This window comes from Streptomyces sp. NPDC093510 (assembly GCF_040683555.1).
GTDB lineage: Bacteria > Actinomycetota > Actinomycetes > Streptomycetales > Streptomycetaceae > Streptomyces.
On the sequence record NZ_JBFBEE010000030.1, the window covers coordinates 1 to 57,671 of the forward strand.

48 protein-coding genes (1 of these 48 running past the window's edge) are annotated in these 57,671 nt (G+C 72.0%); 19 read left to right on the plus strand and 29 right to left on the minus strand.

Features of this window, described 5'->3' with window-relative positions:
* Positions 1 to 71: 71 nt before the first annotated feature.
* From AB0N81_RS34840 to AB0N81_RS34855, 4 genes are all read right to left on the minus strand, one after another.
* A complete protein-coding gene (locus tag AB0N81_RS34840; protein WP_365365587.1) occupies positions 72 to 224 on the minus strand; it encodes a hypothetical protein in 153 nt (50 codons plus the stop codon).
* A gap of 123 nt (positions 225 to 347) precedes the next feature.
* Positions 348 to 1,871, minus strand: a complete 1,524-nt coding sequence (locus AB0N81_RS34845) for a SulP family inorganic anion transporter (RefSeq protein ID WP_365365589.1) — start codon at positions 1,869 to 1,871, stop codon at positions 348 to 350.
* A 53-nt stretch (positions 1,872 to 1,924) separates the two neighbouring features.
* Positions 1,925 to 2,602: a carbonic anhydrase gene (locus tag AB0N81_RS34850; RefSeq protein ID WP_365365591.1), complete on the minus strand. Its 678-nt coding sequence runs from the start codon at positions 2,600 to 2,602 to the stop codon at positions 1,925 to 1,927.
* 326 nt (positions 2,603 to 2,928) lie between these two features.
* Positions 2,929 to 4,167: a 3-deoxy-7-phosphoheptulonate synthase class II gene (locus AB0N81_RS34855; protein ID WP_365365753.1), complete on the minus strand. Its 1,239-nt coding sequence runs from the start codon at positions 4,165 to 4,167 to the stop codon at positions 2,929 to 2,931.
* 357 nt (positions 4,168 to 4,524) lie between these two features.
* Here AB0N81_RS34855 and AB0N81_RS34860 point away from each other — a divergent pair, with 357 nt between their 5' ends.
* A complete protein-coding gene (locus tag AB0N81_RS34860) occupies positions 4,525 to 5,340 on the plus strand; it encodes a mycofactocin-coupled SDR family oxidoreductase (RefSeq protein ID WP_365365593.1) in 816 nt (271 codons plus the stop codon).
* Positions 5,341 to 5,360: 20 nt separating this feature from the next.
* Positions 5,361 to 6,230 (plus strand): MaoC/PaaZ C-terminal domain-containing protein, encoded by an 870-nt coding sequence (locus AB0N81_RS34865; RefSeq protein WP_365365596.1) that lies wholly within the window; start codon positions 5,361 to 5,363, stop codon positions 6,228 to 6,230.
* 28 nt (positions 6,231 to 6,258) lie between these two features.
* Here the strand turns inward: AB0N81_RS34865 and AB0N81_RS34870 are convergent, their stop codons facing one another.
* Both AB0N81_RS34870 and AB0N81_RS34875 read right to left on the minus strand, forming a co-directional pair.
* The gene (locus AB0N81_RS34870) at positions 6,259 to 7,221 is read right to left on the minus strand and encodes a GDP-L-fucose synthase (protein WP_365365598.1); all 963 of its coding nucleotides are present in this window, start codon (positions 7,219 to 7,221) and stop codon (positions 6,259 to 6,261) included.
* A gap of 9 nt (positions 7,222 to 7,230) precedes the next feature.
* Positions 7,231 to 8,502 carry an acyltransferase domain-containing protein gene (locus AB0N81_RS34875; protein WP_365365600.1) on the minus strand — a complete coding sequence of 424 codons (1,272 nt, stop codon included), beginning with the start codon at positions 8,500 to 8,502 and terminating at the stop codon, positions 7,231 to 7,233.
* A 160-nt stretch (positions 8,503 to 8,662) separates the two neighbouring features.
* On the opposite strand from AB0N81_RS34875, the gene AB0N81_RS34880 reads away from it, so the two are divergent.
* The gene (locus tag AB0N81_RS34880; protein ID WP_365365602.1) at positions 8,663 to 9,214 is read left to right on the plus strand and encodes an AAA family ATPase; all 552 of its coding nucleotides are present in this window, start codon (positions 8,663 to 8,665) and stop codon (positions 9,212 to 9,214) included.
* A 148-nt stretch (positions 9,215 to 9,362) separates the two neighbouring features.
* Here the strand turns inward: AB0N81_RS34880 and AB0N81_RS34885 are convergent, their stop codons facing one another.
* The 18 genes from AB0N81_RS34885 to AB0N81_RS34970 form a co-directional block, all read right to left on the minus strand.
* On the minus strand, positions 9,363 to 10,478 hold the full coding sequence (locus tag AB0N81_RS34885) for a hypothetical protein (RefSeq protein WP_365365604.1): 1,116 nt from the start codon (positions 10,476 to 10,478) through the stop codon (positions 9,363 to 9,365).
* A gap of 4 nt (positions 10,479 to 10,482) precedes the next feature.
* Positions 10,483 to 11,733, minus strand: a complete 1,251-nt coding sequence (locus AB0N81_RS34890; RefSeq protein ID WP_365365606.1) for an MFS transporter — start codon at positions 11,731 to 11,733, stop codon at positions 10,483 to 10,485.
* A 79-nt stretch (positions 11,734 to 11,812) separates the two neighbouring features.
* Entirely contained in the window at positions 11,813 to 12,892 is a 1,080-nt protein-coding gene (locus AB0N81_RS34895; RefSeq protein ID WP_365365608.1) for an inositol-3-phosphate synthase, read from the minus strand.
* A 72-nt stretch (positions 12,893 to 12,964) separates the two neighbouring features.
* Complete coding sequence (locus AB0N81_RS34900) at positions 12,965 to 13,960, minus strand: Gfo/Idh/MocA family oxidoreductase (protein ID WP_365365610.1); 996 nt, start codon at positions 13,958 to 13,960, stop codon at positions 12,965 to 12,967.
* Positions 13,957 to 15,252 carry a nucleotide disphospho-sugar-binding domain-containing protein gene (locus AB0N81_RS34905; RefSeq protein ID WP_365365612.1) on the minus strand — a complete coding sequence of 432 codons (1,296 nt, stop codon included), beginning with the start codon at positions 15,250 to 15,252 and terminating at the stop codon, positions 13,957 to 13,959. Before AB0N81_RS34905 ends, AB0N81_RS34900 begins: the two co-directional genes overlap by 4 nt.
* A 50-nt stretch (positions 15,253 to 15,302) precedes the next feature.
* A complete protein-coding gene (fabG, locus tag AB0N81_RS34910) occupies positions 15,303 to 16,043 on the minus strand; it encodes a 3-oxoacyl-ACP reductase FabG (protein ID WP_365365614.1) in 741 nt (246 codons plus the stop codon).
* Complete coding sequence (locus tag AB0N81_RS34915) at positions 16,040 to 17,083, minus strand: hypothetical protein (protein WP_365365616.1); 1,044 nt, start codon at positions 17,081 to 17,083, stop codon at positions 16,040 to 16,042. The genes fabG and AB0N81_RS34915 overlap by 4 nt, the downstream gene beginning before the upstream one ends.
* Positions 17,080 to 17,370, minus strand: a complete 291-nt coding sequence (locus tag AB0N81_RS34920) for an acyl carrier protein (RefSeq protein ID WP_365365618.1) — start codon at positions 17,368 to 17,370, stop codon at positions 17,080 to 17,082. The genes AB0N81_RS34915 and AB0N81_RS34920 overlap by 4 nt, the downstream gene beginning before the upstream one ends.
* Before the next feature lie 83 nt (positions 17,371 to 17,453).
* Positions 17,454 to 18,812, minus strand: a complete 1,359-nt coding sequence (locus AB0N81_RS34925; protein ID WP_365365620.1) for a class I adenylate-forming enzyme family protein — start codon at positions 18,810 to 18,812, stop codon at positions 17,454 to 17,456.
* Complete coding sequence (locus AB0N81_RS34930) at positions 18,809 to 19,567, minus strand: 3-oxoacyl-ACP synthase (RefSeq protein ID WP_365365622.1); 759 nt, start codon at positions 19,565 to 19,567, stop codon at positions 18,809 to 18,811. Before AB0N81_RS34930 ends, AB0N81_RS34925 begins: the two co-directional genes overlap by 4 nt.
* Positions 19,567 to 20,688, minus strand: a complete 1,122-nt coding sequence (locus AB0N81_RS34935) for a beta-ketoacyl synthase N-terminal-like domain-containing protein (RefSeq protein ID WP_365365624.1) — start codon at positions 20,686 to 20,688, stop codon at positions 19,567 to 19,569. The genes AB0N81_RS34930 and AB0N81_RS34935 overlap by 1 nt, the downstream gene beginning before the upstream one ends.
* Complete coding sequence (locus AB0N81_RS34940; protein WP_365365626.1) at positions 20,685 to 20,942, minus strand: acyl carrier protein; 258 nt, start codon at positions 20,940 to 20,942, stop codon at positions 20,685 to 20,687. The genes AB0N81_RS34935 and AB0N81_RS34940 overlap by 4 nt, the downstream gene beginning before the upstream one ends.
* 1 nt (position 20,943) lies before the next feature.
* The gene (locus tag AB0N81_RS34945) at positions 20,944 to 22,170 is read right to left on the minus strand and encodes an aminotransferase class III-fold pyridoxal phosphate-dependent enzyme (protein WP_365365755.1); all 1,227 of its coding nucleotides are present in this window, start codon (positions 22,168 to 22,170) and stop codon (positions 20,944 to 20,946) included.
* 85 nt (positions 22,171 to 22,255) lie between these two features.
* A complete protein-coding gene (locus tag AB0N81_RS34950; protein ID WP_365365628.1) occupies positions 22,256 to 23,995 on the minus strand; it encodes an amidohydrolase family protein in 1,740 nt (579 codons plus the stop codon).
* A 5-nt stretch (positions 23,996 to 24,000) separates the two neighbouring features.
* The gene (locus AB0N81_RS34955; RefSeq protein WP_365365630.1) at positions 24,001 to 24,930 is read right to left on the minus strand and encodes an FkbM family methyltransferase; all 930 of its coding nucleotides are present in this window, start codon (positions 24,928 to 24,930) and stop codon (positions 24,001 to 24,003) included.
* A gap of 35 nt (positions 24,931 to 24,965) precedes the next feature.
* Entirely contained in the window at positions 24,966 to 26,030 is a 1,065-nt protein-coding gene (gene gmd, locus AB0N81_RS34960) for a GDP-mannose 4,6-dehydratase (RefSeq protein WP_365365757.1), read from the minus strand.
* On the minus strand, positions 26,021 to 26,539 hold the full coding sequence (locus tag AB0N81_RS34965) for a hypothetical protein (protein ID WP_365365769.1): 519 nt from the start codon (positions 26,537 to 26,539) through the stop codon (positions 26,021 to 26,023). Before AB0N81_RS34965 ends, gmd begins: the two co-directional genes overlap by 10 nt.
* Positions 26,540 to 26,749: 210 nt before the next feature.
* On the minus strand, positions 26,750 to 27,706 hold the full coding sequence (locus AB0N81_RS34970; RefSeq protein ID WP_365365632.1) for a streptomycin biosynthesis protein: 957 nt from the start codon (positions 27,704 to 27,706) through the stop codon (positions 26,750 to 26,752).
* A gap of 174 nt (positions 27,707 to 27,880) precedes the next feature.
* On the opposite strand from AB0N81_RS34970, the gene AB0N81_RS34975 reads away from it, so the two are divergent.
* Positions 27,881 to 29,080: a 4-hydroxybenzoate 3-monooxygenase gene (locus tag AB0N81_RS34975; protein ID WP_365365634.1), complete on the plus strand. Its 1,200-nt coding sequence runs from the start codon at positions 27,881 to 27,883 to the stop codon at positions 29,078 to 29,080.
* Between the two features lie 337 nt (positions 29,081 to 29,417).
* Entirely contained in the window at positions 29,418 to 30,488 is a 1,071-nt protein-coding gene (locus AB0N81_RS34980) for a helix-turn-helix domain-containing protein (protein ID WP_365365636.1), read from the plus strand.
* Positions 30,489 to 30,513: 25 nt separating this feature from the next.
* Here AB0N81_RS34980 and AB0N81_RS34985 read toward each other — a convergent pair whose 3' ends face one another.
* Entirely contained in the window at positions 30,514 to 32,319 is a 1,806-nt protein-coding gene (locus tag AB0N81_RS34985) for a coagulation factor 5/8 type domain-containing protein (RefSeq protein WP_365365638.1), read from the minus strand.
* A gap of 332 nt (positions 32,320 to 32,651) precedes the next feature.
* Here AB0N81_RS34985 and AB0N81_RS34990 point away from each other — a divergent pair, with 332 nt between their 5' ends.
* The 3 genes from AB0N81_RS34990 to AB0N81_RS35000 all read left to right on the plus strand — a co-directional run bounded on the left by AB0N81_RS34990 (position 32,652) and on the right by AB0N81_RS35000 (position 36,708).
* The gene (locus AB0N81_RS34990) at positions 32,652 to 33,752 is read left to right on the plus strand and encodes a DUF1996 domain-containing protein (RefSeq protein WP_365365640.1); all 1,101 of its coding nucleotides are present in this window, start codon (positions 32,652 to 32,654) and stop codon (positions 33,750 to 33,752) included.
* 56 nt (positions 33,753 to 33,808) lie between these two features.
* The gene (locus tag AB0N81_RS34995) at positions 33,809 to 35,566 is read left to right on the plus strand and encodes a discoidin domain-containing protein (RefSeq protein ID WP_365365642.1); all 1,758 of its coding nucleotides are present in this window, start codon (positions 33,809 to 33,811) and stop codon (positions 35,564 to 35,566) included.
* A gap of 71 nt (positions 35,567 to 35,637) precedes the next feature.
* Positions 35,638 to 36,708 (plus strand): LacI family DNA-binding transcriptional regulator, encoded by a 1,071-nt coding sequence (locus tag AB0N81_RS35000; RefSeq protein WP_365365644.1) that lies wholly within the window; start codon positions 35,638 to 35,640, stop codon positions 36,706 to 36,708.
* 19 nt (positions 36,709 to 36,727) lie between these two features.
* Here the strand turns inward: AB0N81_RS35000 and AB0N81_RS35005 are convergent, their stop codons facing one another.
* The 4 genes from AB0N81_RS35005 to AB0N81_RS35020 all read right to left on the minus strand — a co-directional run bounded on the left by AB0N81_RS35005 (position 36,728) and on the right by AB0N81_RS35020 (position 39,243).
* Positions 36,728 to 37,135, minus strand: coding sequence for a hypothetical protein (locus tag AB0N81_RS35005; protein ID WP_365365646.1), 408 nt, complete (start codon positions 37,133 to 37,135; stop codon positions 36,728 to 36,730).
* Between the two features lie 250 nt (positions 37,136 to 37,385).
* The gene (locus AB0N81_RS35010; RefSeq protein ID WP_365365759.1) at positions 37,386 to 38,390 is read right to left on the minus strand and encodes a YdcF family protein; all 1,005 of its coding nucleotides are present in this window, start codon (positions 38,388 to 38,390) and stop codon (positions 37,386 to 37,388) included.
* A gap of 15 nt (positions 38,391 to 38,405) precedes the next feature.
* Positions 38,406 to 38,978 (minus strand): dihydrofolate reductase family protein, encoded by a 573-nt coding sequence (locus tag AB0N81_RS35015; protein ID WP_365365648.1) that lies wholly within the window; start codon positions 38,976 to 38,978, stop codon positions 38,406 to 38,408.
* A 118-nt stretch (positions 38,979 to 39,096) separates the two neighbouring features.
* Complete coding sequence (locus AB0N81_RS35020; protein ID WP_365365650.1) at positions 39,097 to 39,243, minus strand: hypothetical protein; 147 nt, start codon at positions 39,241 to 39,243, stop codon at positions 39,097 to 39,099.
* A gap of 137 nt (positions 39,244 to 39,380) precedes the next feature.
* Here AB0N81_RS35020 and AB0N81_RS35025 point away from each other — a divergent pair, with 137 nt between their 5' ends.
* The 11 genes from AB0N81_RS35025 to AB0N81_RS35075 all read left to right on the plus strand — a co-directional run.
* Positions 39,381 to 39,947: a DoxX family protein gene (locus tag AB0N81_RS35025; RefSeq protein WP_365365652.1), complete on the plus strand. Its 567-nt coding sequence runs from the start codon at positions 39,381 to 39,383 to the stop codon at positions 39,945 to 39,947.
* A gap of 124 nt (positions 39,948 to 40,071) precedes the next feature.
* Positions 40,072 to 40,875 carry a heparin lyase I family protein gene (locus AB0N81_RS35030; RefSeq protein WP_365365654.1) on the plus strand — a complete coding sequence of 268 codons (804 nt, stop codon included), beginning with the start codon at positions 40,072 to 40,074 and terminating at the stop codon, positions 40,873 to 40,875.
* A gap of 64 nt (positions 40,876 to 40,939) precedes the next feature.
* Complete coding sequence (locus AB0N81_RS35035; RefSeq protein ID WP_365365656.1) at positions 40,940 to 41,212, plus strand: hypothetical protein; 273 nt, start codon at positions 40,940 to 40,942, stop codon at positions 41,210 to 41,212.
* A gap of 52 nt (positions 41,213 to 41,264) precedes the next feature.
* The gene (locus AB0N81_RS35040) at positions 41,265 to 42,659 is read left to right on the plus strand and encodes a mycothione reductase (RefSeq protein ID WP_365365658.1); all 1,395 of its coding nucleotides are present in this window, start codon (positions 41,265 to 41,267) and stop codon (positions 42,657 to 42,659) included.
* Positions 42,660 to 42,853: 194 nt separating this feature from the next.
* Positions 42,854 to 43,093: a phosphopantetheine-binding protein gene (locus tag AB0N81_RS35045; RefSeq protein ID WP_365365660.1), complete on the plus strand. Its 240-nt coding sequence runs from the start codon at positions 42,854 to 42,856 to the stop codon at positions 43,091 to 43,093.
* Entirely contained in the window at positions 43,090 to 43,941 is an 852-nt protein-coding gene (locus AB0N81_RS35050; protein WP_365365662.1) for a siderophore-interacting protein, read from the plus strand. Before AB0N81_RS35045 ends, AB0N81_RS35050 begins: the two co-directional genes overlap by 4 nt.
* A gap of 108 nt (positions 43,942 to 44,049) precedes the next feature.
* On the plus strand, positions 44,050 to 45,045 hold the full coding sequence (locus tag AB0N81_RS35055) for an ABC transporter substrate-binding protein (protein WP_365365664.1): 996 nt from the start codon (positions 44,050 to 44,052) through the stop codon (positions 45,043 to 45,045).
* Positions 45,042 to 46,067, plus strand: coding sequence for an iron chelate uptake ABC transporter family permease subunit (locus AB0N81_RS35060; protein ID WP_365365666.1), 1,026 nt, complete (start codon positions 45,042 to 45,044; stop codon positions 46,065 to 46,067). The genes AB0N81_RS35055 and AB0N81_RS35060 overlap by 4 nt, the downstream gene beginning before the upstream one ends.
* A gap of 50 nt (positions 46,068 to 46,117) precedes the next feature.
* On the plus strand, positions 46,118 to 47,059 hold the full coding sequence (locus tag AB0N81_RS35065) for an iron chelate uptake ABC transporter family permease subunit (RefSeq protein ID WP_365365761.1): 942 nt from the start codon (positions 46,118 to 46,120) through the stop codon (positions 47,057 to 47,059).
* Complete coding sequence (locus tag AB0N81_RS35070) at positions 47,056 to 47,841, plus strand: ABC transporter ATP-binding protein (RefSeq protein ID WP_365365668.1); 786 nt, start codon at positions 47,056 to 47,058, stop codon at positions 47,839 to 47,841. The genes AB0N81_RS35065 and AB0N81_RS35070 overlap by 4 nt, the downstream gene beginning before the upstream one ends.
* Position 47,842: 1 nt before the next feature.
* On the plus strand, positions 47,843 to 57,671 hold the 5' portion of the coding sequence (locus AB0N81_RS35075) for an amino acid adenylation domain-containing protein (RefSeq protein ID WP_365365670.1). 158 nt of this gene lie beyond the right edge of the window; only the first 9,829 of its 9,987 coding nucleotides appear in the window; it begins with the start codon at positions 47,843 to 47,845; its stop codon lies off the right edge, out of view.

Here is a 57,671-nt window from a genome sequence, read left to right on the forward strand (position 1 = left end):
GGGGGGGGGGGGGGGGGGGCCGCGGCGGCAGCACCTGCCGCCGCGGCCCCCGCCCCACAGGGGTCAGCGCTTCAGGAGATGCAGCCGGTCTTGCCGGTGGCGCTGATGCAGCCGCTCTTCGGCGTCGCGCTGATGCAGCCATCCTTGGCGCCCTGAGCGGAGTTGGCGGCGACCCACTTCTGCCACACGGACTCCTCCGTCATGCGCTTGATGAGCTGTTCCACGGTGAAACCTCCATGGTTGATCGGCACTCTGTACCGAGGGGATGGGACACCGGGCGGCGGGCAACTGGCGCCCGCCACCCGGAGCAGGGGGAAACGGTGAGCGGAAGGTGGTGGGAGGGGGCGTCAGGCCCCGGCCTCGGCCACCGGCCGCGTCTTCATCCGTACGGCTTCCGTGCCGCTGTCGTTGTGCCGCAGCGCCCAGTTCTCCAGCGTCGTGCGGCAGGCGTGGTCCAGGTGGCGGACGGCCGTGAGGTCCAGCTCGATGGGCCGGTCCTGCGGCATGGCCTCCAGCGTCTCCAGGATGCGGGGGAGCCGCAGGAACGTGGCGTTCCCGGTGAGGGTCACCACCATCCGTCCGTCGGTCAACTCCCTTACGTCCAGGTGGACATGGGAGGTGTCCCAGGCGGACTTGGCGACGGCGAGCACCAGGCCGAGCACCACGCCCTCGAACATGTTGGTCACCACGATGGCGATCGCCGTGACGGCGAGGACGATCGCCTCGCCGCGGTGGGCGCGGGCGAGCGGGACGATCTCCTTGAAGGGGATCAGCTTGCAGCCCGCGTGCACCAGGACACCGGCGAGCGCGGCGAGGGGGATGATGCCGAGCGCGGCCGGCAGGAGCACCGCGAACAGCAGGAGCCACACGCCGTGCAGGATGCGGGAGAGCGGGGTGCGGGCGCCGGCCTGGACGTTGGCGGAGCTGCGGACGATGACCGCGGTCATCGGCAGCGCGCCGAGCACACCGCACACCGTGTTGCCGACGCCCTGGGCGACAAGCTCCTTGTCGTACTGCGTACGCGGACCGTCGTGCATGCGGTCCACGGCCGCCGCGCTGAACAGCGACTCGGCGGAGGCGATCAGGGTGAAGGCGAGAACGGTGCCGAGCACCGCGACGCCGCCCAGGTCCGCCAGGTCGCCGAGGCCCGGCGGCTGGATGGCGTCGACCATGCCGCGCACGGACACGTTCGCCACGTCGAGGCGGAGCCCGGCCGTCACGGCGGTGGCGAGGGCGACGGCGGCCAGCGGGGCGGGCACCACACGTGCCGCCGCGGGCAGCTTCGGCCACAGCACGAGGACGGCGATGGTGCCGAGGCCGAGGGCGGCGGCAGTCAGTGCCGTGGTGTCCTGCACGGTGTCGGCGAGCAGCCCGGGCACGCCGGTGATCTTGTCGATGCCGGAGCGCGGCTGCTCGGCGCCGGCCATGGTGTACAGCTGGCCGAAGATCAGCACGAGGCCGATGCCCGCCAGCATGCCCTGGACGACGGAGACCGATATCGCGCGGAACCACCGGCCGCAGCGCAGCAGGCCGAGGGCGATCTGGAGCGCTCCGGTGAGGAGCACGATGGCGCCGAGCATGCTGAGCCCGAATTCGCGCACGGCCTCGAAGACGAGCACGGTCAGTCCGGCGGCGGGGCCGCTCACCTGGAGGGCGCTGCCCGGCAGGAAGCCGACGACGATGCCGCCGACGATGCCGGTGACCAGGCCGAGCTCGGCGGGTACCCCGGAGGCGACCGCCACGCCGACGCACAGGGGCAGGGCGACGAGGAAGACGACGAGCGAGGCGAGGATGTCCCGACGCAGCACGCCCGGTTCGCGCAGGGCGCTGAAGGGCGAGCGGAGGGGGGAAGGAGAGGGAAGGGAGGACATGTGGGTGAGGGTCCTGTCGTGGGAGCGGGCCGGTCAGAGGGGTGCGGCGGCTCTCACAGCGGGCTGAACGACGGCCGGCCGGTGTCCGACGGCCGGTGGGCGGTGACGGTGCCCGTGTGGACTTCGTAGTACCAGGCGTGCAGGGTGAGCGAGCCGTCGGCGACCCGCTCCCGCACGCAGGGGTAGGCCCGCAACGTCTCCACCTGCGCGAGCACATGCGTCTGCACGGCTTCCGCCACGTCCGGCGAGGCGGGTGCGAGGGAGCGCAGGGCGTCGTCGGGGGCGACGGAGTGCTCCAGCCAGTCGCGCACCGCGGGCACGGCCGACAGGTCCTCGCGCCGCACCAGCGCGCCCACCGCGCCGCAGTGGGAGTGTCCGCAGACGACGATGTCGCGGACGCCGAGCACGCACACCGCGTACTCGATGGTGGCCGCCTCGCTCATGGGGCGCCCGTAGTGGCCTGCGCGGCCGTCATGTCCGTCGTGCCCGTCGTGTCCTTCTTGTTCTTGCGTGGGATACGGCGGGACGACATTGCCCGCCGTACGGAGTTCGAAGAGTTCGCCCGGGCGCGCTCCGGTGATCAGGGTCGGCACGACGCGTGAGTCGGAGCACGTGACGAACAGGGCTTCTGGTGACTGCCCGGCCCCGAGGGCCTGGAAGGCCGCTGAGTTGCGGGGGTCCGCCACATAGGTCGTGGCGAACGAACGGGCGTTGTCGATCAATGACTTCATGGTGGCCTGCCTCCTGCGTCGCTCCGGCGGTGCCGGGACGCGGTGTGGTCGGGTCGATGGTGACGGTGGGGCGGCACGGCACGCCGGTGACGGCGGGCTCCTGTCGCCCCGGGACAGCCTGGACGGCCGTCGTGTCCACCACTTTGCCATCGCATTACGGTGGGATGTCAGAGCAAAATCCTGCCAAAGATTGAGTAATAAGCGCCCCTGAACTGGGAATTGGTCCGGTAATCAACCGTTGGGTAAAGATCGCGGTGCAGATTGTGTGCGCGATGTGAAGCGATTCCGGTCATCCGGCGTTGCAGTCGCATCGCCCCGGCGTCCCGCTACCTGGGCCGACGCAGCAACTCGGCGACCACTGCGGCGAGCTCCAGCGACTGGGCGCCGTTGAGGCGCGGGTCGCAGGCCGTCTCGTAGCGGTGGCGCAGGTCGGCTCCCGCTATGCCCTGCGCACCCCCGAGGCACTCGGTCACGTCGCCGCCGGTGAGTTCGAGGTGCAGGCCGCCCGGGTGGGTGCCCAGCGCCCGGTGCACCGCGAAGAACCCCCGCACCTCGTCGGTGATGCGGTCGAAGTGCCGGGTCTTGAAGGCGCCGGACTGCACGGTGTTGCCGTGCATCGGGTCGCACTGCCAGACCACCGTGTGCCCGGACGCGGTGACCTTCTCCACGATGGGCGGCAGCACCTCCCGCACCCGGTCGCTGCCCATCCTGCTGATGAGGGTCAGCCTGCCCGGCTCGTGGTGCGGGTCCAGCCGCTCGACGTACTCGATGGCCTGCTCCGGTGTGGCCGTCGGGCCCAGCTTCAGTCCGACCGGGTTGGCCAGGAGCTCGGCGAACGCGATGTGCGCGCCGTCCGGCTGCCGGGTGCGCTCGCCGATCCACAGGAAGTGCGCCGAGAGGTCGTAGAGCGCCGGCTCGTCCGGGGTGCGGGCGTCCGCCCGGAGCATGGCCCGCTCGTACTCCAGGAGCAGGGCTTCGTGGCTGGTGAACAACTCGGTGGACAACTCCCCGCCGCCGGGGGCGGATTGGCCCGCGTCGAGCGCCCCGGTGGCGGCCAGGGCGCGCACCGCCGCCATGGTGGCACTGGAGTTGACGTAGGCGCGGAGCATCCGGCCGGGGTCGGGGGTGCGGGCCTCGGCGGTCGCTTCCGGCGCGTTGACGATGTCGCCCCGGTAGCTCGGCAGGCCCTGCGCGTCCACGGCGGCCGAGCGGGGTTTGGCGTACTGCCCGGCCAGCCGGCCCAGCGTCACCACCGGCAGCCGTCCCGCCGACGTCAGCGTCGCGGCCATGTGGGAGAGCGTGCCGACGGTGCCCTCGATGTGCCGCTCGGTCGTGGCGGCGAAGGTCTCGGCGCAGTCGCCGCCCTGAAGGAGGAAGGCCGCACCGCCCGCCACCGCCGCGAGCCGTGCCCGCAGCCGGTCGACCTCCTCGACGCGCACCACCGGTGCCACGCCTTCGAGGACCGCCCGCACCCTGCGTACGGCCGCGGCGTCGCGCCACGGCGGCTGCTGGGCGGCGGGCCGGCGGAGCGCGTCGTCCAGCGCGGACTTGAGGCGGTCCGGCAGCGGCGACGGGCGCGCGGTGCCGGACCGGTGGGCCACGGGCGCTTGTCCGGTCAACGATCCCCCTCGTGCAGCGGCATGACGGTGAATGAGAACTCGCCCGATGGCGCTTCCGTGGCGAGAGAAAAAGAGAATCGGTGCAATGCGGTGCCCGACGGGGCACCAGGGGCCACGGTGGCCGTGTCGACACACCGATTCTATCGGCTGTTCCCGTCATGACAAATGTCTGTCCGACTCCCGAAAGGTGGACAACGAAAGACCTTTCGCTACCGTGGAGCGCGTCGAATTCCGGTTCCTGCAATACGGCAATGGCGGACGCGGCTGTGAATGTTGTGAATGTATCGGGAAAGGACGCACGCGGTGAGTGGACTGATGCAGGGAAAGGCCGTTCTGGTGACCGGCGCGGCGCGCGGACAGGGGCGCGAGCACGTCCTGCGGATGGCGCGCGAGGGCGCTGACGTCATCGCCGTCGACCTGTGCGGAACCCTGCCCGGCGTCGCCTACGCGTCGCCGGAGCGGACCGACCTGGACGAGACGGTGGCCCTGGTGGAGGAGACCGGGCAGCGGGCCGTCCCCGTGGTGGCCGACGTCCGCGAACTCGATGTCCTGCGGGACGCGGTGGAACAAGCCGTGAAGACCCTCGGGCGGCTCGACGCCGTCGTCGCCAACGCGGGCATCTGCATCCCCTGCGCCTGGGACGAGGTCACCGAGGACATCTTCCGCGACACGATGGACATCAACGTGCGCGGCACCTGGAACACCGTGATGGCGACCGCGCCGCACCTGGTGGAGGCGGGCGGCGGCTCCATCGTGCTGATGAGCTCGTCGGCGGGCCTGAAGGTGCAGCCCTTCATGATCCCGTACACCACCAGCAAGTTCGCCGTGCGCGGGATGGCGAAGGCCTTCGCCGCCGAGCTCGCGCGGTTCGGCATACGTGTGAACAGCGTGCACCCGACCGGTGTCGACACCACGATGGGCGGCAAGCCCATGCTGGCCCAGGTCGCCAAGGCGAGCATGGCCGACCCGCGGCTGCGCGGCATGCTGGTCAACATGCTGCCCGTGCCGGGCATCTCGGCCCAGGACGTGGCCGACTCCGTGCTGTTCCTGGTGTCGGACGCGTCCCGTCACATCACCGCGCACGCCATGGCCGTGGACGCCGGGGTCAGTGAGTTCTGAAAATGGCGCTTTACCACGAAATGGTTGGAAAGACATGGGGGTCCGGAACGCGGAATTGGACCTTCCGGGATACCGCTCTCTACGCGCTCGGTGTCGGAGCCGGAGCCGAGGATCCCACGCGTGAGCTGCGGTTCACCACGGAGAATTCCGGGGGAGCGGCACCCGCCGTCCTGCCGACCTTCGCCGCCACTCTCGTCTCCCGCGAGGCCGAGCCGGCCTTCGGCGACTTCGACGTGTCCCAGCTGCTGCACACCGAGCAGTCCGTGACCCTGCACGGACCGCTGCCCGCCGAGGGCGCGGCGACCACCACCTCCCGGCTGACCGCGCTCCTCGACCGGGGCCGCGGCGCTCTCGCGGTCATCGAATCCTCCTGCGTGGACGCGCACTCCGGGCGGCCGCTCGCCGAGTTGCGCACCGGACTGACCATCAGGCGCGAGGGAGGCTTCGGCGGCGAGGCGGCCGCGCGGAACGCCGCGGGGGACGTCGTGGAGAGCGAGGGTGGGCAGAAGTGGGAGCGCCCGGCGGGGGAGCCCGACCACGTCGTCGGCTACCGCACGGCCGCGAACCAGGCCCTCCTCTACCGGCTGAGCGGCGACCGCAACCCGCTGCACTCCGACCCCGCGGTCGCCGCCCGGGTCGGCTTCCGCCGTCCGCTGCTGCACGGCCTCTGCACGTTCGGATACGCGGGCAGGGCCCTGCTGCACGCGCTCTGCGACGGCGACCCCGGCAGGTTCGGGACGATGTCCGCCTCCTTCACCTCGCCGGTGCTGCCCGGACAGGACCTCACCGTGCACATCTGGGACCGCGGCGGGACGGCGCTCTTCGAAGTCCGCTCCCACCGCGGTGTCGTCATGGACCACGGCAGGTTCGCGCGGCGCGTTGTCCCGTAGGGGCGAGCCGAGGAACCTGCCGGTGCGGTCAGCTCGGTGCGGGGGCGACGTTCTCCACGTACCAGCGATGGGTGTCCCGCAGTCCCTGCGGCAGTCCGATCGCGGGCCGCCACCCCGTGCCGCGCAGCCGGGAGACGTCGAGCAGCTTGCGGGGCGTCCCGTCCGGCCTGGTCGTGTCCCACGCGATCCGGCCCGTGAAGCCGACCGTCTCGGCCACGAGCCCGGCCAGCTCGGCGATCGACAGGTCCTCGCCCACACCGACGTTGACCGGAGTCGGGTCGTCGTAGTGGTCCAGCAGGTGCAGACAGGCCGCCGCCAGGTCGTCGACGTGGATGAACTCCCGCCGCGGCGTGCCGGTGCCCCAGACGACGACCTCCTCGGCGCCGGACACGCGGGCCTCGTGGAACCGCTGGAGCAGCGCGGGCAGCACGTGCGAGCGGGCCGGGTGGAAGGTGTCACCGGGGCCGTAGACGTTGGTCGGCATCGCGCAGATCCAGCGACGCCCGTACTGCCTGCGGTAGGAGCGCACCGCGGTCACGCCGGCGATCTTCGCGATGGCGTAGGCGTCGTTGGTCTCCTCCAACGGCCCGGTGAGCAGCGCGGACTCCGGGATCGGCTGCGGGGCGTGCTTCGGATAGATGCACGAGGAGCCGAGGAAGAGGAGCCGGTCCACGTCCGCCGCGTGCGCCGCGGCGAACAGGTTCGTCTGGATTCTGAGGTTGTCGTTGAGGAACTCCACAGGCTCCGCGTCGTTGGCGGCGATGCCGCCGACCCGTGCGGCCGCGTCGACGACCACGGCGGGCCGCACCGAGGCGACGTAGTCGAGGGCGGCCCGCGCGTCGGTCAGGTCGACGTCCGTGGAGCGGGCACCCACGACGGAGGTGAAGCCCCGGGCTTCGAGACGGCGGATCACCGCCGAGCCCACGAGACCGGACGAGCCGGCCACGAGCACGGTCGCCGAGCGGTCGAGGGCGGGTGGAGATGCGGACATGGTCGCCTCTCATCCTCGGTCGTGGGGCGCGGCGTGCACGGCCCCGGTCGCGGGAGCGGTCACGGGCTCGTGGGGTGTGTCGGGAAGGTCGAGGCCCCGGCAGTGCAGGGCGCCCAGTAGGCGCTGGAGCGTCAACGGCTCGGAGGTGTTGCGCAGCCCGGAGGCGACGACGAGCGGATCGGCCACGTGCTCGGCCCGCAGCGTCTCCCGGATCGGCCGGATCAGGACCGGGTGCGGGCCGATCTCCACGAACGTCCGGATGCCGCGGCGGGCCAGCGCGGACACCGCCTGGGTGTACCGGACGGGCTGACGGAGGTTGCGCGTCCAGTAGGCCGCGGTGGCCGTGTCGTCAGGGTCCGGCACCGCGTCGACCGTCGAGATCCACGGTGTGTGGGGCGCGACGGGGGCGAGCCCGGCCAGCTCGGCGCGCATCCGGGGCAGCACGCTGTCGACGAACGGGCTGTGCGACGCGGCGTTGATCCTGATCAGCCGGCACCGCGCGCCCTCGGCCTCCAGCTTCTCCACCAGCGCCCGCGTCGCCTCGCTCTCCCCGGTGACCACCGTCTCCCTGGGCGCGCTGTGCGCGGCGACGACCACCGTCCCGGGGATCTCGGCGCAGCGCCGCGCGACGGTGTGCCGGTCGAGACCGACCGTGGCCATCATCCCGCCGCCCGCCGCCCGGGCGAGGAGACCGGAACGCACGGCGACCACCCGGGCCGCTTCGGCCAGCGTCAGGGCGCCCGACACATGGGCGGCGGCGACCTCGCCGAGGCTGTGCCCCACCACCGCCTCCGGCCGCAGCCCCAGCGACAGGAGCCAGTGCGCGGTCGCGACCTGCACGGCGAAGATCAGGGGCTGTGTCGTGTCCGGCCCGCCCGCCTCCCCGACGGCCGCGTTCCGCAGCGGTTCGACGACACCGCCGGGCAGCAGTGGATCGAGTTCGGCAAGGACCCGGGCCGCGACGGGCACCCGGTCGAGCAACTCCCGCCCCATGCCCGGCCACTGGCTGCCGTGACCGCCGAAGCACCAGGCGGCGCGCGCCGCGCCGCCGTCGGCGCGCCCCGACGTCCACCGCGGGCTCGGTATGTCCTCGGCGAAGGAGGTCAGTCCCTCGACCAGGCCCGCCGGGTCCGCGGCGGTGACGGCGAGACGTTCCTCGCCGGGCACGCCCGCGGGAAGCCGCGCGGGCGCCACCGATTCGGGCCCGGCACCGTCGGCCAGCAATTCGGCGGCCGATTTGGCGGCGGCCACCAACCCCGCGTGCTCGGTGGCTGAAAACATCAGTGACCAAGGCGGAGGAGAGGACAATGAGTCGGTGAATGGCATAGGCACTTCCTGTATCCGTAAATGGGGTCGGACAGGTAGTTGGTAGTTGCTACGATCCCCGCGTCGGCCCTATCGGACCGCCGTTCGACAAGGCGAATAAAGGAGTAGAAGAAGCATGCCGGAAACCTCGTTCCAGGGCCAGGTCGTCGATACCGAACCGGCCCCGCACGTATTCCTCGTCGTCGGCATTCCGGGGTCCGGGAAGAGTTCCGTGTCGGACGCTCTGGCCCGCCGGTTCCCCCTCGGCGCGCACATCGAGGGCGACCACCTCCAGGATCTGATCGTGTCGGGGAACCACCTGCCCAAGCCGGAGGAGGACCTGGAGGCGGACCGCCAGCTGCTCCTGCGGGCACGCAACGCGGCGGTCCTTGCGCGCAGCTTCCACGCCGCGGGCGTCGTGCCGGTCATCGACGACGTCGTCGTGCGGCGCGCGCACCTGGAGTTCTACCGGGAGCACCTGAAGGACCTTCCGCTGCGTCTGATCGTGCTCGCCCCGTCGATGGACGTCGTCACCCGGCGGCTCACCGACCGGGACAAGGTCCTCGCGGACGACTGGTCGTTCCTCGACGAGGCGATGCGGGGCGAACTCGCGGGCGAGGGCGAGTGGTTCGACAGCTCGCAGCTGACGCTGGACGAGACGGTCGACGCCATCCTGGCGAAGGGCTGATAGGGCTGATAGGGCTGATAGGGCTGAAGGGCTGAAGCAGACGCCGGTACGGGTCCGGCGCGGGCGACGAGACGTCCCGCGCCGGACCCATACCTTTTCGGCCCCGTTGCGCGCCCTCATTGCAGACCGCCGGCGTCGGGCGCTCTCGTCAGCCGCCGTGGATGCGGCGGACCGCGGTCAGCCAGGTGCGCATGAGGTGGGCGCTGCGGTGCACGAACGCCCGCGCCTCCTGCGTCCAGGCGGGGCCCCGGGCCTGCTCGGCGAAGTCCTGGAGGCCGTGGCTGAGTGATTCGTACGCCTCGATGTAGTCGCTGCCCTCCGGGCCGAACTCCCGCAGCCAGTCGAGGAGTTCGTCCATGAAGCGGATCGCGGGCAGTTCGATGGCGAGGTCGTCGAGCAGGTCGTGCTCGTTGCGCTCGTGGTTGACCATCGGCCCGCCGAACCGCACCGCGTGCCCCAGGTGCTTGGCGCAGGCGGCGACGAAGTACCCGCTGAAGATGTCACCGAAGCGCTCGACCGCCGCGCCGCCGATGGGCTGGCCCATGCGCAGGAAGTAGTACGCGGGCAGGGCGTCGTGGTGCACCGCGGTGTTCTGCGAATTGACCGGGCACCAGGTGTCCTTGGCCAGCACGGCGGCCTCGCCGTTGTAGGCGGTGACCCTGGGCCGGACCGCGAGGCGGGTCACCGCGTCCACGTCGGGGTCGTCGAGCCACAGCCCGGCGTTGACGCGCACGTCGGCCACCTCCTCGGCGTGGGTGAGCCGAGTGGCGGCCTCCCGGGGGCCGTAGGGGAAGCCGCGCGGGAAGACGCGGCAGGGGCTGACGGTCAGCAGGTCGCACGCGTTGAACCAGCCGTTGTCGGCGGAGACGGTGCGCTGCCGCACGGGCCCTCGCAGGACGACGCGGTGCTCGTCGAGGAACGGGCTGTCGATCGGCAGGTTGTCGTCGTCCATGGAGACGGCGAAGGAGCTGCCGTTCAGGTACGACAACAGGTAGCCGATGTTGCGGCGGTTGTCGGAGTCGTAGGGGATCAGGTCGGGCACGCCGAGCTTCGCGAGGAACCGGTCCTGCTCCGCCACGTCGGGGGAGACGATCCGGGCGCCCCGGCCGCGTGCCTGCTCGCACGCCTCGTAGAACGCGGCGGGCGTCTTCCTGTCGGGGATGACGACGAGCCGGGCACCGTCCTCGGCGAGGGTGTCGGTGAAGTGCTTGAGGAACGACCCGGAACCGATGGTCGTCATGACGATGTCGATCGTCTCAGTCATGTAGTCACTCCAAAGTGGGGATGTCCCGCCACTGCCGCAGTCGCGAGGACGCGGCGATGAGCGGGGCGCTGAGCCAGAGAAGCATCACGACGGCCAGCCCGACCCGCGGGCCGAACAGGGTTCCCAGGCCACCGCCGACCAGTCCGCCGACGAAGAGCATTCCTCGGCTGATGAACCGGACGCAGGCGACCGTCCGTTGCAGGAGTTCGGGTGGCGTCAGGAGTTGTACGAGCGTGGCCTGGCCGACCGTGAACACGGCGTAGCCGGCGTGGAAGAGCAGGGCGCCGCTCAGGAACAGGAAGAGGCCGGAGCCCGGCTGGGTCAGCGGCAGGAGCAGGCCCGCCGGCGCCATGGTGGCGGCCGGCAGCCAGACGGCCCGCGCCGTGCCGAGGCGGCGGCTGACGCGGCCCGCGCCGAACGCCCCGATCAGTCCGCCGATGCCGACGGACCCGAGCAGCATGCCCAGCGTGCCGGGGGCGACCCCGACGTCGTGGGCGAGGAAGATGACGACGAGTGCCTCGTACGCGGCGAAGCAGCAGTTCCCGACGGCCGAGCCCGCGATCGACGCCAGGATGACCCGTCTTCGGGTGATGAACCGGGCGGCTTCGGCGAGTTCGGCCCACATGCCCTTGGCGCGGGCCCCCGCGGTGGACGGCTCGATCCGGTCCCGCATCAGCAGATTGCAGGACGAGGACACCAGGAAGCCCGCCGTGTTGAGCAGCGGCGCGTGCTCGGCGCCGAGGAGCTGCACGGTGAAACCCGCCAGCGTCGGGCCGAAGGCGAGCGACATCGCACGCGCCATCTGCAGACGGACGTTGCCGTAGACGAGCTTGTCCTTGGGCAGCAGCCGGGGCGGCATGGACAGATACACGATCTCGTAGAACACCGTCGCGCAGCTGACCAGGACATTGGACAAGTAGAGGTGCCACAGGGCCAGATGGCCCGTGGCGGAGAGCACCGGCACCATGGTCACGATCGCGGCGCGGCTGAGGTCGGTGAGCAGCAGCACGGTGCGCGGCGGCAGCCGTGAGCTGTAGACGCCCGCGGGCAGGGTGATGATGAGCCAGGGCAGATAGCCGGCCGCGGTGATGAGGCCGACCTCGCCGACGGACGCGCCGAGGGCCTGGGCGGCGAGCAGCGGGAAGGCGACCACCGTGGCCATACCGCACAGCTGGCTGATGCTGCTGCCGATCCACAGCAGGCGGAAGTCTCGCAGGCGGACGGACTCGGCCGCCAGGGTGGCGGAACCGGACATGACGGTGCCCTCTTCTCCCTCTACGAGCTTCCCCTGCGGCTGTCTCTGCGGGCTGCCTCGAGCTGCCTCCGCGGGCTTCCTACACCGACGGCGGGCCGGCGATGAACGCCTCGACCGCGTCGAAGGCGTCCGAGTCGCGGTACTGCTCGGGCGGCGACTTCATGAAGTACGCCGACGGCGCAAGGAGCGGGCCGCCGATCCCGCGGTCGAGCGCGATCTTCGCGGCCCGCACGGCATCGATGATGACACCCGCCGAGTTCGGCGAGTCCCACACCTCCAGCTTGTACTCCAGGGACAGCGGTACGTCGCCGAACGCCCGCCCCTCCAGGCGCACATAGGCCCACTTGCGGTCGTCCAGCCACGGCACGTGGTCCGACGGGCCGATGTGCACGGAGTCGCGGCTCATGGCGCGGTCGATCTGTGACGTCACCGACTGGGTCTTCGACGTCTTCTTCGACTCCAGACGCTCACGTTCGAGCATGTTGCGGAAGTCCATGTTGCCGCCGACGTTGAGCTGCATCGTCCGGTCGAGCCGCACTCCGCGGTCCTCGAAGAGCCGGGTCAGCACCCGGTGCGTGATGGTGGCGCCCACCTGCGACTTGATGTCGTCGCCGATGATCGGCACGCCCGCCTCGGCGAACTTCGCGGCCCACAGCGGGTCCGACGCGATGAACACGGGGAGCGCGTTGACGAAGGCGACACCGGCGTCGATCGCGCACTGTGCGTAGAAGCGGTCCGCGTCCTCGCTGCCGACGGGCAGATAGGAGATCAGCACGTCGGCCCCGGTCTCGCGGAGCGCGGCGACGACGTCGACCGGCTCCGTGTCCGACTCCGTGATGGTCTCGCGGTAGTAGCGGCCGAGGCCGTCCAGCGTGGGGCCGCGTCGCACCGTGACGCCGGTCGGCGGCACGTCGCAGATCTTGATGGTGTTGTTCTCCGACCGGAAGACGGCGGACGCGAGGTCCTGGCCGACCTTCTTGGCGTCCACGTCGAAGGCGGCGACGAACTCCAGGTCACGCACGTGGTAGCCGCCGAAGTCGACGTGCATGAGCCCGGGTACCCGGCTCGCCGGGTCGGCCTCGGCGTAGTACTGGACGCCTTGTACGAGTGAGGCGGCGCAGTTGCCGACGCCGGCAATGGCCACACGTATCTTGCCCATCGTTTTCCCTTCGCGGAATCGGGGTTGGGGGGAGGTGCGGGACGGGGCCGGGGGAGACCCGCCCCGCACCGGTCAGGGCGCCACCGGGACGGATCCCGTCGTGGCGGAGCGTTCGGCGGCCAGCGCGCAGCGCAGCGCGTCGTGCGAGTCGCGCCAGGTGCCCGCGGCCGGATCGGCGGGCCCGCCCGCCGCCATCGCGAGGAACGACCGCACCTGCGCGCGGTAGGCGACCGCGAACCGGTCCCAGTACCCGCGGAAGTGCGGCGCGCCGCCGGACCCGGGCGGCGCCGTCCGCTCGGGCCCGGCCGCGCCCACCTCCAAGTTGCCCCGGTCACCGAGGACTTCGGCGCGCACGTCGTAGCCGAGCGGCTGCCACCGGCCCGCGGAGAGGACGGCCAGGGTGTCGTCGTCGAGCCGCACCATCGCGGTGACCGTGTCGAAGTCGCCGATGTCGGCGAGCTCCGGGCAGGACAGCGCGGCGCCGTCCGCCGCGACCTGGACGATCCTGCGGCCGGTGAGCCACTGCACCAGGTCGAAGTCGTGCAGCATGAGGTCGGTGAAGACCGAGCCGCTCTGCCGCAGCCGGGCCACCGGGGGCGGCTCCATGTCGTGCGAGACCAGCCTGAGCAGCTGTACGCGGCCCAGCTCCCGCCCGACCGTGCGGGCCCGCAGGTCGGCGAAGCCCGGGTCGAAGTGCCGCTGGAAACCCACCCACAGCGGGACACCGCGCCGCTCGGCGAGCAGGCCCAGTCGCTCGGTGCGGTCGAGGTCGACGGCCAGCGGCTTCTCGCACAGCGTCGGCACACCGGCCTCGACCAGCTCCTCGACGAGGCGGGGATGGGCCGTGGTGCCCGCCGTCACCAGCGCCGCGTCGCAGCCCCGGGAGACCAGCTCGCCGACACTGTCCGCGACGGTCGCCGAAGGCACGTCCAGCGCGACCTTCTCGGCGCGGGCCGGGTCCGCGTCCACACAGACCAGCCGGTGCGGGCCCAGCGCCTGAAGGTGGTGGGCGTACATCGCGCCGATCTGGCCGCAGCCCACGAGGCCGACGCGCAACCCGGCGGTCATCGGCCCACCTCCGCGGGGGCGCTGGCCGCGGACCGGGCCAGGGCGGCCAGGTCGGTCGACTCCTGGCAGGCGCGCAGCCGCTCGCCCCACTGTGCGGCGCGCTCGGTGAACCCCGCGCCGCCGAGGACTTCGGCGACGCCGCGCCGGATGTCGTCGACGCGCACGCACGGCTGGTCGGACGGGCCGGAGTACCGGTCACGGAAGTTCAGCCGTCCGCGCGGGGTGGTCTCACTGGTCCGCAGCAGCACCCCGGCTCCGGTGTCCTCGACCAACTGCCGCCCGTTCATCTCCTGTTCGGACATGAACGGCATGACGACCGACGGCTTGCCGTGCCGCAGCGTGGCGAGAACCGTCGCCGAACCCCCGTGGCTCACCACCACGTCGGCCCACTCCAACGGCGTGTCCAGGCCGGTGAAGCCCGCCACCACCACGTTGTCCGGCACCTTCAGGCCGCCCTCGAACGCGAAGCCGCTGGAGACGTACACGCTCCACGGCTCGTCGGCGCAGGCGTCGAGGACGTTCTGCAGGGCCTGCCGGCCCACCGTGCCGCCGCTGCCGATGGTCACGTACACGCGGGGCCGGTCGGTGAGCGGTGGCGGGGGGCCGTCGACGGGCTTCACCGGATTCCAGTACATCGGCCCCACGTAGTGCAGCCGGCCGCGGTGCGGCGGGCCGTCGAGGGGTTCGAGGCCGGGGAGGCTGGACACCAGGGTGACGTCGCCCCACAGCAGGTGCTCCGCCCGCGCCACCGGGCCGAGGCCCAGCTCGCGCGAGACCTCGTCCCAGACGGGCAGGCTCGACGGGTGCGGCAGCAGGTCGCGCGGCGCCACCGTCGACCACGGCATCCAGCCGTTGTCGCGCGGCGTGACGAAGTCCGCGTCGGCGAGGGAGACCACCGGGATGCCCTTGGCCCGCGCGGCGAGGGCCGCGGTCGGACACATGTCGATGACGACGAGTGTCGGCCGGTACTCCTCGATCAGCCGGGTGTCCGCCGCGATCCGCTGCCGGACACGCTCGATCCGGTGGTACGTCGCCGCCACGGCGAACACGCGCTCCACGTCGGCGAAGGGCAGGAACGGCGGCATCGGGTGCCGGTCAGGCGGGCTCGGCGCCTCGGGCTCCGACGCGAGGACCGGGAACCCGGCCTCGCGGACCATGGCGTTGATGCCGCAGTCCGCGAACGCCACCTCGTCGCCCGCCTCGGCCAGCGCCGCGGCCAGGACGAGGCAGCGGCCGGTGTAGGCGGCACCACCGCCCCAGCCCCAGGGGAAGAACAACACTCGCTCGGTCACACGTCCTCCTGCTCGTTCGGGTCGTGCTCGTCCTCGCTGTCAGGTGACTGTCAGGCCGTCATCCCGCCGTCCACCGCGATCACCTGCCCGGAGACGTAGGACGCCGCGGGGGAGCACAGGAAGGCCACGACCGAGGCGATCTCCTCCGCGCGGCCCGCCCGGCCGAGTGGCGTCCTGGCCACCACGTCCTGTCGGGCCCGCTCGGGCATGCCGTCGTGAGCGGGGGTGTCGGCGACCAGGCCGGGCGCCACGCAGTTGCAGGTGATGCCGTACCGCCCGTACTCCTTGGCGGTCGTCCAGGTCAGCCCGTGCAGACCGGACTTGGAGGCCGCGTAGGCCGCCTGGCCCGGCTGCCCGCGCAGCCCCGCCACCGACGACACGAGAACGATCCGGCCGCCCCCGTGCCGCGTCATCTCCCGCACCCCTGCCTGCACGCACCGGAACGCCCCCGTCAGATTGACGGCGAGCTGCTCCTCCCACTCGTCCTCGGACACGGCGAGCAGCAGCCGGTCCCGGTGGACCCCGGCGTTGACCACGAGGGCGTCGAGCCGGCCGAACTCCTCGACGACGCGCTCCACGACCCGCCGGCCGCTGCCGGGCCGTGACAGGTCGGCCGTCACCGCCGTCGCGGCCGCGCCCGCCGCCCGTAGCTCGCCGACCACGTCCTGTGCCGCTTCCTCGTTCCGGTGGGCGTGCACCCCCACCGCGTAACCATGCTGGGCCAGTTCGTGCGCGAAGGACCGGCCGAGCGGGCCCGAGCCCCCGGTCACCAGCGCGGCCCGCACGCTCATGCGGTCGCGTCCTCGGGCAGCGGGAAGCAGGTCGTCTCGATGTGCGCGAACCGCTTGCGCAGCCGGGCGGTCGCGTCCGGGTCCGCGGGACCCTCCCGGCCGCCCGCGGCGACGAGCGCCTCCCGCAGCCGGTCGAGCGCCGCGCGCAGCGGACGGGCAAGCTCCATGACGCGCGGGTACGCGGCCAGGGGGTCCGCCTGTTCGTGCGCCGCGATCAGGGCGATGCCGAGCCGTTTGGCGCAGACCCGGGCGCCGAGCGCCGCGGTCCGTACCGCCGCCATCTGAGGGGGCAGCGTGAGCGTCCCGCCGTCGGCGGGCGGGACGGCGAGCGCGTTCCCGTAGACGAACAGCTGGGGCTGGATGTCGCCGAGCACCAGCACGTGCAGGGCCCTGGCAGTCCGCAGGCCGAGGCCGGCCTCGGTGAGCTCGTCGAGGAGTTCGCCGAGGGCGCGCGCGCCGACCGAGAGCAGCGCGGTGTCGCGGTCGAGGCGCGCGGCGAAGTACTCCTCGGGGTCGCTCGTGTCGGGTGCGTCGGTCACCGTCACCGTGCCGACCCAGGTGAACAGGGCCCGCAGCCCGGGAGTCAGCGTCCAGTGACGGCGGAACCCGTCGTCCGGGTCGGCGTCGGTGTCCAGCACGGTCATGACGCCGTCGTCCGGTGACCACCGCGACGCGAGGACCGCGTGGTCGTGGAAGTGGTAGCGGCCCTCGTACACGTCGCCGGGCAGGTGGAACCGGTCGGGCAGCACCATCACCGGCTCGCCCGCGCCGAGCCGCTCCAGGACGAACGGCACGTTGCGGGTGCCGTCGTCGAAGGCGGTGCGGTAGTCCACGCGGCAGCCGTCGAAGTCCTTGGCCAGGTCCCGGCCCACCGGATCGAGCGGGCCGTTCAGCGCACGGGCGACCGCGAGCGGGTCGAGGCCCCGGTACCGCAGGACCGCTTCGACGCAGCGCAGCACGCAGTTCAGGCCGTCCAGGGCGCGGTCGCGCCAGCCCAGTGCCCCCGCCTGGTCGAACCGCGGGGCGCTCGCGCCGGTCACTGGATCTCGCGGCCCGCGGCCCGGGCGCGGGCCACCAGACTGTCGGCCAGGTGCCCGAGGTTCTTGAAGACCGTCCAGTCGGTCTCCTCGTCGCTGTAGGGCACGCCCCACCGCTCCTCGAAGCGGGAGAGCACCACGATGAGGTCCAGCGAGTCCATTCCGATCTCGTCGAGCGTGGTCGACTCGTCGAGCCGGTCGGGCAGATGGGGCCGTTCGGCGAGCACCGTCGTGATGAGATCCAGGACGAGGTCGCGGTCGGTCTTCTGGGGGGTCGTGGCGTCGGTCACGTTGTTGGTTCCTCTCTTCGTTGTCTGCAAGCACGTGTGCGCGTACGTCTGCGCGCCTGCACGCGCATGAGGGGGAAACGACCTCAGGCGTCGGCCTCCATGAGCAGGCCCCTGCGGATCTTTCCGCTGCCCGTCCGGGGCAGCTTGTCGACCCGTCGGATCACCGAAGGCACCTTCACCGCCATCAGCAGCTCCCGGGCCCTGCGGCGCAGCGCCGCGGCGTCGAACTCGTCGGCGCCGGCCTCGACGAAGGCCCACACCTGGCTCTCGCCCGCGGGCCCCGTCCGCCCCACCACGGCGCAGTCGCTCACGCCCGGCGCACCGCGCAGAACGCTCTCCACCTCGGCGGGGGAGACCTTGTTGCCGCCGATGTTGATGATCAGGTCGCTGCGGCCGGTCAGCCGCAGCCCGTCGTCGCCGAGCACCCCGAGGTCGCCGGTGGTGACCCAGCCGTCGGCGTCGGCCAGCGGCACCGGACGCCCCGCCTCCATCCGGACCGGGGACAGCCCGGGGAACTGGGCCGCGACCGGCGCCGGTTCGCCGCTGCCCGCCATCAGCCCCACGTCGGGCAGCGGGCGCCCGACGCAGCCGCCGCCACCCGCCGGGGTGAGGGTCAACTGGCCCAGCTCGGAGTTGCCGTAGTGGTCGTACACGGGCACGCCCGCGTCATGCCAGGCCGTGACGGCCTGGGCGGGGAGGGCGTCGCCCGCGCTGACGCACCGTTTCCAGCCGCCCGCACGCGGCACCTCGCCCCGCCCCCACCAGTCCAGGACCACCGGCACGCTCTGCAGGACGGTGGGCCGGTGCCGTTCGGCGAGGAGCGCGGCCCGCGCCGGAGTCAGGGGCCCGGGCGGCACCAGCTGGCAGGCGCCCGCCGACAGGACGGCGAGGGTGCCCGCCTCGATCGCGTAACTGTGCCCGAGCGGACTGGTGGTGAGGACGACATCATCCGGTGTGAGGCCGAACTCATCGGCGAACGCGGCGGAGTTGCGCAGCGTCCCCTGCCACTCGCGCGAGATCACCTTCGGCCGGCCGCTGGTGCCCGAGCTCGTCACCGCGAAGGACCAGCCGCCGTCGCCCGGCTCGGGCGGCCGCAGCGCGGTCACGAGCCCGTCGACGAGGCTCAGTTCGGCGCCGAAGTCGGTCAGCGCGGCCGAGCGCTCCGCGGCGCCCGTGCGTTCCTGCAGGACCAGTGTGGCCGCGTGCAGGGACGTCACCGCGGCGAAGTCGACCACCGAGTCCAGCGACGACGTCAGTACGACGCCGATCCGGACACCGGGGCGGACCCCGGCGTCACGCAACTCCCGCACACGCTCGACGACTTCGCGTTCCAGCTCGGCGTACGTCACCGACCGCCGGTGGTCGATGAGTGCGGGGCGGTCGCCCCGTCCGGCGCGGCGGTGCCCGGTCAGCACATCCACCAGGGTGTCGTCCACGGTCATCCCTCCTTGTGTGCCGTGCAGCGGTAGCCGTGCCGGCTGCCCGCCGCGGCCACGGTCACCGAGGGCTCGCCCCCGTCGCCGGTGAGGGCCGAGACGAGACCGGCCAGCGGGGCGGTGGCCCGCACATCGGCCGAACGCGCTTCGGACGGAGGGCACTTCTCCACGGCGTCGAGCCGCGCGAGCACGCGGGCGCCCCGCCGCCGCGCCCGCGCGGCGGACTCCAGGGCCACGAACGCCGCCCACCCGGGGAGGTGTTCGCTGCCGCACGCGCGGGCGGCGGCCGGACTGAGCAGTTCGTACGCACCGCACAGCACCGGGACGTCCGGCGCGATCCGGAGTCTGCGCTGCCCGACCGCCAGGGCCTGAAGCCCCGCACCGGCACCGAGCAGGGTGGCGCAGTGGCCGCGCAGCCGGTGGCGCAGGCAGATCAGGGATGTCACGCCGTGCGCGTTGAAGTACAGGAACGACTCCGGTGCCAGCGACGAGCGGGCACCCGAGTCGAGGCGGGCGCGGATGGTCTCCGCCACGTGCCCCGAGCCGTACACCGACCCGATGACGCAACTGACGTCACCCGCGTCGCCCGCGGCCACATCGGTCAGCGCCTGCCCCGCCACCTCGGTGATGCGCTCCGGGAGTTCCTGCGTCCACTTGTTCACGTCGCGCCAGCCGTCGGCGCCCTCGCCGTGCGCGCGCCACAGCTCCGAGGCGTCGACCTCGCCCGAGGACGCGGCGGTGATCACGAAGGTGTCGTCCATCAGGGCCTCCGGAGTACGAGCGCGGTGTTCATGCCGCCCAGACCGCAGGAGACGCTCAGCGCGGTCCGCAGCTCCGGCACGTGCCGCGGACCGTCTCCGAGGACCAGGTCGAGGTCGGCGCAGATCGGGTCCACCGGCTCGGCGCCCCAGGTGGGGGTGACGGCGCGATGGGTCAGGGACAGGACGCAGGCAAGCGCCTCGACGGCGCCCGCGCCGCCCTGCAAGTGCCAGAGCACGCCCTTGACGCTGTTGACCGGCACGGAGGACAGCCGCGGGCCGAACACCGCGCGCAGCGCCGTGACCTCAGCGGTGTCGCCGCGCCGCGTGCCCGGCCCGTGCGTGTTGACGAAGTCGACGTCGTCCGGTTCGAGGCCCGCGTCGGCCAGCGCGATCCGCACGGCCTGCTCGATGCCGTCCGCCCCCGGCGCCGCCAGGTGCCCGGTGGCATTGGTCAGCCCGCACCCCGCCAGCACGGCAAGCGGCTCGGCCGCGTCGTCGAGCGGTTCGAGCCGCAGCACCGCCGCCCCTTCGGACAGGCCGATGCCCCGGCGCTCGGTGCTGAACGGCCTGCACCCCTCCGGGCCCAGCGTGCGCAGCGAGTTGAGACCGAGGAAGGCCATGTCGGTGACGGCGTCGGCGCCGCCGACCACCGCGGCCGGCGCGTCGCCGACCGCCACCAGATCACGGGCGACCGCGATGGCGGCGGCGCCCGAGGCCGAGGCGTTGGCGACGGTGACGGCCTCGCCGCCCAGACCGGTCCGCTCCGCGCAGGCCGCGGCCAGGTCGCCCGCGAGGTGCCCCGGCACGGCGGGCACCACTCCGGGATCCGTCGTACCGAGGACGAGGGCCGTGCGGTCGCGCCCGCCGTCGTCGACACCGTCCAGGGCTTCCCGTACGGCCGACTCGGCGAGGTCGAGCGCGCGCCAGGCGCCGTCCGCGCCGGTGTGGCAGGGCACTTGACCCGCCGAGCCGAGAGTGGCGCCCTCGACGTCGAACTCCGTGATCGGCGGATGGTGCGCCCGGCCCGTGGCCAGCGCCTCCCACAGCGCGGAGACGCCGACGCCGCCCGGGCTGCACACGCCGAGCGCGGTGACGGCGACCGCGCCCCGTGCGCCGCTCATCGACGATCACCTCGGAACAGGGCCGTGGCCAGTGATTCGATGCTCGCCGACTCCAGGACCGCGTCGTCCGGCAGGACCACGCCCAGCTCCTGCTCCAGCTCGCCGACCACGGTGATGAGCAGCACCGAGTCGATACCGGCCGAGGACAGCGGCTCGGTGTCGGAGAGCCACGGCAGGCCGGGCTCCTCCTGCAGCCGGTCCGCGAGCTTGGCCCGCACCCGGGTCAGCATCGCCTCAAGCGTGTCCACTTCCATGTCACGCCACCTTCGCCGCGGCCCGGAACGCCTCGTCGCAGGCCGTCAGGGTGTGGTCGAGGTCCGCGTCGGTGGTGGCGGCGCAGATGAACCAGTGGTGGGTGGGGTGCAGCAGGACGCCGCGGCGAGTGGTCTCCCGGAAGAACGTGTCCTGCATCAGCCGGGCGCGGCCCGGATCGGGGTGCGTGAAGGTCAGGAACGGCATCTGCGGGACACCGCGCACCTCGGCCGGCACGCCGTGCCGCCGCACCAGCGCGTTCAGGCCGCTCTGCAGCCGTTCGCCGAGCCCGCGGACCCGCTTCAGGAGGACCCCGTCGGCCAGCTGGTCGATCGTCGCCACCGCCGCGGCCATCGCCACCGTGTTGGAGTAGAACGTCGACGAAATGTGCGTCCGGCCGACCATGGCCATCACGTCGGCCCGGCCGGTGAGCGCCGAGACCGCCCAGCCGTTCGCCATCGCCTTGCTGAACGTCGCGAGGTCGGCCCGCACACCGAACAGCTCCTGCGCGCCGCCGAGCGCCACCCGGAACCCGGAACGCATCTCGTCGAAGACCACCAACGCCCCGTGCTCGTGCGCCAGATCGACCGCGCCCTGGAGGAACCCGGGCTCCGGACTGTCGAGTTCGAACGGCATCAGGAGCAGGCAGGCCACCTCGCCGGGGTGGCGCAGGAAGACCTCCCGCAGACTGTCGAGGTCGTTGTACCGGAAGGAGTCGACCTGCGTCCGCACGGTGTCGGGGATGCCGCCGGGCCGCTGCGCCGCCCAGTCGTGCCATCCGTTGTAGCCCCAGCGCACGACACGGTCGCGGCCGGTGTACGCGCGGGAAAGCCGCACCGCGGCGCTGGTGGCGTCCGAGCCGGTCTTGAGCAGGAACACCCGCTCCGCGCCCGGGATGACGCGCACCAGCCGCTCGGCGAGCTCGATGTGCGTCCGCTTGCGGAGCGTGATCGAGAAGCCCTCCTCGATCTCCCGCTGTGCGGCCTCGGTGACCACCGGGTCCACGTGGCCGAGGATGATCGTGCCGTAGGCCAGGATGTAGTCGAGGTACTCGTTGCCGTCGGCGTCCCACACCCGGGCGCCCCGGGCCCGCTCGCCGTACACGGGGTAGGCCCCGTCCACCAGCCGGTCCCGCTCGATGACGTAGTCCTCCTCGGACAGCGTCGCGTCGACGAGCCGGCCGCGGGCGAGCAGCTTCGTCGAATTGTCGAGCCGGAGCTCTCCGGTCATGTCGGTCACGGCCTGCTCTCCTCTGTCGCTTGACGTCCTCGGTTCGCGCGCCTCACGGCGTGCGGGTTGTCCACCGCGTCCGCGGTCACAGGGTGATCGGCCCCGGCCGGGTGCCGCGCACGAGCTTGCCGGGCAGCGCGCCGGTCGCCGTGCCGTCCCGGAAGGTGACCTCGCCGGCGACGACCGTGACCGCGTAACCGTCCGCCTTCTGGATCAGCCGACCGCCGCCCGCGGGCAGGTCGTGGACGAACTCGGGGGCGCGCAGGCTCAGCCGGTCCAGGTCGATGACGTTGATGTCGGCCCGGTAGCCGGGGCGCAGCAGACCGCGGTCGCGCAGCCCGTAGAGCCGCGCGGGCTCCGAGGTCTGCTTCTTGACGATGAACTCCAGCGGCAGCCGCTCCCCGCGGCTGCGGTCGCGCGCCCAGTGCGTCAGCATCGACGTCGGCGTGCTGGCGTCGCAGATGAGCCTGCAGTGCGCCCCGGCGTCGCTGAGTCCGAGGACGGCCTGGGGGTGCAGCAGCATCTCGCGGATCGGGTCGAGCGTGTACTCCGAGTATCCGAGCAGCGGCCGGAAGATCATGCCGCTGGTCTCCTCGGAGGCCAGGAAGTCGTAGATCAGCGCTTCCGGGTTCTCGCCGGTCCGCCGGGCGAGGGCGTCGAAGGACTGGTCGGCCGCGGGCTCGTAGTCCGGCGCGTTCGAGTCCATCGGGAAGTGCCGCTCGTAGCCCTGCGGGAACAGCGCCGAACGGGGGTCGGCGTTCTCCGGGAGCTCGGCGAGGATCTTCTCCCGCAGCGCGGGGTCGCGCATCGCCACGCGCCGCTCGGCCGCGGGCAGATGGGCGATCCTCTTGTACGAGGGGCGCTTGTGGAAGGGGTGCGTCGAGTCGAGGCTGATGATGACGCTGAACGGCCGGCCCGCGACCTGCGGGTGCAGGTCCGCGCCGCCCGCCACCGCGTCCTCGGCGATCTGCAGGAGCTCGCGCCACCCGTCGGGGTCGTTGTCGTTCTGGAAGAGGCCGAAGGTGATGGGCCTGCCGACCGCCGCCGACAGCCTGCGCATCCACTTGATCTCGCCCAGCGGGTCGTCGACCTTCTCGCCGCCCGCCCCGAGCGGCACCAGCTGGAACACTCCGGTGCCCACCTCGCCGAGCACACCGCCGAGCGCGAACAGCTCGTCCTCGGCGGCGAAGGTGCCGGGCACCGGGACGCCGGTGATGGCGAGATGGGTGAGGGTGCGCGAGGTGGAGAAGCCGATGGCGCCCGCTTCGAGCCCCTCCCGCACGAGCGCGCACATCCGCCGCAGGTCGTCCTCGGTCGGCGCTTCGTTGTCGGCGCCGCGGTCGCCCATCACGTAGGCGCGCAGCGCGCCGTGCGGGACCTGCGCGGCGACGTCCATCACCCGGGGCACGCGCTCCACGGCGTCGAGGTACTCGGGGAAGGTCTCCCACTCCCAGGTGATCCCCTCGGACAGCGAGGCACCGGGGATGTCCTCGACGCCCTCCATGAGGCCGATCAGCCAGTCGTGACGGTCGGGGCGGGCGGGCGCGAACCCGACCCCGCAGTTGCCCATCACCACCGACGTGACACCGTGCCAGCAGCTCGGCGTGAGCTGGGGGTCCCAGCTGACCTGCCCGTCGAAGTGGGTGTGGATGTCGACGAAGCCCGGCGTGACGAGGAGGCCGCCGGCGTCGATCTCCTCGCGGCCGCGCCCGGTGACCCGGCCGACCTTGGTGATCACACCGTGGTCCACCGCGATGTCGGCCCTGCGGGCGGGGATGCCGGACCCGTCGCAGACCGAGCCGTTCCGAACAATCAGGTCGTGCACTGAGGTCAGGCCTCCTTCGTGTGGGGCGCGGGCCACTGGCCCGTCGGTGCGAAGAGCAGGTTCTGGTACGCGTAGCGGGTCTGCGGCCGGTGCGGCACGGGGGTGCCGCGGCGCAGCTCCCAGGGCTCGTATCCGGCGTCCATGAGGGTGTCGACGAGCTCCCGGCTGGACGGCGCGTCGGTCACGTCGAGGTCGCCGACCTCCAGGGAGATCACCGGCTGTCCGCTGGTGAGCAGGCCGCGCATGCCGGCCAGGACGTGGGCCTCGGCGCTCTCGGCGTCGATCTTCACGAAGTCGACGTGCAGGCCCTCGGCGCTCACGTGGTCGTCCAGGCTGACCGCCGTCACGGAGATCCGCTCGGACGGCACACGCCGGCGTACGACATCGGGCAGCCGCGCCTCGAACGCCGAGTTGTACGCGCTGTAGCCGAGGCCCCGGTCGAAGAACTCGAGCTCGTCCCGCTTCGACCAGACCGCCGCGGGCACCACCGTCACCTGGGGCAGGTGCCGGGCGTTGGTCCGCAGGACCGAGAGCGTGGAGGGCGTCGGCTCGAAGGAGACCACGCGGCCGCCGGGGCCGACCAGGGCGCCGGCCAGCATCGTGTAGTACCCGATGTGGGCGCCGACGTCGAGGACGGTCGAGCCGGGGCGCAGATGGGAGAGCAGGAACGCGGTGAGGTCGTAGTCCACGTATCCGTGGCGGTGAATGGATATGGAGACCTCCTCGGGCAGCGCGATCGCCATCCGCTGGCCCCAGAAGGTCCTCGCGGTCGAGGGACGGCCCTCGCCGCGGTGCCGCTGGGCCCGCAGGGTGCGCGTGCTCGGGAACGACGTGCGGACCGGGTGGCGCAGGCGGTGCGCGAGTCCGCGCACCCCTGCCGTGTGGGAGCGCCGGTCGAGTTCGGTCCGCCAGACGGCGCGGTCGGGTTTGGTCATGGCACAACCTGCTCCGGGTAGGGGCCCTGTGGGGGTCAGCGGGGGAGTACCGGTCGCGAGCGTTCGAAGGGGGCGCGGGAGTCGGTGAAGGGGATCGCGTTCCAGGTGTCCCGGCCGCCGGACCCGAGCTGCCCGAGCTCGGCGTCCACCATGATCTGGGCCAGGCGGTCCACCGGTGTGCGCGCCGTCCAGCCGAAGTCCTGACGGGCCTTGCTCGCGTCGCCCACCAGGGCGTCGACCTCCGTCGGGCGCACGTACGCCTCGTCGAAGCGGACGTGGTCGCGCCAGTCGAGTCCGACGTGGGCGAAGCAGTGCTGGGCGAACTCCCGCACGGTGGAGCCGACTCCGGTGGCGAGCACGTAGTCGTCGGGCTCGTCGAGCTGGAGCATGCGCCACATGCCCTCGACGTACTCGGGGGCGTAGCCCCAGTCACGGACGGCGTCGATGTTGCCGAGGTAGACGTACTCCTCGAGGCCGGTCTTGATGCGCGCCGCCGCACGGGCGATCTTGCGCGTCACGAACGTCTCGCCGCGCCGCGGGGACTCGTGGTTGAACAGGATGCCGTTGACCGCGAACATCCCGTGCGCCTCACGGTAGTTGCGGGTCATCCAGTAGCTGTAGACCTTCGCGGCACCGTACGGGCTGCGGGGGTGGAAGACAGTCTCCTCGCTCTGCGGCGGCGGTGTGGCGCCGAACATCTCCGAGGAGGAGGCCTGGTAGTAGCGGATGTCCGTGCCGGACATGAGGATCGCCTCGAGCAGCCGGGTGGTGCCCATCCCGGTGGTGTCACCGGTGTGTTCGGGCTCGTCGAAGCTCACCCGGACATGGGACTGCGCGGCCAAGTGGTAGACCTCGTCGGGCCGGATGCGCATCAGCAGCGTCACGAGGCGGCTCGCGTCGCCGATGTCGCCGTAGTGCAGGATCAGGCGCCGGCTCGCGTCGTGCGGATCACGGTAGATGTGGTCGAGCCTGCGGGTGTTGAAGGTGGAGCTGCGGCGAACGATGCCGTGGACTTCGTAGCCCTTCTCCAACAGCAGGTCGGCGAGGTAGGAACCGTCCTGACCCGTGATGCCGGTGATCAGTGCCCGCTTCACGCCGATCCTCTCCCTTCGAGAGGCACGAACCTGGGGTTGAACCTCTCGTGGACGTAGACCCGGCCCGCCTCGCCGCAGTCGATGACGTACTCCTTGCTCACGCAGTCGGACGGCGGACCGGCCAGCGGCCAGCTGCCGCGTGACACGGCGATCAGCTCCCGCTTCAGGGCCAGACCGGCCCTTTTCAGGTACGGGCCGAGGAGCTCCTCGGGAGGCGGTACGAGGCTGTCGCTGCCCCGCCCGGCGATCACGACCCGGTTCACGCTGATCACGGCCCGGTCCGACGTGAGGATGCGGGACTGGCGATCGACCACCAGAGTGCCCGGGGAGGCGCCCAGGATCCGGCATCCGATGCGCTCGACGCGTGCGGCGGGCACCTGGCGCTGGTGGTCGACCCGCACGCTCAACTGCTCACCCATGAGGGCGTCGAGCAGAACGGTCGTCGAACCGTCCGCGCACACGAGCATCCGCGTCTGCGGCGGAGCCGACGGGAATTCCTTCAGCTGCTCTGTCATTTCGAGACATTCAAAATCATGGCGCCCCTCGTCACTCTGGTCGAATCGAGCGGTCTGAATCGAGCGGTCTGAATCGAGCGATGGAATGCCTGCGCAATTCTTCGGGAATGTGCGTGCATTCACGAGGAATACGAAAAGAAGGCTATGAGGCGCCGAAGTGGTGGGTCAAGTGGTGTTCGACTGCACGAAGTTGTGCAGTCGAACACCGCCCTACTGCTGCTCCAGCCTCCTGGCGAACTCGTCCAGGTTGGACATGCAGACCCGCATGGCCTGCGCCGCGATCTCGGTGCAGTGCTCCGGGATGCTGCTCACGATCAGCTTGTGGTTCTGGTTGATCGCCGCGGTCAGCCGCAGCCACTGGACCAGGAGCCGGCCGGCCTCCGTGTGCCGGACGGACGGGTCGCGGGCCAGCAGCTCCAGCGTGCGGAGTGGCCCCGGACCGTCCCGGTGCGCGGGCGCGGGCCGCTGTGCCGGGGACTCCCGCGCGTCGTCCCGGGGCGCCGCGCGCCGGCGTACGTCATGGGCCGTCGACGGCGAGATGTTCGCGGCCCGCGCGATCTCCCGCAAAGACGCGTGCGGATTCTCTTTGAGGTACTGTTCCGCAATCCTTCGGTGCTCGTCGGGATTTATGGGCCGGGCCCGCCCGTCGACCCCGATCCGTTTCTGTCCGGCGCAGGCGGACGGGGATTGCTGCCGAATTTTGGTGACGGTCTGCTGGGCGAGTCCGGTGAGCTTCGAAAGGGCCCGGTCGGACATGGCGGGAAAGGCCTCGATGATGCGTCTAGCGGCGGCCCTGCGCTCCTCGCGGGTGAGAGGGAGGCCGTGCCGGGTATTGGCCTGGACGGCGAACAGGAACGCCTCGTCGTCGGTGCCGTGGAAGTAGCGGGCCCGGATGGTCGCGTCACCGCGTGCGGCCCGCGCGCGCAGCCGGTGCATGCCGTCGACGACCCGCAGGGAGCCTTCGTGTACGACGATGGGCTGCATCTCGTCGTCCAGCTCCGCCATCAGCCGCACATGGTGTGGGCTCTCGCCGTCGAGACGTGGGGAGTCCGCGGGCAGGAGTGATGCGATGGGCAGGGACACGCAGTCGTCACTGACGCGCTGCCGGAGCGCCAGGAAGTGATCGGCACGGGCATCGTCCCGAGTCGGGTCAGGAGCAGTCGACATGATCCCCCAAGTGGCGATGGAGTGTGTAGGGCCACTCGATCTCGGCGCGTACGAACGGCCTTTGGGCAACTCCACAAGCCTTCGTCAGTGATCCGGCGAGGGGCAAGTAGTTGCCTGGTTGCCCTATGTAGCGGGCAACTGGAACAACCCACACCGAACCAGAAGGGACGGGCCATGCCCCCAGCTCTCACACGTACCACCGTCGGCATCGTCGGCGCGGGCCCGGCGGGCCTCATGTTGTCGCACCTGCTGGCCCGCAGGGGCATCGACTCGACCGTGGTCGACAACCGCACCCGCGCCCGGATCGAGGCCACCGGCCGGGCGGGCATCCTGGAAGCCGACAGCGTCCGGCTGCTCACCGACACCGGGGTGTCCGACCGGGTGCTCCGCGACGGGCAACGGCACGACGGCATCGAGCTGCGCTTCGAAGGGGCCGGCCACCGCGTCGACTTCCAGGAGCTGGTCGGCGAGAGCGTATGGCTCTATCCGCAGACCGACGTGTTCGCCGACCTCGCCGACGCCCGCGAGCGCGACGGGGGAGACATACGCTTCGGCGTCACCGGCACCCGGGTGGCCGACCTGACGACGGACCACCCCGGCATCCTGTTCGACGACGCCGACGGGTGCTCCCAGGAGGTGCGCTGCGACGTCCTGGTCGGCGCCGACGGGTCGCACGGCGTGTGCCGGTCCGCGGTGCCCGAGGCCGCCCGCACGCACTTCTTCCGCGAGTACCCGTTCGCCTGGTTCGGCGTTCTCGTCGAGGCGCCGCCGAGCGCCGCCGAACTCGTCTACACCCACTCCGACCGCGGGTTCGCGCTCATCAGCCAGCGCACCGAGTCGGTACAGCGCATGTACTTCCAGTGCGACCCGGACGAGGACCCGGAAGCCTGGTCGGAAGACCGGATCTGGGCGGAACTGCAGGCTCGGGTGGCGGGCCCGGACGGCTTCTCCCTCAAGGAGGGCCCGGTGACCGACCGTTCGGTCCTGCGCTTCCGCAGTCTGGTGTGCGAGCCGATGCGCTACGGGAACATGCTGCTGGCCGGCGACGCCGCGCACACCGTCCCGCCCACCGGGGCGAAGGGCCTCAATCTCGCGCTGGCCGACGTGCGGGTGCTTGCGGAGGTGTTGGAGAGCGCCGTCGGGGCGGGCGACGGCGCCGCCCTCGACGCCTACGGACCGCGGGCGCTGCGCCGCGTCTGGCGGGCCCAGCACTTCTCCTACTGGATGACGTCGATGCTGCACAGACTGCCCGGCTCCACCGGCTTCGATGCGCGCCGCCAACTCGGGGAGCTGGCCTCAGTGGTGGAGTCCGCCGCCGGTTCGGCGTACCTCGCCGAGGCCTACACCGGATGGTCCGGGAGGTCCGTCCGCTGATCGCGGCCGACCGTCCGGCATACGCCTCCTGTCGTCCGCCGATGGTGGCGCGGTTCAACCGCCTGCCCGATTTGTCCAGTTGCAGGCTACACGCAGGCCGGGGGATCATCCGTACATGTGTGATCACCCTGGGTGGTTGAGCGATCGCAGCAGCCGATTGCCGCGCACGGCGGCATGGCCGCCGTCCATGGGGTCCCCGCAGGCCGGGACCTGCTGTGCGACCGCTGAGCCGGATGAGGACACACCGAACGGCAATGCATCGGTGTGCGCCCAGGGGCGTGGCCGCGGTGCCGCCGGCGCCGCACAGAGGGGAAACGTGTCGGACGAGACAGCGACCATGGCGACCGATGGCCAGTTACTGCAGCGACGCCGGAAGGAAGCCGGTCTCTCCCTGCTGCGGATGGCGGAGCTGGCCCACTACGACAAGGGCTATCTGTCCAAGGTCGAGAACGGCAGAAAGCCCATGAGCGCCGAGCTCGCCCAGGTCTGCGACGAGGTGCTCGGCACCGGAGGCGAACTCGCCGAGCGGGCCCAGGCCGCATCCAAGGGCCGGTGCGACGACCGGCCGCCCTTGGCCCAACTCCCCGCCGCGCCCCGCGGATTGTTCGGACGATCCGAGGCGTCGAACCGCCTGGAGAGACTGCTCCTCGGCCGCACCGGTATCCCCGGCAGGGTGCCCATGGTCTGCGTCGACGGGCTGCCGGGTGTCGGCAAGACGACCCTCGTCCTGCGGTGTGCCCACGCCGTGGCGAGCCAGTTCGCCGACGGTGCGCTGTTCGTGAACCTGCGCGGGGACGACAGCACCGGGGATCCGTTGGATTCCGGACAAGTGCTGAGCGGCTTCCTGCGGGCACTCGGCGTCCACTCGGACCGCATACCGGACGATCAGGAGGAGCGGTCCGCGATGTACCGCTCCCTCCTCTCGGGCCGGTCGGTCCTCGTCGTGCTGGACAACGCGGCGACCTCCGCCCAGGTCCAGCCGCTGCTGCCCGGGTCCGACGGCTGCGCGGTGCTGGTGACCAGCCGCAGACACCTCGCCGGGCTGCAGATCTCACCGGCCCCGGTGATGCGCCTGACGCTCGGCCCGCTCGCGCCCAGGGACGCGGCGGACCTGCTCCGGTCGGTGATCGGCGCGCCCCGGGCCGACGCGGAGCCGGACGCGCTGGCCAGCGTGGCGCTGCGCTGCGGCTATCTCCCCCTGGCCCTGCGGACCGCCGCCGTGTGGATCGCCGCCCACCCGCGCCTCGGCCTCGCCGAGTTCGACCGCCACCTGGAGGCGGACAGCAACTTCCTGGACCTGCTCGGCACCGCGGACGACGACATGCACGTCATCGTCCGCGGGGCACCGGAGAGGACGCGGCCCGCACGGCCGCATCCACAGCGGTTCAGCTGTTCAGGCTGTCTGTAGTTCGCGGATCACGGAAGTTCGCGGATCACGGATAGGAGACCACCGTCGACGGCACGGTCGACGTTCCCGACGTGGGCGCTCCCGTGTCGTTGATGACGTGCTCGTACTGGCCCTGGCCGCCGAGCGAGACGACCAGCAGGCCGTGGAACTTGACGCCCGCGGTCCGCGGCGCCGCGAAACCGTGGTCCTGGCGGATCGAGGGGTCCGAGGTGTAGTTGCAGTAGCTGCCCATGCCCCAGCCCTCGTGGGAGGTGACGGAACTGTCGACCTTGTAGGCGGCGAAGCCCTTGACGTTCCCGTCCTGGACGGTCGCCTGGTCGGGCGCGTCGTAGGCCTTCTCGTTCTGGAAGAAGATCGTGCGCCCGCGCTGGCCCGACCACTGCACGTCGTACTTGTTGAAGTGCTCGACGAACAGACCGGTCGCCAGGACGTCGTCTCCGTTGACGCGCACTCCGTAGTCCGCGCGGTTGGTCTCCCAGCCCACTCCGGCACCGTGGTCGGCGCGCCACACCCAGGTGTGGTCGATGATCGTGTGGCGGCTGTTGACCTCCATGCTGAGCGTGGCCTTGCCGGGCCCCGCGCCGCCGATCCTGATGAAGACGTCCTGGACGGAGATCGGATTCGCGGAGTGGTCGCGGGTGGAGCCCCGCGGCCCGACCTGCAACAGCACGGGTGAGTTGACCGGCCCGGCGTCGATGAGCAACCCGGCGAGCCGCACCCCGTCCACGTCGGCGACCTTCATCGCGGACGCGCCGCCCTCGGGCACGAGTGTGGCATAGCCGAGGCCGAGGACGACGGTGTTGGCGCGGTTCACCTCGATGGCCCGGTCGATGCGGTAAATGCCGGGCGTCAGCAGGAGGTTGAGGCCCTGGGCCAGGGCCTCGTTCATCGTCGCGGCGCTGGTGCCTGGCTTGGCGACGTAGAACTGGGTGAGCGGCAGGGACGTACCGCGCGGAGTGCCGTTTCCCCAGGTGGTTCCGCGTGCGTTGGTGCGCTTCTCGGGCAGGAACACCCTGTAGTCGGCGCCGTCCAGGTACAGGAAGGGCTTCTCGCGTGAGATCGGCGTGGTGTGGAGCGTGGTGTACGGGGGGTTCGGGAAGCTCTGCCCCGGCGCGCCCTCGACACCCGAGAACACCATGTTCCAGACCGCGTTGACCCAGCCTCCGACGGAACTGTCCCGGGTGTACCACTGCTGCTGGGAGTAGGGGCCGACGCTGCCGTCGATCCTGCTGTCGGCGATGTAGCCGCCGCTGGCCCAGCCGTAGCCGTTGGGCGCTAGGTTGAGGCCGCCCCTGATGTGCATCCGGCGGAACGGTGCCGCCTGCGCCACCGCCCACCGGTTGGTGCCGTTGACCGGGGTGAGGGCGAGGTTCTCCGCCGAACGCCAGAAGTTCTGGGTCGCGTTGCCGTTGAACCAGCCGGCGTCGACCGTCACGTCACCGTTGATGGACGTGTCGTCGGGGGAGAGGCCGAGGCCCGCGATCGAGGTGTAGAAGCCGAGTTGGGCGTTGAGTCCGTGGTACGTGCCCGGCCTGAACAGCAGCGCGTAGCGCCCGCTGCCGAACTGCGCGCTCTCCTGCTGGCGGAAGATCTCGTCGAGTCTCGCCTGGATGCCGGAGGTGGAGGGCGAGAAGACGATCACGTTGGGGCCGAGGTCGCCGCCGCCGGGCAGCGCGGCGGCCGGGGTACGCGCCGACGCGGGGCCGGCCGTGGACGCGAGGCCGACGGCGGCGGCCGACGCGGCCATCGCGCCCAGAACGGTGCGGCGTGTGGGGGAAGTCGGTGAAGCCGGTGAAGCCGGGGAGCTTGGGGAGCTCGGGGAGGTGGGCATGGGGGCTCTCCTGTTTCAGGAAGTGAACGATCAGGGGCCGGGGGAGCGCTCTCTTGACCGGGAATAGTTCATCCGCGTGAAGAACGAGTCAAGAGGTAGCTCTGAAGTTGCCGGCGTCGACGCTGATGAGGCATCAAGCCGACGTCCCCGCAAGCCAGTTGCCTCCCCGAGTTGCCTTCCCGCCCGCTGCCGCGCAGGCAGTGCGGCGGCGCGGAACGCGGGAGCGCGGAGCGTTCACTTTCTATTGACACGCTCACGCCGAGGCCGCAACACTCCGGCAGCGGGAGAGCGCTCTCCCAGAGGCTTTCCAACCGACGTGGCAGGAGGCCGCCATGGCACGGAGAACAAGGCTCATCTCAGGGCTGCTGATGTCCGGAGCACTCCTCGTGACCTCGCTGGGGGTGGGCGGAATGGCGTCCGGCGACGACACCGCCCCGGCCCGGGTGAGCGCGTCCGGTGACGCCCCGGCGCACTCCGCACACCAGGGGCACACGATGGCGGCGTCCACCCGCGCCACCGCGGACGACCGGGACGGCGACGGCTACGTTCCCGCGAAAACGCCGGTCACCGGCGTGAAGCCAGCGGTGAAGGAACCACCCCACCGCTACTTCCACGAGTTCCAGGCGAACTGCACGGTGACGCACACCAAGCCGGACGACCCGATCGTCTACCCCGGCCGGCCGGGCAGCTCCCACGACCACACGTTCATGGGCAACACGACGACGGACGCCCACAGCACCACGGACTCCCTGAAGAACGGCAGCACCAAGTGCAAGGCGCCCGGCGACAAGTCGGCGTATTGGATGCCCACGCTGTCCAAGGGCGGCCAGCCGGTTCTGCCCGTGGGGCCGCAGGTCATCTACTACAAGTCGGGCGTCACCGACTACACCAGCGTGCGCCCCTTCCCGGAGGGGCTGCGTTACGTCGTCGGCAGTCCGACGCAGACCGCGGAGGAGTTCCGCCGCCACCCCGGCTTCGTGGAGGGCTGGGAGTGCGGTGAGAGCTACTTCAACGTCGACTTCCCCAAGAGCTGCCCCACCTCGGCGGACACCCAGCTCAACATCCGCTTCCAGGCGCCGAGTTGCTGGGATGGCGAGCACCTGGACACGCCGGACCACCAGAGCCACATGTCCTACCCGAAGGTGCGGGCCGGCACGAACGACAACATCTGTCCCGCGTCCCACCCCGTGGCGCTGCCGATGATCGAGTTCAAGATGGCGTTCCCGGTCAACGGCGACCTCTCGCAGGTGCGGCTGTCGAGCGGCGCGGGCTACTCGTTCCACTACGACTTCTTCAACGCGTGGGACGCCCCGACGCTCAAGGCTCTGGTCGACCACTGTGTCGTCGGCGGGCTGCAGTGCGACGCCCGTGGGTACGACGAGACGCACCCCGAGGCCGGCGCCGCGCTCGACGAGAACTACGAACTGCCGTGACCGGTCCCGCCGCGCCGCCGCGAGCCCACCCCTCTCACCCCCCAGGAGGCCCCCGCATGCCCGCAGCCCGCCCGTCCCGGCCGACAGGCAGACGCCTGGCCGTCCCGCTCACCGTCGCCCTGCTCGCCACCGGCGCCCTCACCCTGCCCGACCGGCAGGCCGAAGCAGCCGGAAACGTCGTCGAGGTGACCGGATCACAGGGCGACTGGCAGCTCTCCGTGAACGGCTCCCCCTACCAGATCAAGGGCCTGACCTGGGGCCCGTCCGCCGCCGACGCCGACAAGTACATGCCCGACGTCAAGTCCATGGGCGTCAACACCATCCGCACCTGGGGCACCGACGCCTCCAGCAAGCCCCTGCTCGACTCGGCCGCCGCCCACGGCGTCAAGGTGATCGCGGGCTTCTGGCTGCAGCCCGGCGGCGGCCCGGGCAGCGGCGGCTGCGTCGACTACCTCACCGACACCGCGTACAAGAACCAGATGCTCGAAGAGTTCCCCAAGTGGGTGCAGACCTACAAGGACCACCCCGGTGTCCTGATGTGGAACGTCGGCAACGAATCGGTGCTCGGACTGCAGAACTGCTACAACGGCACGGAGCTGGAGCGCCAGCGCGACGCCTACACCGCCTTCGTCAACGATGTCGCGAAGAGGATCCACTCCGTCGACCCAGACCACCCGGTCACCTCGACAGACGCGTGGACCGGCGCCTGGCCGTACTACAAGAAGAACGCCCCCGACCTCGACCTGTACGCCGTGAACTCCTACAACGCGGTGTGCGACATCAAATCGGCCTGGGAGCAGGGTGGTTACACGAAGCCCTACATCGTCACCGAGAGCGGACCCGCGGGCGAGTGGGAGGTGCCCGACGACGCAAACGGCGCGCCCGAGGAGCCCACCGACCTGGCCAAGGCGGCCGGTTACACCAAGGCGTGGGACTGCGTCACCGGCCACAAGGGCGTCGCGCTCGGCGCCACGATGTTCCACTACGGCACGGAGTACGACTTCGGCGGCATCTGGTTCAACCTCCTTCCCGCGGGCCAGAAACGGCTCTCGTACTACGCGCTGAAGAAGGCGTACGGCGCCGACACCTCCCGCGACAACACCCCGCCGGTCATCTCCGCGATGACCGTCGAAGGGGACGCCTCCAAGGTTCCGGCGGGCGGCTCGCTCACCCTCACCACCAAGACGACCGACCCCGACGGGGACACGCTGAGCCATGAAGTCCTCGGCAACAGCATGTACATCGACAAGGACAAGAACCTGACGCCACTGCGCTTCACCCACGAGGGGTCCGGCCGGCTGAAGGTCACCGCCCCCGACCGGACCGGCGTGTGGAAGATCTACGTCAAGGTCACCGACGGCAGAGGCAACGTGGGCGTCGAGACGCGGTCGGTGCGCGTGGTCGCCCCGCCGGTCGACGGCACGAACATCGCCCTCGGCAGGACGGCGACGGCGTCCTCCCACCAGACCGGTGGAGGTGACTGTCCCTGCACCGCCGCGGGCGCCGTCGACGGCAAGGTCACGACCCGCTGGGCCAGCGACTGGAGCGACCCCCAGTGGCTCCGCGTCGACCTCGGCTCCAGCCAGTCGTTCCGGCACGTCCAGCTCAACTGGGAGACGTCGTACGCGAAGGCGTACACGATCCAGACCTCCGACGACGGGCAGAACTGGCGGACCGTCCACGAGGTGAGGGACGGCAACGGCGGCATCGACGACTTCGACGTCAGCGGCACCGGTCGCTACGTGCGCGTCAACGGCACCGCCCGTGGCACCGGTTACGGCTACTCGCTCTACGAGTTCGGCGTCTACCGCTGAGCCGGACCGCCGTGCACCCCTGCCGGAGAGCGCTCTATCTCCCTGCCGCGCCGAGAAGTTAGAGTGCACGCATGGAGAGACGGTCGCTGACGCTCGAGGACGTGGCACGCGAGGCGGGGGTCTCCCGGGCGACGGTGTCACGGGTGGTCAACGGAGTGCGCAACGTCGACCCGGCCATACGCGACCTGGTGCGCGACGCGATCGAGCGCACCGGGTACGCGCCCAACCGGGCGGCGCGCTCCCTGGTCACCCGGCGCACGGAGACCATCGCCCTGGTGATCTCGGGCGCGGGGGAGGAGGGCGACGCGCCGCGGGAAGGCGATCGCCCCGGCGACGGCGTACAGAACGCCTTCGCGGCCCGCGTGTTCGCGGACCCCTTCTTCGGGCGGGTGGTCAGCGGCGTGGTCGGCTTCCTGCGGCCGCGTTCGATGCACCCGGTCCTGATGGTCGCCGAGAGCGAGGCGGCCAGGAAGCAGGTGACGGGCTTCCTCCGGCAGGGCAGCGCCGACGGCGCCCTCGTCGTCTCCACGCACGCCGAGGATCCGCTGCCCTCGCAACTCGTCGCCGAAGGGCTGCCCGCCGTCTGCTTCGCGCGGCCCGCGCTGCCCGTCCCGATCAGCTACGTCGACCTGGCGCACCGCGAGGGCGGACGGCTGGCCGCGGAGCACCTCCTGGCGCGCGGGCGGCGCAGGCTTGCGACCGTCACCGGACCGCTGGACCTGCCCGCCTGCCAGGAGCGGCTCGCCGGTTTCCGCGAGGCGCTGGAGCGCGCGGGAACGGCGTACGTGCCGATCGCGGAGGGCAACTTCACCCGGGAGAGCGGGGTCGCGTCGATGGCCCGGCTGCTGGCCGAACACCCCGGCCTGGACGGGGTGTTCGTGGCCAACGACCTCATGGCGCAAGGTGTGTGCGAGTTCCTGCGGGAGCGCGGCATGCGGGTGCCGCAGAACGTGGCGGTGGTCGGCTTCGACGACTCCAGCGTCGCCCTCACCTGCGGGCCGCCGTTGACCACCGTCCGCCAGCCGGTGGAGGAGATGACGGCGGCCATGGCGGGACTGCTCCAGGAGCACATCCAGGGCACTCGCACGGAACCGACCTCGCTCATCTTCGAGCCGGAGCTGGTGGTGCGGGACTCGGCGTGACGATCGGGGGCCGGCCGCGTCAGCGGATGGTGACCTGAACGACGTTGGACACGGCGCCGCTGCCGACGACGCGGATCTTGTTGAGGCCCCTGATGCCGAGCTTGACCCGCAGGTTGTAGGCCCCCGCCTTGTTGGTCCTCATCTTGATCGGCAGCGACACCCAGCCCTTTTTCTGAAGCTGCTGGAGCGTCACCTGCGTACCCGCCCGCAGACGGGTGCTGGAGCCGTACACCCGGAACTGCTCCCACGCCCTGATCGATCTGACCGTGGCCTTGGCCGACAGGGTCGCCTTCTTGGGCGCCGTCTGTTGCGCGTACGCGGGTGTGAGGTGTCCGGGACCGGCGACGGCCAAAGCCGGGGTCACCGGGGCGGCAGAGAGCAGCAGGCCGGCGGAGAGAGCGACAGTACGGGACAGGGTGGGACGCATGAGCACTCCAGGGGTGGGATCGGTGCACGACCCGCTCACCGTAGGGAGAAAAGAGGCTTTTCCACTGAAATGACATGCGGAGAAATGGGGGACAGTCCCACGAGCGGAGCGCGTGAGCGGCCGCGTCCCTGTCCCACGAAGGCGCGGCCGCTCAGCTCGGAGGTGGGGCCACCCACTGACCGTTCAGCGGCCCCGCAGGATGTCACCCCTGCACTGGACGCGTGCCCACAGTGCGAGCGGCTACACACATTCATCGTGCGACCCAGGCCAGTACGCCGCCGAGGACGAACAACAGGCACATGGCGATGTTGGTCCGCTTGTAGGCGACGAGGACGGCCGCGAACTCACGGATCGTCGCGTTCGGCCAGAAGTACGCCGCCGTGGTCGAGCCGACCACCTGGCCCCGCACACCGATCCGCCGGGCGAGGAGCGCGGCCCGGAAGGCGTGGTAGTTGTTCGTGACGATGACGCAGCGGTAGCCGGGATCGGACTTCTCCATGATCGCCTTGCTGAACCGCAGGTTCTCCTCCGTCGTCGTCGACCGGTCCTCGCGCTCGATCAGGTCCGCGGGAAATCCGCGCTCCGTCAGGTAGTCGGCCATGGCGTGGGATTCCGGGAGTTCCTCGTCCGGCCCCTGCCCTCCCGAGGCGATGAGCACCGGCGCCGCGCCGCGCCGGGCGAGCTGCGCGTGGACCTCTTGTGCCCGCAGGAGCCGACTGGCGAGCAGCGGGGGCACCGTGGTCCCGCCGAGGAGACCGGAGCCCAGCACGACCACGTAGTCGGCCTTGCGGCGGATGCGCAGCCGGCCGTAGAGGAACGCGTAGACGACGAAGCTCAGGAACAGGAACGAGAGGTAGCAGGCGAGACCGAGCGCCGCCACGCCCACTCCGATCATCACAGGCGTCCGCAGGACGGCGGCCGTGACCACCAGCGCCACGACGCCCACGACGCACAGCGCGCCCATCAAGGAGAGCAGGTTGGAGGGGCTCCTGCCCTCCTTGCGCACCATCCGCAGGCCGTTGAGGAAGAGCAGGCACACCAGCACGAGGATGCCCACCGCCCCCAGGGCGAGCAGCGAAGAGGCGATGACGAGCCCCGACGTGGAGCCGGACGAGAGCAGCCGGTACATCCAGGCCGCGAGGGCGCAGAGCGCGGCGAGCCCCAGGAGCACCGCGTTGCCGAACCGGCGGCGCTCACGCACCATGCGCCAGCAGAAGGCGAGGAAGAGAAGCACCGCCGGGGCGTAGACCATCATGTGCACGGGCCGGGGTCAGCGGACGACGTCGAAGACGTTCTTCTGCAGGCCGTTGGCGTACGCCTCGTGCTCGACGAGCCGCAGCTTCTGGGTGTCCTTGTCCGTGTCGCTGAACAGCCGCTTGCCTGCGCCGAGCAGGAGCGGGAAGACGAGCAGGTGGTAACGGTCGATCAGACCGGCGTCCGAGAGGCTCCGGTTGAGGGCGGCACTGCCGTGGACGATGATCGGGCCGCCCTCCGTCTCCTTCAGCGCGGCGACCTCGTCGAGCGAGCGCAGGATCGTGGTCTCGCCCCAGTTCCCGACCAGGTCGTCCGCGCCGAGCGTGGTGGAGACGACGTACTTGGGCATCGCCTTGTAGCCGGCGAAGTCCTCCATGTCCGGCCAGAGTGGGCTGAACGCCTCGTAGCTGACCCGGCCCAGCATCAGCGCGGCGGCCTCCTCCTGCTCCCGCCCCTTGATCTCGAACGCCTCCGGGAGGAACTCGACGTCCTTGAACGTCCACCCGGAGTTCCGGTAGCCGGGCTCGCCGCCGGGGGCCTCCACGACGCCGTCGAGCGAAACGAAAGCGGTGCTGATCAAGGTGCGCATCTGAGGTCTCCTGGATGTCTCGGTCGCTGATTATCACTCATGACCGCGGGACACGGAGAAACTCATCGATCTTCGCCCGTTTTTCCGGCACGTGACGTCACGTGCCGTCACGTGCTGATCAGCGGCGTCCGCGCAGCCGGGAGAGGAGCGAGCGGGCCTGCGCGCGCTTGCGCGGGTCGGCGGCGGCCCGGCGCACGGTACTGACCGTGCGTCGGCCCTGCGGGGTGCGGCTGTACGCCCTGATGCGTGCGAGCAGTCCGGCCATGAGGTCCTCCTGGGCTCTCACCGCCGTGGCGGCGGGATGTGGTCGTTGGTTGTCGGGTTGTCGGGTCCTGTTCCCCGTACCCCGAGCGGACCCATGGAACCGTGTCTGAGTGTCCGCTTCGGGGGCAGCCGGAAGACATGGCTGTTCTCAGGAAATGCGCACGCCCCATGCTCGCCTCCGTCTTCGTCACGGGCGGGCTGCACACCCTCAGGGACCCGCAGCGCGTGGCTCCCGCGGCCGAGCCCGTCACGGCTCCACTGGCGTCACGGATACCGTGGCTCACGGAGGACCCCGAGCGGCTCGTCCGCGTCAACGGCGCGGTGCAGCTGGGCGCGGGTCTGATGCTGGCGACCGGGCGCCTTCCGCGCGTCGCCGCGCTCGCGCTGGCGGGCACGCTCGTGCCGACGACCCTGGCCGGGCACGCCTGGTGGAAGGAGAAGGACCCCGAGCAACGCGCGGCCCAGCGCACGCAGTTCATCAAGAACGTCTCACTGTTCGGCGGGCTCCTGCTCGCGGCCGCCGACACACACGGCAAACCGTCCGTCGCCTACCGCACCCGCAGCGCGGCCGCGTCCGGCCGGCGGACCGCCCGCCGGACCCGGCGCGACGCCACGAAGACGTTGAGCGGCGCGGCGGGCAACGCGGCAGGGGCCGTCCGCTCGGCGTCCGCGAACGCCCAGAAGGCTGTCGCGCGGCACAGGTGAGTGGCCGGGGTGAAGGGTTGCGGCCTCTGTTGTGCAAGCGCTTGCTGGTGCCGTGAGCCGATGGCACCCTCGTGCTCGGCCGGAGGCCGATCCCCCCACCCCCCACCACTCGCAGGAGCACGCCGTGAACCGCACCGGGAAGACCCTGACCACAGCGGGCGGCACAGCCGTGGCCGTCCTCGCGGCCTGGGCCGTCGCCGCCCCCGGATCCATCGGCATCTCGGCGGCCCCCGCCGGGCGTGACGACGCCGGGGCGCCCGCCCACGAGCGCGCCGGGAAGGCTTCCGCGCCCAGCGGCGTGCTGTGGGACGGGGATGCCTCGAACGGCCTCGATGTCTTCGGCACCACCCTGTGCGACGCGCCGGGAAGCGTCACCGTCGACAACTGGGGCGGCGCCCGCGGCGACATCTTCAAGTTCAACAAGCCCATCGGCGTACCCCGTTGCGAGGCGCACAACGTGCGGACGGCGAACGGGGAGTACACCTTCCGCGACGGGCGCACGTACTGGTTCGGCTGGGACTCGATGACCAAGACCGGCGAGGCCCAGACCGTCTTCCAGTGGAAGTCCAACGGCACCAACGACCAGCACAGCCAGAACTACCCCGTGATCATGAAGGTGGAGGACGGCAAGCTGAAGGTCTGGTACGTCGCGCCCGGCGAGGAGTGGATGCCCATCGGGTCGGCCGCGTGGTCGGCGGGCACCTGGCACGCGGTCCAGCTCGGCATCACCACCAGTTCGGGCGGCGCCGGAAAGCTCTCGGTCCACCTCGACGGGCGGGAGATCGCCTCCCGCGGCGGCGCACGCACCTGGGACGACCTCGGCAACAAGCCGCGCTGGGGCACCTATTGGGGCACCGACGCGAGCACGGCCGCCATCAACTGGATCGACGGTCTCGCCATGGGGGAGAGCCGGGCCGACGTCGACTGACGGCACGGGCCGACGGCGTGGCCGAAGGTGGTTCGTCCGTCAAGTCCTGGGAACTCGGGACGATATGACGATACGTGAGGAACAGAGCGGACCGTCCGGCATGGGGGAGATGGAGCGCGGCACGCCGCAGCGTCTCGAAGCGCGTTACCGGATGTGGACCCTGGCATGGAGTGCCCTGTGTGTCCTGTTCGCCGTGTGGTCGCTGGCCTGGGGTGTCGGCGCGGCCACGGGCGCGTCCGACGCGTGGGCGTACAGCGTCGCCGGCCTCGTCCTGCTGGCGTGCGCGCTGTGGGCGCGCCGCTCGGCCATCCGCAACAGCCCGCCGCGGCATCTCTGACAGGCGACCGCCGCGCAGGTATGTGACGGGCATACGGGGATACGCTCCACATATGCGACATCATGATCTCCTCGTTCTCGGCGCGGGCACCGGCAACGCACTGATCGACGACCGTTTCTCCCACCTGGACGTGGCGCTCGTCGCGGAGGGCCCCTTCGGCGGCACCTGCCTCAACGTGGGCTGCATCCCCAGCAAGATGCTCTCCGTGACGGCCGAGGTGGCCGACACCGTCGGGGAGGCCGGGCGGCACGATGTGCGGGCGACGCTGGACGGTGTCGCGTGGCCGGCCGTCCAGAAGCGCGTCTTCGGAAGGCTCGACGCCGTGGCGCGCGAAGGCGAGGAAGGCCGCCGCGCCTCGGACTTCGTGACCGTCTACCGCGGGCGCGCCCGGTTCACCGGTGAGCGCCAGCTCCTGGTGGAGACCGAGGGCGGGCCCGAACACGTCAGCGCGGACCGCGTCGTCATCGCGGCGGGCGGCCGCCCCGTGGTCCCGCCGCCGGTCGCCGAGTCCGGTCTGCCCTACGAGACGTCCGACACCGTGATGCGGCTCGACGCGGTACCCGAGCGCATGGTCGTTCTCGGCGGCGGCTACATCGCCGCCGAACTGGCGCACGTCTTCCACTCGGCGGGCACCGCCGTCACCGTCGTCGAGAAGCAGGACAGACTGCTCTCCGAGCAGGACGAGTCGGTCGCCTCGGCCTTCACCGACATCGCGCGCGACAGCTACGACCTGCGCCTCGGCCGGGAACTGGTCCGCGTGGAGGGGAGCCCGGGGCAGCTGCGGCTGACCCTCGACGACGGCGCGGTCATCGAGGCGGACACGCTGCTCGTCGCCGTGGGCCGCAAGCCGAACAGCGACCGGCTCGACCTGGACCGGGCCGGCATCGCCTGCGACGACAACGGCCTGATCGAGGTCGACGCGCAGCTGCGTGCCGGCGCCGCCGGAGTCTGGGCACTCGGCGACATCGCCGCCGGACCGCCCCTGAAGCACGTGGCCAACCGGGAGGGCGAGGTGGTGGCCCACAATCTCCTGCACCCCACCGAGCCGCGCTCGATGTCGTACGACGTGGTGCCCGCGGCCGTGTTCACCCGGCCCCAGATCGCCCAGGTGGGGCTCACCGAACAGGAGGCCCGGGAGCAGGGGCGCGCCTACACGGTCGGTACGTGCCGGTACGAGGACGTGGCGTACGGCTGGGCGCTGGAGGATCGCCAGGGGTTCTGCAAGGTGCTGGCCGACCGGGACTCCGGCCGCCTGATCGGCGCGCACGTGCTCGGCCCCCAGGCCGCCACACTCATTCAGCCGCTCGTCCTCGCCATGACGTTCGGACTGGCCGGACGGGATGTCGCGGAACGCCCGCTGTGGATTCATCCGGCCCTCACCGAGGTGGTCGAGAACGCGCTTCTCGACCTGGACCCCGACAACCGGCGGCGGCGACCGGCGATGTGACACAGGGGCAGACAGCGCGGGATCACGGGAGGCCTGGTGGCAGGTCTCCCGTTTTCACGTGATCACCAAGATTAAGTTAGGTTAGCCTTCCCTCAGTGCCGCTGCTCGACGGGGTGCGTCCGCGTCCCCTCCGTCGGCACCGCCGCCGACGCGCCGAACGTGCCGCCGGTGCCTGTCCCCGAAGGAGCCAACCGATGAGCCAGACCCTGTCGCCCGAGCGCGTCCGCGCCGACATCGCGGAGCTGCTCGACTGCGACCCCGCCGAGATCGTCCCCGGGGAGGACCTGTTCGACCTCGGCCTCGACTCGGTGCGGATCATGACCCTGGTCCAGCGCTGGCGTACCGCGGGGGCGAGCACGCTGGAGTTCCCCGACCTGGCCGAGCAGCCCGAACTGGGCCACTGGACGGAGCTCCTGACGGGGCGTGCCGCATGAGCCGCGTCGACCACAGGCACCGGCACCTGGACCGGATCGCGGAGGTCCGGGCGGGTCAGCACGCCGAGAAGGTGGGCTACCCGATCGGCATCCGGCAGGTCGAGGTCGTCCGTACGGCCATGGTCGGCGCGGGCCTGCTGAGGCTCACCCTGGGCGGGCCCGGCACCGAGGGGTTCGAGGCCCATGCACCGGACGAGCACGTGAAGCTCATCTTCCCGGAACCGGACGGCTCGCTGCGGCTGCCCGAGCGGAACGGGGCGATGCTGCGCTGGCCGCGACCGGGTCCCACCTCGCGGGAGTACACCGTGCGCCGCTACGACCCCGTCACGGGCGAGCTCGACATCGACATCGTCCCGCACGAGGGCGGGCTCGCCTCCGACTGGGCGCAGGAGGTGGAGGCGGGGGCCCTCGTGCACGTCGCGGGCCCGCCCGGCGGACTGATCGTCCCGCACACCTATGACCGCTATCTGCTCGCGGGCGACATCACGGCACTGCCCGCGATCGCGCGGTGGCTGGAGGAACTGCCCCGGACCGCGCGGGGCTGGGCGTTCGTCGAAGTCGCCGACGCCGACGAGGAGATCGAGCTGGCCGCGCCCGAGGGCTTCGAGGTGCACTGGCTGCACCGGGGCGGCCTCCCGGCGGGCACGGGCGGCGCGTTGGAGCGGGCCGTGACCGCGGTGAGCGTGCCCGAAGGCGAGCGCGTGTACGTGTGGGTCGCCGGTGAGGCGGGGCAGATCAAGCCCCTGCGCCGCTGGGTTCGTGACGTCCTGGCGCTGGACAAGGCCGACCACGACATCACCGGCTACTGGAAGCGCGGCGTCGCCGACTTCGACGAGGACGACCACTGACCCACCCCTCCCGTACGAGGTGAGCGGCGCACCGCCGCCCGCCCGGGGTGTCCTGCCCATGAGATCACCTACTAAGGTGAGCCTTACCTAAGTAACAAGGAGCGAAACATGTCCATACGCAGATCGTCGGGCCTGATCGGCGCCGTGGCGCTGGCCCTGCTCGTGACCGGGTGCGGGTCGTCGGACGGCGGGTCGGACGACTCGGGCAAGGGCAAGACCCGGGTGTTCGCCGCCGACAACGGCAAGATCACCATCCCGGCCGATCCGAAGCGTGTGGTGGCCACCGGCTACGCCGTCCCGGCCATGATCGAGGGCGGCGCACCCCTCGTCGGCATCTCCTCGTGGAAGCGCGGCGAGCCGATGATGAGCAAGCAGGACCTCGCCACGTACAAGAAGACGCCCAAGGTGGCGGGCGAGCTGGCGACCGAGACCAACTACGAGGCCATCGCCGAGGCCGAGCCCGACCTGATCGTCATCGGTGTCCCCGCCCCCGTGCTCGGCGACATCGACGTCAAGCGGCTCGAAGGCATCGCCCCCGTCGTCGCGATCGGCCCTACCGTCCCGTCCGCGTGGCGCAAGCTGACGCACAAGCAGTCCGACGCGGCCGGCGCGCTAGAGAAGTTCGACGTCGCCAAGGACAAGTACGAGGCCGAGGCCGGCAAGCTGGCCAAGAAGTACAAGGACGTGCTCCCCAAGCTCGAGCTGGCTCACGTCGGCGCGTACGGCGAGACCGCTAAGGGCACGTTCCAGCGGGAGTTCGGCGGTTCGTGGGGCACCAACATCGCCGAGGACGTCGGCGCCAAGTACTACGGCAAGGTCAAGGAGCCCGGGCCCGGTTCCAAGGCGGTCAGCGAGTACCCGTCCATCGAGGAGCTCCCCGCCGCGCTCGGCAAGGCCGACGCCATCACCTACTCGGTCAACGCCGACGGCAGCGTCCCCAAGCCCGTGAAGTACGTCATGGACTCGAAGCTGTGGAAGAACCTCCCCGCCGTCAAGGCCGGCAAGACCTTCCCGATCCGCTACACCGAGGCCGCGACCTACGGGCAGGCCATGCAGACCCTCGACGCGATCGACAAGTCGTTCGCGCCGCTGCTGAAGCGGTGACCGTCGCGGGCCGTGCCTCCGAGGCGGCCGTGACCAGGCGGGCCGTCCCGCAGATCGGCCTGCTCGTCGGCGGCCTCGTGCTGCTGGCCGTCGTCGCCGTGCTCAGCATCGGCATCGGCGCCCGCCCGGTCGCGCCCGGCGAGGTCGTGCGCGCCCTGTTCGACTACCGGGGCGCCAACGACGACCACGTCATCGTGCGGGACGTCCGGGCGCCGCGGGCGCTGCTCGCCATCGCGGTGGGCGCCGCCCTCGCGGTGGCGGGCGCGCTCATCCAGACGCTGGCCCGCAACCCGCTGGCCGAGCCCGGCATCCTCGGGGTCACCGCGGGCGCCGGATTCTCCATCACCATCGGCTCGGCGCTCGGCCTGACCACCGGTCAGGCCGGCGAACTGGGCTTCGCGGTCCTCGGCTCCGTCGCCGCCGCGCTCCTCGTCGCGGCCGTCGGACGGCACTCGCCCCTACGCCTCGTGCTCGCGGGCGTGGCCCTGACCGCCGTCCTGAACGGCGTCGCACTGGGCCTGCGCCTCATGCTCCCGGACACGTTCGACGCGTACCGGTTCTGGTCGGTCGGATCCCTCGCGGCCCGCGAACAGGCGCCACTGGCCCTGCCGTTGACCGTCATCGGCATCGCCCTGCTCGGCGCGCTGCTGCTGAGCCGGGCGCTCAACGCCCTGACGCTCGGCGAGAGCGTGGCGCACACCCTGGGCGCGAACGTCGGCCGGGTGCGGGCCGCCGCACTGGTGCTGATCACCGTCCTCAGCGGCGCGGCGACGGCGGTGGCGGGACCGATCCTGTTCGTCGGGCTGATCGTGCCGCACCTGGTGCGCAGGTCCGCCGGAGGCTCGGTCCCGTGGCTCATCCTGCACACGATGGTCCTCGGCCCGATCCTGCTGCTGATCGCCGACATCGGATCGCGGGTCCTGCTGCCCACCGGCGAGGTGCCGGTGGCCGTCGTGACCGCCTTTCTCGGAGGCCCCATGCTGATCTGGGCCGTCCGCCGCTACGGGGCGGGGTCGCTGTGAGCACACTCGTACTGAAAGCCGAACGACGCACCGTGGTGCTCGCCGCGGCCATGGCCGCCCTGATGCTCGCCCTGAGCCTGCTCGGGCTGTGCTACGGAGCGTCATGGTCCACGCCCGGCGAGGTGGTCGCCGCGCTGACCGGCACCGACCGCTCCGTGGTCATCTCCGACTGGCGGCTGCCGCGCGTCCTCGCCGGACTGGTCTTCGGCGCCGCACTCGGCGTGGCCGGGGCGATCTTCCAGAACCTCACGCGCAACCCACTGGGCAGCCCCGACGTGATCGGCCTCGACGCGGGCGCCTACACCGGCGCCCTGATCTCCCTCACCGTCCTGTCGGGCACCTCCGCCCAACTGGCCACCGGCTCCGTCCTCGGCGGACTGCTCGTCGCGGCCGTCATCTACCTGCTCTCGTTCGACCGGGGCTTCTCCGGGCTGCGGCTCGTGGTGATCGGCATCGCGGTCAACGCGATGGTGACCGCGGTCAACTCGTGGATCGTGCTCCGCGCCGACCTGGAGGTGGCGATCGCCGCGGTCGGCTGGAGCGCCGGCTCCCTCGCCGGCGTCGGCTGGGAGGACCTCGGCATCCCCTTCGCGGTCATCGCCGTGCTCCTCGCCCTCATGGCGTCGCGGGCCCACGCCATGCACCAGGCCTCGCTCGGCGACGCCATCGCGGTCACCACCGGCGTCGGACTCAACCGGCTCCGCCTGCTGATGGTGCTCGTCGGCGTCGGCTGCACGGCCACCGTGACCGCGGTGGCGGGACCCATCGCGTTCATCGCACTCGCCGCCCCGCAGATCGGCCGCAGGCTCGCGGGCGCGGCCGGAGTGCCGCTGCTCCCGGCCGCGCTGACCGGAGCCGTACTGCTCCAAGGAGCCGATCTGCTCGCCCAGATGCTCCTCGCGCCCGTCGCCCTGCCGGTCGGCGTGGTGAGCACCGCCATCGGCGGTTGCTACTTGATCTGGCTGCTGACCAAGGAGGTGGGGCGCGCGTGACCGCACGCCTGACCGCGCGGGACATCACCCTGCGCTACGGAGACCGGGTGGTGTCCACACGGCTGAGCCTCGACGTCCCCGACGGCGCGTTCACCGCCATCGTGGGACCCAACGCCTGCGGCAAATCGACCCTGTTGCGCGCGCTCGTGCGCCTGCTGCGCCCCGACGACGGGCACGTGCGGTTCGACGGCCGCGACGTCGGCGACCACCCGGCGAAGGCACTGGCCAAGCAACTCGGCTTCCTGCCGCAGGACCCGCTGGCACCGGACGACATCAAGGTCCGCCAACTGGTGTTCCGCGGCCGGTTCCCGCACCAGTCGCTGCTGGCGCTGCGGAGCCCCGGCGACGAGGCGGCCGTCACAGAGGCGATGGCCGCCGCCGGCGTCGAGGACCTCGGCGACCGGCCGGTGCAGGAACTGTCCGGCGGACAGCGCCAGCGCGTGTGGATGGCCATGGTCCTCGCCCAGCAGACGCCCTACCTGCTGCTCGACGAACCGACGTCGTTCCTGGACATCACGCACCAGTACCAACTGCTCGGCCTGCTCGCCAGGTTGCGCGACGAGGGCCGCACGGTCATCGCCGTCCTGCACGACATCAACCAGGCCTGCCGCTTCGCCGACCACCTGGTGGCCATGAAGGACGGCCGGGTGGTCGCCGAGGGCGACCCCGGGGACATCGTGGACGCCGCGCTGATCAAGGACGTCTTCGACCTGCCGAGCGTCATCGTCCCCGACCCGGTGACCGATACGCCGATGGTCGTCCCCACACTGCAAGGAGAGTAAGTTGAGCACCGCAAGCGTCTCCTCGGACGGCCTGCTCCCCCTGACCGGCGCCCAGTCCGGCATCTGGCACGCGCAGCGCCTCGAGCCGGACTCGCCGTACTACGTGGTCGGCGACGTCGTGGAGATATCCGGCGGCGAGCCGGTCGACATCGACGCGCTGACCGAGGCGGTCCGGGCGACCACGGAGGAAGCCGAGACCCTGCGGTTGCGGGTGTACGACACCCCGGCGGGTCCCCGCCAGACGATCAGTCAGGAACCCGTCGCGCCACCGGAGTTCGTCGACGTCAGCGGCGAGGCCGACCCCGTGGCCGCGGCCCACGCACTCGTCGACGCCGAGCGGGCCCGGGTCGGCGAGGCCTGCCGCGGCATGGTGGACCGCCCGCTGTACGCGCGCACCGTCATCCGGCTCTCCGACCGCGAGGTCTGGTACACCCAGCTCGGCCACCACCTCGTCTTCGACGGCTACACCGCCGCGATGCTCGCCCGCCGCACCGCCGCCCGCTACACCGCCCTGGTGAACGGCACCGAGCCGCGCAAGTCGACCTTCGGCGGCTTCGCCGACCTCGTCGCCGCCGACCTGGCCTACCGGGAGAGCGACCGCTTCACCGAGGACCGCGCCTACTGGGTCGAGCGGTTCACCCCGCTCCCCGACATCGGCTCCCTCGCGGACCCCGACACCGCCGCCGGCGCGCCGGAGCGCACCCTGACCGCCCGCGCCGCCCTCTCGCCCGAGGAGACGGCCCGGCTGCGCGCGTTCGCCGACGCCGAGGGCGTCACCTGGGGCGAGGCACTGATCGCCTGCTACGCCGCCTTCCTGCACCGCGTGCTGGGCCGCACCGACGTGGTGTTCGCGCTGCCGCTGATGTGCCGGACGGGCTCGGTCGAACTGCGCACCCCCGCCATGGCGGTCAACGTGCTGCCGCTGCGCGTGACCGTGCGGCCGGGCGACGGGTTCGGCGAGCTGAGCCGACGGGTCGCCGCCGCGATGAAGGAGATGCGCGACCACCAGCGCTACCGCGGCGAGGACCTGCCGCGCGACCTCGGCGTGCCCGGGGCGGGCGCGCTGCTCCACGGACGTGGGATCAACCTCAAGGCGTTCGACCTGGCACTCGACTTCGCCGGGTCCGCCGGCGTGATGCGCAACGTGGCGGGCGGCCCGCCGGAGGACATGGGCCTGAGCGTCCTGCCCGCCCGCGACGGCGGACTGCTGCTCGGCTTCGAGGTCGACGCCAGGACCAACGACCAGGCGTCCGTGGACGGTTCGCTGGCCGGGCTGCGGGCCCTGCTCGCCGGACTGATCGACGGCAGGGCCGTCGGGCGGATCGCCCTGGCCGACGACGTGCGCCGGGTCCTCGCGGACTGGTGCCCGCCCGCGCTGCCCGGCACCCCCGAGGACGTACCCACCGCGTTCGACGCGATGGCCGCCGCCGACCCGGGGCACACGGCCCTGGTGTGCGGCGACGACCGGCTGTCCGCGGCGGACCTCGCCGACCGTGTGCACCGGATCGCCCGCGCGCTGCGGGCCCGCGGCATCGGCACCGACGACGTCGTGGCGCTGGCGCTGCCCCGCTCGGCCGACTCCGTGGTCGCACTCCTCGCTGTCCTCGACGCGGGCGCCGCCTTCCTGCCCCTGGACACCGCGTACCCGCCCGAGCGGCTGCGCGACCTGCTCGACGACACCCGCCCCGCCCTCGTCCTCACCGCCGCCGACACGGTCGACGGACTGTCCTGGACGACCCTCCTCGACGAGGCCGCCGCACTGCCCGGCGCCCCCCTGTCACCGGCCGAACTGGCCGCGCCCCGCCACCCCGAGCACCTCGCCTACGTGATCCACACCTCCGGTTCGACCGGGCGCCCCAAGGGAGTGCTCGGCCGGGCCGGCGGCCTGGCCGCGCTCCTGCACCACCAGCGGTCGACGGTCATCGCCGAGGCCGAGGGCGCCGCGAACCGACGCCTGCGCGCCTCCCACACGTACTCCTTCGCCTTCGACTCGGCGTTCGACCACCTGATGTGGCTGCTGTGCGGGCACGAACTGCACGTCTACGACACCGAGACCGCGCGCGACGCCGACGCGCTGCTCGCCGCGTACGCCCGCGACGGCATCGACATCGTCGACACCACCCCCTCGATGGCCTCGCCACTGGTCGACGGCGGCCTCCTCGACCGGCGGCCGACCCTGCTCGTCCTCGGCGGTGAGGCCACGCCGCCCGCGCTGTGGCGCCGGGTCGCCGAGTCCGGGATCACCGCTCGCAACATGTACGGGCCGACCGAGGCCACCGTGGACGCCACCACCGCCCGGATCGACGGCGGCGAGCCGACCATCGGGCACCCGCTCGCGGGCACCCGCGTCTATGTGCTCGACAGCGCGCTGCAGCCCGTCCCGCACGGCAGGACCGGCGAGCTGTACCTGGCAGGACCGCACCTGGCCCGCGGCTACCTCCGCAGGCCCGCCGCGACCGCCGAACGGTTCGTCGCCGACCCCTACGGCCCGCCCGGCGAGCGCATGTACCGCACCGGCGACCTGGCCCGCTGGGTGCCGGGCCGGGGCCTGGACTACCTGGGCCGCGGCGACGGCCAGATCAAGATCCGCGGCCACCGGGTGGAGACCGGCGAGGTCGAGGCCGCGCTCGGCGCGCTGCCCGGCGTCACCGCGGCGGCCGCCACGGTGCGCTCCTCCCGGCTGATCGGCTACGTCGTGTCCACCTCGGTCACCGGGGACGCGGTCCGCGCCCAACTGGCCGAACGGCTGCCCGAGCACATGGTGCCCGCCGCGGTGGTAGTCCTTCACGAACTGCCCGTCACGACCAACGGAAAGCTCGACCGCGCCGCCCTGCCCGCCCCCGCCTCCTCCGGCGGCGGCCGTGAGCCGCACACCGAGCGGGAACGGCTGCTCTGCGCCGTCCTCGCCGAGGTGTTCGAGGTCGACCGGGTCGGCGTGGACGACGACTTCTTCTCCCTCGGCGGCGACAGCATCACCGCGATCACCATCAGCAGCCGACTGCGGGCCAGAGGTCTCGAGCTGCGGCCGCGCGACCTCCTCGCCCGCCGCACCTTCGCCGCCCTCGCCGCCTCCGCCGCACTGGTGGAGGACGTCGCGGAGCCGCTGGACGAACCGACAGGACCCGTGCCCGCGCCGCCGATCGTGCGCGGCCTCCTCGACCCCCACCCGGACATCGACGTCGTCTCCGCGTACGCGCAGTGGACCGCCCTGCGCGTCGACGACCTCACCCACACCGACCTCACCACCGGCGTCCAGGCCGTGCTCGACCACCACGACGCGCTGCGGCTGCGGGCGGGCGCCGGCCTCGAAGTGCTGCCCCGCGGCGCCGTACGCGCCGTCGTCGACGAGGTCCACGGCGAGGACGTGCGGGCCCTGGCCGAGCGCCTCGCCGCGCAACTCGACCCGCGCTCGGGCGATCTGCTGCGCGCGGCCCTGCTGCGTACCGGCGGCGACACCCCCGACCGGCTGGTCGTCGTCGTCCACCACCTCGCCATGGACGGCGTCTCCTGGCGCATCCTGCTGCCCGACCTCCACGCGGCCTGCACGGGCGGCACCCTCGAACCGGCCGGGGCATCGTGGCGCAGGCACGCCACCCTCCTCGCCGAGCAGGGTGCCTCCGGCGCGCGACGCGACGAACTCGACCACTGGCGGGCCGCGCTCGCCGCCGCCTCCCGACTCGGCGCCCGGCCCCTCGACCCCGCGCGGGACACCGTGTCGACCGCCCACCGGTCGGTCACCGTCGCCTCGCCCGAGGTCACCGAGGCGCTGCTGACCACGCTGCCCGCCGCATACCGCGCCGGCGTCGACGAGGTGCTGCTCGCCGCGCTGGTGCTCGCCCTGCGCGAGTGGGGCGCGAGCGGCGACGCGGTGACCGTGTCGATGGAGGGCCACGGCCGCGAACACCTCGACCTGTCCCGCACGGTCGGCTGGTTCACCAGCGAGTACCCGGTCCGCGTGCCCGTCGCGGGCGACGTGGGGCGTGCCCTGCGCGCGGCCAAGGAGGCCAGGCGCGGCGTCCCGGACAGCGGCATCGGCTACGGCGTGCTGCGCCACCTCGACCCGCAGACCCGCGCCGAGTTCGCCGCCGTCCCGCCGCCGGACGTACTGCTGAACTACCTCGGCCGGTTCGCCTCGCTGCCCGGAACCGGCTGGCGCCTGCCCGAGCGCGACGCCTTCTCCGTCATCGAGCCCGCGGCCAAGGCACTCGAACAGGTCCTCGCGCTCAACTGCTTCGTCCACGAGGAGGGCGCGCCCCGGCTCGCCGTCGAGTGGACGGCCGCGACCGAGGTGCTCGGCGCCGACACCGTGACGGCACTGCAGAACGCCTGGGCGGCGGCGCTGGACGCGCTCGCCGAGCACGCGCGCCACACCACGGGCGGCCTCACCCCCTCGGACCTGCCGCTCGTCGACCTCGACCAGGCCGCCGTCGACGCCCTCGAACGCACAGGCCCCGTCGCCGACGTCCTGCCCGCCACACCGCTGCAGGTCGGCCTCTCCTTCCATACCCTGCTGCGCGACGGCCACGACACCGACGTGTACGTCGTACAGGCCGTGACGACCCTGGTCGGCGAGGTGCTGGCCGAGCGGATGGCGGAGGCCGCACGCGAACTGCTGCGCCGCCACCCCGCGTTGCGCGTGTACCTCGGCACCGCGGGGGACGACGTCGTGCAGGTGATCCCCGCCGACGTGGCCCTGGACTGGCGCGAGGACGACCGGTTCCCCGAGGCGGCCCGCGCCGACCTGGAGCGCCCCTTCGACCCGGCCCGGCCGCCGCTGATCCGCTTCCTGCTGTCCCGCGTCGGGCCCACCGAGCACAAGCTGGTCATCACGAACCACCACGCGCTGCTCGACGGCTGGTCGATGCCCCTCGTCGGCCGCACCCTCCTCGCCCTCTACGCCGAGCTGGGCGGCGGCCCCGCCGTACCCCCGTCCCCTCCGCTGTCGGAGTACTTCCGGTGGCTGGCAGGACGGGACCGAACAGCGTCGCTCGCCGCATGGCGGGACGCGCTGGCCGGCGTCGACGACGCGACGCGCCTCGCACCCGCCGGCACCGGCACCGGAACCGGCGTCGAACGGCCCGGCCGCGAGACCGTCGCGCTGGGCCCGGAGTTCAGCCACCGGCTGCGCACGTTCGCCCGCGAGCAGGGCGTCACCCTGACCACGGTCCTGCAGACCGCGTGGGGCCTGCTCCTCGGCAAGCTCACCGGGCGCCGCGACGTCGTGTTCGGCTGCCCCGTCTCCGGACGGCCCGCCGAGGTCGACGGCGTGGAGTCGATGATCGGCCAGCTCGGCACCACCATCCCGGTCCGCGTCCGGCACACCCAGGACCAGAGCGCGCGGGACCTCATGGCCCACGTGCACGCCGAGAGCGTCGCGCTCGCCGAGCACCACCACGTCGGCCTGCCCGAGATCCAGCGGGCGGTCGGCATCGGCGAACTCTTCGACACCATGCTGGTGATGGAGAACTTCCCGCTGTCCAGCAGGAAGCGCACCCCGCTCGCCCCCGGGCTCGACCTGGCCGGGGTGGACATCACCGACGCCACCCACTACGCGCTGACCGTCATCGTGATCCCCGACGACGACATCACCATCGGCCTCGGCTACCAGCCACGCGCCTTCGACGAGAACACCGTGCGCGACTACGGCCGCTGGCTGCACAACATCCTCAAGGAGATCGTCGACGACCCGGCACGCCCCGCGCTCCGGCTGCCCGCCCTCGACCCCGACGAGCGCGCGAGCATCCTGCGCACCGGCACCGAGATCGTCCCCGCCGAGGCCCGCGGCCACTGGCTGGACGAGTTCGCCGCCCAGGTGCGCCGCAAGCCCGACGCCGAGGCCGTCGTCTGCCGCGACCGCAGCATCGGCTACGCGGAGCTGGACCGGCGGGCCAACCGGCTCGCCCACGCGCTGATCGCCCGCGGCGTACGGCCCCAGGACCCGGTCGCGGTGCTCCTCGGACGCGACATCGAGATGACCGTCGCACTGTTCGGCGTGATCAAGGCGGGCGCAGTGTACGTGCCGATGGACGCGAGCTACCCGCGCGAGCGGCTCGCGTTCATGTTCGAGGACAGCGCCCCCGCGGCCGTCGTGACGACCGGCGCGGAACTCCCCGTCGAACGCGACCTCCCGGTGCTGCGCCTCGACGACCCCGCCACGCTCGCCTCCGCACCGGAAACCGACCCGGCCGAGGCCCGCGCCCGGCTCACCGAGGACGCGCTCGCGTACGTCATCTACACCTCAGGCACCACCGGGCGGCCCAAGGGCGTCGGCGTGACCCACCGGGGCGTGCCCGACCTGATCGCGCTCCAGGAGGAGGTCGTCGGCGTCACCGAACACGACCGGTACCTGCACTTCGCGTCGACCAGCTTCGACGTCGCGTTCTGGCAGACCATGGTGCCGCTCCTCTCCGGTGGCACCTCCGTGATCGCCCCCGAGGAGGTGCGCGTCCCCGGCGACGAACTCCTCGACTACATCGTCGAGCACCGGGTCACGGGCGTGAACCTGCTGCCCTCGTTCCTCGCCGCGATGCCCGACGACCGCACCGTCGACCCCGACGTGTTCTTCGTCGTCGGCGCCGAGCGCCTCGACCCCGAACTGGCGCGGCGCTGGGGACAGGGCCGCAGGGCGCTCTTCAACGCCTACGGCCCGACCGAGGTCACCATCAACTCCGTGACCTGGCACTACGACCCGGACGACGCCGGGCCGCTGCCGATCGGCCGCCCCGACCCCAACGTCCGCGCCTACGTCCTCGACGGCGGACTCCAGCCGGCCGGCGTCGGCGTGACCGGTGAGCTGTACCTCGGCGGACCGAGCCTGGCCCGCGGCTACCTCGGCCGCCCAGGACTGACCTCCGAGCGGTTCGTCGCCGACCCGTTCGGACCGCCCGGCGAGCGGATGTACCGCACCGGCGACCTGGTGCGGTGGCGGCCCGACGGGCAGCTCGTCTTCCTCGGCCGCGCCGACCACCAGGTCAAGGTGCGCGGATTCCGGGTGGAGCTTGGCGAGATCGAGTCCACCCTGACCAGCCACCCCGACGTCCGCGCCGGCGCCGTCATCGTGCGGGAGGGACGACTCGTCGGCTACGTCATCCCGACCGACGGCGCCGACCTGGACACCGCCCGCGTCCGCGAGTTCCTGGCATCGGAGCTGCCCGACCACATGGTGCCGACGGCGCTCGTGCCCATCGACCGGCTGCCCCTGAGCCCCAGCGGCAAGCTCGACCCCACCGCGCTGCCCGCCCCCGAGACGGCGGCGGCCGCCCGGCGCGAACCCGCCACCGAGGCCGAAGCGGTGCTGCTCGGCGTCTTCCGCGACGTCCTCGGCACCGACGCCATCGGCCCCGACGACGACTTCTTCGCCATCGGCGGGGACAGCATCGTGTCGCTGCAAGTCGTGTCCAGGGCCCGGCGCCACGGGCTCGGCCTGACCGCGCGGGACGTCTTCGAAGGAGCGACCGTCGCAGGCATCGCGGCACGTGCCGGCGCCCTCGGCGGCGGCGAGGCGCCCGCGACCGGCGACGCGCCGCTGACCCCGATCATGCGGGACCTGCTGCGCCGCGCGGGCACCGCCGCCGACGGCTTCTGCCAGTGGGTGGAGATCTGCGTCCCGGCGGGCGGCGACGCGGGGGAGTGGCAGGGCGTGCTCGACGCGCTCCTGGCCCGGCACGACGTGCTGCGGGCCCGCCTCGGCTCCGACGTCCTGCACATCCCGGAGGCCGGCGCGGTCACCGGCGCCGACATCCTCACCGTCGTCAGCGCCACCGACGACGCCCTGCGCACCCTGATCGACGCCTGCGTCGCCGGCATCCGGGACGCGATGGACCCGCGCACCGGCCCGCTGCTGCGCGCCCTGTGGGTGGACGCCGGACCCGACCGGCCCGGCAGGCTCGTCCTCGTCGCCCACCACCTGGTCGCCGACGGCGTGTCCTGGCGCATCCTGATCGACGACATCGAACACGCCTACAGGGGCGGCGAGTTGACGCGCCACGGTCAGTCCTTCCTCGGCTGGGCGCAGTCCCTTCGCGAGGCCGACCGCCGGGCCGAACTCCCGCACTGGCGGCGGATGACCGCCACCCCGGCGCTCGCCGCGCCGCTCGACCCCGCCCGGGACACCGTGGCCACCGCACGGCACCACGAGATCCGGCTCGACACCGCGTCGACCCAGGCCCTGATCACGACCCTGCCCGCCGCCTACCGCAGCACGCCCGACGCCGTGCTCCTCACAGCGCTCGCCAAGGCGGTACGGGCCTGGCGCGGAACGCCGGACGTACTGGTCGCACTGGAGAGCCACGGCCGACCGCGCCACGTCGACCTGTCCCAGACCGTCGGCTGGTTCACCGCCGTCCACCCCGTGCGGCTCCACGCCGACGACGACGTCAAGGAGGTCAGGGAGCGGCTGCGCGCCCAGGGCGACGGTCTCGGCCACTCCATCCTCACCTCGGCGGGCCTCCTCGACCCCGTGGCACCGGAGATCGCCTGGAACTACCTCGGACAGTTCCCCGGCGCCCCGGCCGACGAGACGCCGTGGCAGGCGCCGCCGGACGCCGACCCGCTCGGCTCGGGCGGCACCGACGCCCTGCCCCTGCCGCACAGCCTGATGGTCAACGCCCTGGTGCGCGACGACGCACTCGGGGTGCGGATCACCTGGCCGGCCGCGCTGTTCACCGCCGCCGAGGTGGCGGAGCTGGCCGAGCGCCTGCGGACCGCGCTCACGGAGCTCGCGGCCGCACCGGAGATCAGGGCACTCGACCACGAGCAGCCGATCGCCGAGATCCAGCCCCTCACCCCGCTCCAGGAAGTGATGCTCAGGCACTCGCGCACCGAACGCCCCGACCCGTACACCGTGCAGTCGACGTTCACCCTCCAAGGGCCGCTCGACACCGACGCCCTGCGCGCCGCGGGCGCCGACCTGATGGCCCGCCACCCCAACCTGGGCGCGCTGTTCCCCGCCGACCTCGCGGTGCTCCCCAAGTCGCCCCGGCCGGACTTCCGCGTGGCCGAGGGGCCTGCCGAGGAGATCCTCGCGGCCGACCTGGCCGAACCGTTCGACCTCGCCCGGGGCCCGCTCCTGCGACTGACCGTGATCCGGGACGGTGCCGAGCGCGCCCACCTGGTCATGACGAGCCATCACGTCCTCTCCGACGGCTGGTCGGCGCCCCGCATCCTCACGGAACTGTTCGACCTCTACACGGCGCGCACCCGCGGCGCCGCCCCCGACCTGCCCGCCCCCGTGCCGTTCGGCGACTACCTGCGCTGGCGCGCCGACCACGAGCCCGACCTCGACGTCTGGGCCGCCGAACTGGACGGTCTGCCCGAGGGCGACCACCTGAGCGGCGGCGAGCCCGGCCCCGCCTGGCAGGAGCCGACGCTCATCACCTTCGACGCGGAGCTGGTCGCCGGACTCACGGAGCTCGCGGCGCGCCGCGGCCTGACCCGCAACACGCTGGTGCAGGGCGCCTGGTCGGTCCTGCTCGCCCGGCGCTCCGGCCGCACGGACGTCTGCTTCGGCGCCATGGTCGCCTGCCGTCCACCGGAGCTCGATGGCGTCGAGGAGATCGTCGGTCTCCTCGCCAACACCGTGCCCGTACGCGCCCGGCTCGCCGGCACCCTCGCCGACACGCTCACCGACCTCCAGACCCGGCAGCGGGCACTGGTCGAGAACCACCACGTCGCCCTCTCCGACCTGGAACGCCTCACCGGGCGGCGCAGGCTCTTCGACAGCCTGGTGGTGTTCGAGAACTATCCGGTCGACCCGGACCGCCTCCGCGAACCCGCCCCCGGGCTCACGGTCGTCGGCACCCGCTTCCGCGAGTCCACGCACCACCCGGTGA

Bases quoted from the DNA above. Each gene is read 5' to 3' on its own strand.
- AB0N81_RS34845 (WP_365365589.1), bottom strand. From the start codon at position 1,871: ATGTCCTCCCTTCCCTCTCCTTCCCCCCTCCGCTCGCCCTTCAGCGCC.
- AB0N81_RS34850 (WP_365365591.1), bottom strand. From the start codon at position 2,602: ATGAAGTCATTGATCGACAACGCCCGTTCGTTCGCCACGACCTATGTG.
- AB0N81_RS34865 (WP_365365596.1), top strand. From the start codon at position 5,361: ATGGTTGGAAAGACATGGGGGTCCGGAACGCGGAATTGGACCTTCCGG.
- AB0N81_RS34870 (WP_365365598.1), bottom strand. From the start codon at position 7,221: ATGTCCGCATCTCCACCCGCCCTCGACCGCTCGGCGACCGTGCTCGTG.
- AB0N81_RS34875 (WP_365365600.1), bottom strand. From the start codon at position 8,502: ATGTTTTCAGCCACCGAGCACGCGGGGTTGGTGGCCGCCGCCAAATCG.
- AB0N81_RS34880 (WP_365365602.1), top strand. From the start codon at position 8,663: ATGCCGGAAACCTCGTTCCAGGGCCAGGTCGTCGATACCGAACCGGCC.
- AB0N81_RS34885 (WP_365365604.1), bottom strand. From the start codon at position 10,478: ATGACTGAGACGATCGACATCGTCATGACGACCATCGGTTCCGGGTCG.
- AB0N81_RS34890 (WP_365365606.1), bottom strand. From the start codon at position 11,733: ATGTCCGGTTCCGCCACCCTGGCGGCCGAGTCCGTCCGCCTGCGAGAC.
- AB0N81_RS34895 (WP_365365608.1), bottom strand. From the start codon at position 12,892: ATGGGCAAGATACGTGTGGCCATTGCCGGCGTCGGCAACTGCGCCGCC.
- AB0N81_RS34900 (WP_365365610.1), bottom strand. From the start codon at position 13,960: ATGACCGCCGGGTTGCGCGTCGGCCTCGTGGGCTGCGGCCAGATCGGC.
- fabG (WP_365365614.1), bottom strand. From the start codon at position 16,043: ATGAGCGTGCGGGCCGCGCTGGTGACCGGGGGCTCGGGCCCGCTCGGC.
- AB0N81_RS34925 (WP_365365620.1), bottom strand. From the start codon at position 18,812: ATGACCGTGGACGACACCCTGGTGGATGTGCTGACCGGGCACCGCCGC.
- AB0N81_RS34930 (WP_365365622.1), bottom strand. From the start codon at position 19,567: ATGGACGACACCTTCGTGATCACCGCCGCGTCCTCGGGCGAGGTCGAC.
- AB0N81_RS34935 (WP_365365624.1), bottom strand. From the start codon at position 20,688: ATGAGCGGCGCACGGGGCGCGGTCGCCGTCACCGCGCTCGGCGTGTGC.
- AB0N81_RS34940 (WP_365365626.1), bottom strand. From the start codon at position 20,942: ATGGAAGTGGACACGCTTGAGGCGATGCTGACCCGGGTGCGGGCCAAG.
- AB0N81_RS34945 (WP_365365755.1), bottom strand. From the start codon at position 22,170: ATGACCGGAGAGCTCCGGCTCGACAATTCGACGAAGCTGCTCGCCCGC.
- AB0N81_RS34955 (WP_365365630.1), bottom strand. From the start codon at position 24,930: ATGACCAAACCCGACCGCGCCGTCTGGCGGACCGAACTCGACCGGCGC.
- AB0N81_RS34965 (WP_365365769.1), bottom strand. From the start codon at position 26,539: ATGACAGAGCAGCTGAAGGAATTCCCGTCGGCTCCGCCGCAGACGCGG.
- AB0N81_RS34970 (WP_365365632.1), bottom strand. From the start codon at position 27,706: ATGTCGACTGCTCCTGACCCGACTCGGGACGATGCCCGTGCCGATCAC.
- AB0N81_RS34975 (WP_365365634.1), top strand. From the start codon at position 27,881: ATGCCCCCAGCTCTCACACGTACCACCGTCGGCATCGTCGGCGCGGGC.
- AB0N81_RS34980 (WP_365365636.1), top strand. From the start codon at position 29,418: ATGGCGACCGATGGCCAGTTACTGCAGCGACGCCGGAAGGAAGCCGGT.
- AB0N81_RS34985 (WP_365365638.1), bottom strand. From the start codon at position 32,319: ATGCCCACCTCCCCGAGCTCCCCAAGCTCCCCGGCTTCACCGGCTTCA.
- AB0N81_RS34990 (WP_365365640.1), top strand. From the start codon at position 32,652: ATGGCACGGAGAACAAGGCTCATCTCAGGGCTGCTGATGTCCGGAGCA.
- AB0N81_RS34995 (WP_365365642.1), top strand. From the start codon at position 33,809: ATGCCCGCAGCCCGCCCGTCCCGGCCGACAGGCAGACGCCTGGCCGTC.
- AB0N81_RS35000 (WP_365365644.1), top strand. From the start codon at position 35,638: ATGGAGAGACGGTCGCTGACGCTCGAGGACGTGGCACGCGAGGCGGGG.
- AB0N81_RS35005 (WP_365365646.1), bottom strand. From the start codon at position 37,135: ATGCGTCCCACCCTGTCCCGTACTGTCGCTCTCTCCGCCGGCCTGCTG.
- AB0N81_RS35010 (WP_365365759.1), bottom strand. From the start codon at position 38,390: ATGATGGTCTACGCCCCGGCGGTGCTTCTCTTCCTCGCCTTCTGCTGG.
- AB0N81_RS35015 (WP_365365648.1), bottom strand. From the start codon at position 38,978: ATGCGCACCTTGATCAGCACCGCTTTCGTTTCGCTCGACGGCGTCGTG.
- AB0N81_RS35020 (WP_365365650.1), bottom strand. From the start codon at position 39,243: ATGGCCGGACTGCTCGCACGCATCAGGGCGTACAGCCGCACCCCGCAG.
- AB0N81_RS35025 (WP_365365652.1), top strand. From the start codon at position 39,381: ATGGCTGTTCTCAGGAAATGCGCACGCCCCATGCTCGCCTCCGTCTTC.
- AB0N81_RS35035 (WP_365365656.1), top strand. From the start codon at position 40,940: ATGACGATACGTGAGGAACAGAGCGGACCGTCCGGCATGGGGGAGATG.
- AB0N81_RS35040 (WP_365365658.1), top strand. From the start codon at position 41,265: ATGCGACATCATGATCTCCTCGTTCTCGGCGCGGGCACCGGCAACGCA.
- AB0N81_RS35045 (WP_365365660.1), top strand. From the start codon at position 42,854: ATGAGCCAGACCCTGTCGCCCGAGCGCGTCCGCGCCGACATCGCGGAG.
- AB0N81_RS35050 (WP_365365662.1), top strand. From the start codon at position 43,090: ATGAGCCGCGTCGACCACAGGCACCGGCACCTGGACCGGATCGCGGAG.
- AB0N81_RS35055 (WP_365365664.1), top strand. From the start codon at position 44,050: ATGTCCATACGCAGATCGTCGGGCCTGATCGGCGCCGTGGCGCTGGCC.
- AB0N81_RS35065 (WP_365365761.1), top strand. From the start codon at position 46,118: ATGGCCGCCCTGATGCTCGCCCTGAGCCTGCTCGGGCTGTGCTACGGA.